The organism is Chitinophaga sp. RCC_12 (assembly GCF_041360695.1).
In the GTDB taxonomy this organism is placed as follows: domain Bacteria; phylum Bacteroidota; class Bacteroidia; order Chitinophagales; family Chitinophagaceae; genus Chitinophaga.
On the sequence record NZ_JBFUPS010000005.1, the window covers coordinates 1 to 57,671 of the forward strand.

General features: G+C 47.7%; 47 protein-coding genes (1 of these 47 running past the window's edge). 25 read left to right on the forward strand and 22 right to left on the reverse strand.

Features of this window, described 5'->3' with window-relative positions; all coding sequences use genetic code 11:
• From AB6805_RS15870 to AB6805_RS15890, 5 genes are all read right to left on the reverse strand, one after another.
• A partial coding sequence (locus tag AB6805_RS15870) for a beta strand repeat-containing protein (protein WP_370910410.1) occupies positions 1-5,045 on the reverse strand: 5,045 nt, incomplete at its 3' end.
• A 92-nt stretch (positions 5,046-5,137) separates the two neighbouring features.
• Positions 5,138-6,280: an ABC transporter substrate-binding protein gene (locus AB6805_RS15875; protein WP_370910411.1), complete on the reverse strand. Its 1,143-nt coding sequence runs from the start codon at positions 6,278-6,280 to the stop codon at positions 5,138-5,140.
• Positions 6,281-6,290: 10 nt separating this feature from the next.
• Positions 6,291-6,875, reverse strand: coding sequence for a phage tail protein (locus AB6805_RS15880; RefSeq protein WP_370910412.1), 585 nt, complete (start codon positions 6,873-6,875; stop codon positions 6,291-6,293).
• Positions 6,876-6,904: 29 nt separating this feature from the next.
• The gene (locus AB6805_RS15885; protein WP_370910413.1) at positions 6,905-7,459 is read right to left on the reverse strand and encodes a phage tail protein; all 555 of its coding nucleotides are present in this window, start codon (positions 7,457-7,459) and stop codon (positions 6,905-6,907) included.
• An 11-nt stretch (positions 7,460-7,470) separates the two neighbouring features.
• Positions 7,471-8,037, reverse strand: coding sequence for a phage tail protein (locus tag AB6805_RS15890; RefSeq protein ID WP_370910414.1), 567 nt, complete (start codon positions 8,035-8,037; stop codon positions 7,471-7,473).
• Between the two features lie 161 nt (positions 8,038-8,198).
• Between AB6805_RS15890 and AB6805_RS15895 the strand changes: the two genes are divergently transcribed.
• Complete coding sequence (locus AB6805_RS15895) at positions 8,199-9,047, forward strand: metallophosphoesterase (RefSeq protein ID WP_370910415.1); 849 nt, start codon at positions 8,199-8,201, stop codon at positions 9,045-9,047.
• Between the two features lie 5 nt (positions 9,048-9,052).
• Here AB6805_RS15895 and AB6805_RS15900 read toward each other — a convergent pair whose 3' ends face one another.
• Complete coding sequence (locus AB6805_RS15900; RefSeq protein ID WP_370910416.1) at positions 9,053-9,883, reverse strand: acetolactate decarboxylase; 831 nt, start codon at positions 9,881-9,883, stop codon at positions 9,053-9,055.
• A 114-nt stretch (positions 9,884-9,997) separates the two neighbouring features.
• On the opposite strand from AB6805_RS15900, the gene AB6805_RS15905 reads away from it, so the two are divergent.
• Entirely contained in the window at positions 9,998-10,693 is a 696-nt protein-coding gene (locus AB6805_RS15905) for an EcsC family protein (protein ID WP_370910417.1), read from the forward strand.
• 7 nt (positions 10,694-10,700) lie between these two features.
• On the opposite strand, the gene AB6805_RS15910 is transcribed toward AB6805_RS15905, so the two are convergent.
• Positions 10,701-11,081, reverse strand: a complete 381-nt coding sequence (locus tag AB6805_RS15910; RefSeq protein WP_370910418.1) for a SnoaL-like domain-containing protein — start codon at positions 11,079-11,081, stop codon at positions 10,701-10,703.
• 149 nt (positions 11,082-11,230) lie between these two features.
• Here AB6805_RS15910 and AB6805_RS15915 point away from each other — a divergent pair, with 149 nt between their 5' ends.
• The 16 genes from AB6805_RS15915 to AB6805_RS15990 all read left to right on the forward strand — a co-directional run bounded on the left by AB6805_RS15915 (position 11,231) and on the right by AB6805_RS15990 (position 34,529).
• Positions 11,231-12,229: a GlxA family transcriptional regulator gene (locus AB6805_RS15915; protein WP_370910419.1), complete on the forward strand. Its 999-nt coding sequence runs from the start codon at positions 11,231-11,233 to the stop codon at positions 12,227-12,229.
• Between the two features lie 166 nt (positions 12,230-12,395).
• Positions 12,396-13,574, forward strand: a complete 1,179-nt coding sequence (locus tag AB6805_RS15920) for a hypothetical protein (protein WP_370910420.1) — start codon at positions 12,396-12,398, stop codon at positions 13,572-13,574.
• A gap of 87 nt (positions 13,575-13,661) precedes the next feature.
• Positions 13,662-14,249 (forward strand): helix-turn-helix domain-containing protein, encoded by a 588-nt coding sequence (locus AB6805_RS15925; protein WP_370910421.1) that lies wholly within the window; start codon positions 13,662-13,664, stop codon positions 14,247-14,249.
• Between the two features lie 78 nt (positions 14,250-14,327).
• A complete protein-coding gene (locus AB6805_RS15930) occupies positions 14,328-16,598 on the forward strand; it encodes a heavy metal translocating P-type ATPase (protein ID WP_370910422.1) in 2,271 nt (756 codons plus the stop codon).
• Between the two features lie 18 nt (positions 16,599-16,616).
• Positions 16,617-17,666 (forward strand): 2Fe-2S iron-sulfur cluster-binding protein, encoded by a 1,050-nt coding sequence (locus AB6805_RS15935; RefSeq protein ID WP_370910423.1) that lies wholly within the window; start codon positions 16,617-16,619, stop codon positions 17,664-17,666.
• A gap of 51 nt (positions 17,667-17,717) precedes the next feature.
• Entirely contained in the window at positions 17,718-19,073 is a 1,356-nt protein-coding gene (locus AB6805_RS15940; protein ID WP_370910424.1) for a hypothetical protein, read from the forward strand.
• Between the two features lie 50 nt (positions 19,074-19,123).
• Positions 19,124-19,981: a helix-turn-helix domain-containing protein gene (locus AB6805_RS15945; RefSeq protein WP_370910425.1), complete on the forward strand. Its 858-nt coding sequence runs from the start codon at positions 19,124-19,126 to the stop codon at positions 19,979-19,981.
• Positions 19,982-20,076: 95 nt separating this feature from the next.
• A complete protein-coding gene (locus tag AB6805_RS15950; protein WP_370910426.1) occupies positions 20,077-20,718 on the forward strand; it encodes a class I SAM-dependent methyltransferase in 642 nt (213 codons plus the stop codon).
• A gap of 165 nt (positions 20,719-20,883) precedes the next feature.
• Complete coding sequence (locus AB6805_RS15955) at positions 20,884-22,047, forward strand: acyltransferase family protein (RefSeq protein WP_370910427.1); 1,164 nt, start codon at positions 20,884-20,886, stop codon at positions 22,045-22,047.
• Between the two features lie 534 nt (positions 22,048-22,581).
• Positions 22,582-22,836, forward strand: coding sequence for a hypothetical protein (locus tag AB6805_RS15960; protein ID WP_370910428.1), 255 nt, complete (start codon positions 22,582-22,584; stop codon positions 22,834-22,836).
• Between the two features lie 57 nt (positions 22,837-22,893).
• Positions 22,894-23,508 carry an RNA polymerase sigma factor gene (locus AB6805_RS15965; RefSeq protein ID WP_370910429.1) on the forward strand — a complete coding sequence of 205 codons (615 nt, stop codon included), beginning with the start codon at positions 22,894-22,896 and terminating at the stop codon, positions 23,506-23,508.
• 64 nt (positions 23,509-23,572) lie between these two features.
• Positions 23,573-24,697 carry a FecR family protein gene (locus AB6805_RS15970; RefSeq protein WP_370910430.1) on the forward strand — a complete coding sequence of 375 codons (1,125 nt, stop codon included), beginning with the start codon at positions 23,573-23,575 and terminating at the stop codon, positions 24,695-24,697.
• A 263-nt stretch (positions 24,698-24,960) separates the two neighbouring features.
• Entirely contained in the window at positions 24,961-28,515 is a 3,555-nt protein-coding gene (locus AB6805_RS15975) for a SusC/RagA family TonB-linked outer membrane protein (protein WP_370910431.1), read from the forward strand.
• A gap of 11 nt (positions 28,516-28,526) precedes the next feature.
• Entirely contained in the window at positions 28,527-29,888 is a 1,362-nt protein-coding gene (locus tag AB6805_RS15980; RefSeq protein WP_370910432.1) for a RagB/SusD family nutrient uptake outer membrane protein, read from the forward strand.
• 91 nt (positions 29,889-29,979) lie between these two features.
• A complete protein-coding gene (locus AB6805_RS15985; RefSeq protein WP_370910433.1) occupies positions 29,980-31,944 on the forward strand; it encodes a TlpA family protein disulfide reductase in 1,965 nt (654 codons plus the stop codon).
• A complete protein-coding gene (locus AB6805_RS15990; RefSeq protein WP_370910434.1) occupies positions 31,941-34,529 on the forward strand; it encodes a prolyl oligopeptidase family serine peptidase in 2,589 nt (862 codons plus the stop codon). The genes AB6805_RS15985 and AB6805_RS15990 overlap by 4 nt, the downstream gene beginning before the upstream one ends.
• A 43-nt stretch (positions 34,530-34,572) precedes the next feature.
• On the opposite strand, the gene AB6805_RS15995 is transcribed toward AB6805_RS15990, so the two are convergent.
• Positions 34,573-35,259: a DUF3592 domain-containing protein gene (locus AB6805_RS15995; RefSeq protein WP_370910435.1), complete on the reverse strand. Its 687-nt coding sequence runs from the start codon at positions 35,257-35,259 to the stop codon at positions 34,573-34,575.
• A 122-nt stretch (positions 35,260-35,381) separates the two neighbouring features.
• On the opposite strand from AB6805_RS15995, the gene AB6805_RS16000 reads away from it, so the two are divergent.
• On the forward strand, positions 35,382-36,227 hold the full coding sequence (locus AB6805_RS16000) for an FkbM family methyltransferase (protein ID WP_370910436.1): 846 nt from the start codon (positions 35,382-35,384) through the stop codon (positions 36,225-36,227).
• Here AB6805_RS16000 and AB6805_RS16005 read toward each other — a convergent pair.
• The 13 genes from AB6805_RS16005 to AB6805_RS16065 all read right to left on the reverse strand — a co-directional run bounded on the left by AB6805_RS16005 (position 36,224) and on the right by AB6805_RS16065 (position 51,094).
• Entirely contained in the window at positions 36,224-37,633 is a 1,410-nt protein-coding gene (locus AB6805_RS16005) for an undecaprenyl-phosphate glucose phosphotransferase (RefSeq protein ID WP_370910437.1), read from the reverse strand. The two genes, AB6805_RS16000 and AB6805_RS16005, sit on opposite strands and share 4 nt — an antisense overlap.
• 54 nt (positions 37,634-37,687) lie before the next feature.
• Positions 37,688-38,884 carry a glycosyltransferase family 4 protein gene (locus tag AB6805_RS16010; RefSeq protein ID WP_370910438.1) on the reverse strand — a complete coding sequence of 399 codons (1,197 nt, stop codon included), beginning with the start codon at positions 38,882-38,884 and terminating at the stop codon, positions 37,688-37,690.
• Positions 38,881-39,621 (reverse strand): FkbM family methyltransferase, encoded by a 741-nt coding sequence (locus AB6805_RS16015; protein ID WP_370910439.1) that lies wholly within the window; start codon positions 39,619-39,621, stop codon positions 38,881-38,883. The genes AB6805_RS16010 and AB6805_RS16015 overlap by 4 nt, the downstream gene beginning before the upstream one ends.
• Positions 39,618-40,721, reverse strand: coding sequence for a glycosyltransferase family 4 protein (locus AB6805_RS16020; protein ID WP_370910440.1), 1,104 nt, complete (start codon positions 40,719-40,721; stop codon positions 39,618-39,620). Before AB6805_RS16020 ends, AB6805_RS16015 begins: the two co-directional genes overlap by 4 nt.
• 10 nt (positions 40,722-40,731) lie before the next feature.
• Entirely contained in the window at positions 40,732-41,601 is an 870-nt protein-coding gene (locus tag AB6805_RS16025; protein ID WP_370910441.1) for an FkbM family methyltransferase, read from the reverse strand.
• The gene (locus tag AB6805_RS16030) at positions 41,585-43,012 is read right to left on the reverse strand and encodes a hypothetical protein (RefSeq protein WP_370910442.1); all 1,428 of its coding nucleotides are present in this window, start codon (positions 43,010-43,012) and stop codon (positions 41,585-41,587) included. Before AB6805_RS16030 ends, AB6805_RS16025 begins: the two co-directional genes overlap by 17 nt.
• A gap of 15 nt (positions 43,013-43,027) precedes the next feature.
• Complete coding sequence (locus tag AB6805_RS16035; protein ID WP_370910443.1) at positions 43,028-43,933, reverse strand: glycosyltransferase family 2 protein; 906 nt, start codon at positions 43,931-43,933, stop codon at positions 43,028-43,030.
• A complete protein-coding gene (locus AB6805_RS16040) occupies positions 43,933-44,580 on the reverse strand; it encodes a methyltransferase domain-containing protein (RefSeq protein WP_370910444.1) in 648 nt (215 codons plus the stop codon). The genes AB6805_RS16035 and AB6805_RS16040 overlap by 1 nt, the downstream gene beginning before the upstream one ends.
• A gap of 1 nt (position 44,581) precedes the next feature.
• Positions 44,582-45,274, reverse strand: coding sequence for an FkbM family methyltransferase (locus AB6805_RS16045; protein ID WP_370910445.1), 693 nt, complete (start codon positions 45,272-45,274; stop codon positions 44,582-44,584).
• On the reverse strand, positions 45,271-46,617 hold the full coding sequence (locus tag AB6805_RS16050) for a flippase (protein ID WP_370910446.1): 1,347 nt from the start codon (positions 46,615-46,617) through the stop codon (positions 45,271-45,273). Before AB6805_RS16050 ends, AB6805_RS16045 begins: the two co-directional genes overlap by 4 nt.
• Entirely contained in the window at positions 46,610-48,973 is a 2,364-nt protein-coding gene (locus AB6805_RS16055; RefSeq protein WP_370910447.1) for a GumC family protein, read from the reverse strand. Before AB6805_RS16055 ends, AB6805_RS16050 begins: the two co-directional genes overlap by 8 nt.
• A gap of 8 nt (positions 48,974-48,981) precedes the next feature.
• Positions 48,982-49,743, reverse strand: a complete 762-nt coding sequence (locus AB6805_RS16060) for a polysaccharide biosynthesis/export family protein (RefSeq protein WP_370910448.1) — start codon at positions 49,741-49,743, stop codon at positions 48,982-48,984.
• A gap of 130 nt (positions 49,744-49,873) precedes the next feature.
• Positions 49,874-51,094 (reverse strand): acyltransferase family protein, encoded by a 1,221-nt coding sequence (locus AB6805_RS16065; RefSeq protein WP_370910449.1) that lies wholly within the window; start codon positions 51,092-51,094, stop codon positions 49,874-49,876.
• Between the two features lie 278 nt (positions 51,095-51,372).
• Here AB6805_RS16065 and AB6805_RS16070 point away from each other — a divergent pair, with 278 nt between their 5' ends.
• Positions 51,373-52,065: a hypothetical protein gene (locus AB6805_RS16070; protein ID WP_370910450.1), complete on the forward strand. Its 693-nt coding sequence runs from the start codon at positions 51,373-51,375 to the stop codon at positions 52,063-52,065.
• Between the two features lie 17 nt (positions 52,066-52,082).
• On the opposite strand, the gene AB6805_RS16075 is transcribed toward AB6805_RS16070, so the two are convergent.
• Entirely contained in the window at positions 52,083-53,048 is a 966-nt protein-coding gene (locus AB6805_RS16075; protein ID WP_370910451.1) for a hypothetical protein, read from the reverse strand.
• A 151-nt stretch (positions 53,049-53,199) separates the two neighbouring features.
• Here AB6805_RS16075 and AB6805_RS16080 point away from each other — a divergent pair, with 151 nt between their 5' ends.
• The 5 genes from AB6805_RS16080 to AB6805_RS16100 all read left to right on the forward strand — a co-directional run.
• Positions 53,200-54,876 (forward strand): hypothetical protein, encoded by a 1,677-nt coding sequence (locus AB6805_RS16080; protein WP_370910452.1) that lies wholly within the window; start codon positions 53,200-53,202, stop codon positions 54,874-54,876.
• A 154-nt stretch (positions 54,877-55,030) separates the two neighbouring features.
• Complete coding sequence (locus AB6805_RS16085; RefSeq protein WP_370910453.1) at positions 55,031-55,477, forward strand: hypothetical protein; 447 nt, start codon at positions 55,031-55,033, stop codon at positions 55,475-55,477.
• Between the two features lie 3 nt (positions 55,478-55,480).
• Complete coding sequence (locus AB6805_RS16090) at positions 55,481-56,368, forward strand: DMT family transporter (RefSeq protein WP_370910454.1); 888 nt, start codon at positions 55,481-55,483, stop codon at positions 56,366-56,368.
• 94 nt (positions 56,369-56,462) lie between these two features.
• A complete protein-coding gene (locus AB6805_RS16095) occupies positions 56,463-57,041 on the forward strand; it encodes an RNA polymerase sigma factor (RefSeq protein ID WP_370910455.1) in 579 nt (192 codons plus the stop codon).
• A 49-nt stretch (positions 57,042-57,090) separates the two neighbouring features.
• A protein-coding gene (locus tag AB6805_RS16100) for a FecR domain-containing protein (protein WP_370910456.1) crosses the window boundary here: on the forward strand, positions 57,091-57,671 show its start. It continues 598 nt past the right edge of the window; the window shows 581 of its 1,179 coding nt (coding positions 1-581); its start codon is at positions 57,091-57,093; its stop codon lies off the right edge, out of view.

The following is a 57,671-nucleotide window of genomic DNA, read 5'->3' on the forward strand; positions in this document are numbered from 1 at the left end:
GCCGGCGCTACCTGGAACGACTGGCTCACCGCTGCTGCCGCCGTGTAATTGGCGTCACCTGCCTGTGTAGCGCTTATGGTTACATTGCCCGCGCCAGTGATGGTAACGGTATTACCGCTCACCGTAGCCGGACCGGCAGTTACGACGTAAGTTACCGTCAACCCTGCATCGCCGGTAGCGCTGAGCGCAAAGGCTGCATCGCCATATGTTTTACCAGAGATAGCCGGAAAGCTGATAGTTTGAGATGCCTTTGTAATAGTAAGCGATCCATCGGTAAAGCTGAAGTCGTAGTTAGCGGCTGTTAATGTACCAGCAGTCACCGTAATCGGATAAACACCGGGCACGCTGTTGATGTCAGCGGTATGGGTAATGGCGGCATCGCCACTTACTACACTGCTGTTTTCTCCGCTAACAAAACCGGTAACAGTATAATCCGGTGTTGGATTAGTTTGTTTGTATACCCTGTTTTTATCATTAGCCGTTACCGTTAGTGTGGCCTTGGCAACGTTGAATGTTTGTGTTGCCTGCGTGGCCGGCGAGTAATTGCCGTTGCCTGCCTGGTCAGCCGCAATGGTTACACTGCCTGCGCCGGTAATGGTAACAATATTGCCGCTGATGGTGGCCGGACCACTTACCACGCTGTAGCTCACCGCTAAGCTACTGCTGCTGGTGGCGCTGAGTGTAAACGCATCACCATATGTTTTATCAACGATAGCCGGGAAGGTGATGGTTTGCGGCGCCAGTCCAACCGTTAAGCTGCCATTTACAGCAGAGAAGGTATAATTGGTCGCTGTCAACGGAGTTATATCCACAGTAATAGGATATACCCCCGGCACGCTGCTGTTATCAGCACTGGTGCTGAGTCCTGGCGTACCATTCACCACGCTGCTGTTTTCATTATTTACAAATCCAGCGATGGTATAAGTGAGCGGCGGATTATTAGCGCCGTATGCTTTTTGTTTATCATCCGCAGTTACGGTCAGCGTGGCCGGCGCTACCTGGAACGACTGGCTCACCGCTGCTGCTGCCGTGTAGTTGGCGTCACCTGCCTGTGTAGCGCTTATGGTTACATTGCCCGCGCCGATGATGGTAACAGTGTTGCCGCTCACCGTAGCCGGACCTGCAGTTACGGCGTAAGTTACTGTCAACCCTGCATCGCTGGTGGCGCTGAGCGTAAAGGCTGCATCGCCATATATTTTGTTAGAAATAACCGGGAAGCTGATAGTTTGAGATGCCTTTGTAATAGTAAGCGATCCATCGGCAAAGCTGAAGTCGTAGTTAGGGGCTGTTAATGTACCAGCAGTCACCGTAATCGGATAAACACCCGGCGCGCTGTTGATATCAGCAGTATGGGTGATGGTGGCATCACCACTTACTACACTGCTGTTTTCGCCGTTTACAAAACCGGTGATCGTATAATCCGGTGTTGGATTAGTTTGTTTGTATACCCTGTTTTTATCACTAGCCGTTACCGTTAGTATGGCTTTGGCAATGCTGAATGTTTGTGATGCCTGCGTCGCCGGCGAGTAATTGCCATTACCTGCCTGATCAGCAGTGATAGTTACATTGCCCGCGCCGGTGAATGTGAGGACATTACCGCTGAGTGTTGCGGGCCCGCTTACCACGTTATAAGTGATAGGCAAACCTGCGTCGCTGTTGGTGTTAAGCGTAACCTGCGCACTGCCGTAGGTTTTATTGCCTATTGCCGGGAAGGTAATGGTTTGAGGCGCTGTTGTTACCGTCAGCAGTCCGTTTACAGGAATGATGCTGTAGTTTACAGCACTCAGCGAGGCGGCGTTGGTCACCTGGATCGGGTAACCACCCGGCGCACTGCTGGCATCTGCCGTAGTACTGAGCAGCGGGGTGCCTGTTACTACGCTGTTATCATCTCCATTCACCAGCCCATTGTAGGTATAGGTTAATGCAGGATTATTTTCTCCATATAACCGTTGTTTGTTATCTGCATTTACAAATAATGATTTTTTCAAAACGGTAAACCCGCCTGTGACAACGGTTGCCGGATCGTAATCCGTGTCGCCGCTTTGTGTAGCCGTTACCGTTACATTTCCTGTGCCTGTAATGGTAAGGATGTTCCCGCTGACGGTAGCCGGACCAGCAACACTGAAGGCCACTGTGAGACCGGAGGTACTGGTAGCGTTCAGGGTAAAAGGAGCGTCGCCATATGTTTTATCCGTTAAGGTGCTGAGGGTGATTACCTGTGGTGCTTTGGTAACTGTGAGCGTACCTGGTTTGAAGCTGAACTGGTAATTGGTGGCAGTAGAGGTACCGGCGCTTATGGTGATAGGGTAGTCGCCGGTATGACTATCAATATCCGCTGTAGTGCTGATGCTCGCATCACCGTTTATCACGCTGCTGTTGTCGCCGTTCACGAAGCCGGTAATGGTATAATCCAATACAGGATTAGCCTGCTTATACGGCCTGTTCTTATCGTTTGCTGTTATCGTGAGAATGGCCCTGGCTACGTTAAATGTTTGTGTTACCTGTGGTGCTGCGGTGTAATTGGTATTTCCCGGTTGATCGGCGGTAACGGTTACATTGCCTCCGCCGGTAATGGTGAGCGTGTTACCGCTCACCGTAGCCGGACCTGACACCACGTTGTAAATGATAGGTAAACCTGCATCCGTATTAAGTGGCAAGGTAATCGGTGCCGCACCATAAACCACACCGGATGGTGCAGGGAAGGTGATGGTTTGCTGCTGTTGCGTAATGGTTAATATACCACCCGCTCCCGACAAAGTGTAATTATCAGCAGTAGCATTGCTCAGATCCGTAGTAATAGCATAGGTGCCAACGTTGCTGTTGATATCAGCTGCCCAGATGGCATCTACTGTGCCGTTGATAGCATTCGCATCATCTGTGTAGGCAAACCCGGTATAGGTAAACGTAGGGGTGGGGTTCGCCGTTTTATACGGCCGGCTGGCATCATCTGATTTTATGGTCAGCGCTTTTTTCGCGACGGTAACAGGTCTTGTTACAGGTGTTGCAGGCAGATAAATATTGGTAGCAGCTGCGTGAGCGGTGATCACCGCCGTACCTGCACCGGTCGTTTTTATTTTCCCGTTCAGGGTGTCTGCTACGGCCGTATTGCCGGAAGTATAAGTAATGATACCATCTCCGGTAGTAGTTGCCTTCGGATCAATATCTATATCACCGTAGGTAATAACTGGAGTAGCAGGGAAGGCCGGGAAAGTGATCGTTTGTGGTATTGCCTGTATTTCATATGCGCCCAGGTCAATAACAGTATTGCTGATACGTGTTTTCCTGTCAAGATCCAATGTATCTGCCTGTGCGGCATAGCCTGCATCGTTGGTTTGCGGATCGCCTTTGTTGATGCCATAGTTGACGGGCGTTAACCGCAGATCCCCGGTGCTAAGGTTGTTGAATACCACATCAGGAGTAGCCTGCGAAGTACCTGCGCTGGCATAATACAGGTTGCCAAAAATGCTGTAACGGATGTTTGGAGTGGGACCGGAATAATCGCCCCCGCTACCGGAAGAAGTATTTTTAGCTACCATGCTGTTATACGAAGTGAAGGTGCCGCTGCTGGATATAGCGGACCCTCCGGAGGTATTGCCTCCCACGGTAACATTGGTAAGAGTGGTATTGCCGGAGCTTCTTATAGCGGCTCCGTCAAGCACGGCATTGTTGCCAAAGAACACGCAGTTGACCAGTTGCAGTAAGCCGCCGGATTGGTTAACAGCGCCGCCATATTGGGCGCTGTAGTTTCCGTAAAATTGACAATTCTTTATTGTCAGTGTGGCATTCGTGGCGTCTATACCACCACCGGCATTACTGGCCTGGCCTCCGGTAATGATGAGGCCATCCAGTATGCTTTCTGCGCTGAGAAAGCCCACCGTTATCACGCGACGGCTGTTGGCGCCCCGGATATTCGCTGTATTCAGAACAACGTTATTGGTAAGCCGGTCATTTCCATCCACATCCCCGCTCAGGATTACCGGGTTGACCGGAATATTCCGGTCGGCCAATTTAGTTTCATTACCTATAAAACCACCATAAACGGCTACGCCGGAAGGTATAGTAAATGTAGCCAGGGTGTTCCCCGAGTAATCAGGTTTATAAGTACCTGCGGCTACCCATATTTTTGTAATACCATTCAGCGGCTCTGCGGCGGCTTTGAGTGCAGTCGACAATTCAACCACCGGCCTGGCCCAGCTGCTGCCGTCGCCGTTTATGGGAAATATTTTGTTTACATATACAATGCCGTTGACATCGGGGTTCACTACCGTCAGGGAACACGTTGGTGTGACGGCAAGATTTAATGCGGCAGGGGCTGGCGCTGATAAGGTATAGTCCTTCGTCCAGTTGGTGGTGTCCTGTATAAAGGCTCGCAGGCGGGCCGAAGTACCGATAGTTAACGAACAATTATACCGTGCATTCACTGCGTTTACGCTGGGAAAATTGAGAACGCTGGTAGTGGCTGGTTTTGTTGATTTGGAAGATGTGAATTCATCCGCAGCAAGAGATGCTTCCCAGGTGTTGCGGTTCACATTGATACCGGCAATGATATTCGGATTACCTGAACTACCGGTGAAAGCAAACAACTGATCACCTGCAATACCAAGACTGATATATTCTTTATTGGTTAGTGCGGCGCTGTTGGCGGTAGGGGTGGAATTGGTCAGGTTAACTACGCCGGAAGAGGCAGTAGGGCTATATTTACAGTAAATAGTTACTCGTGTTCCTACCGCCATTTTGCTGGTGCCTGGCGACCATTGAAGAATACCATCTGTTTTGGAGCCGGTGGAGACGTCGGTGGAAATAGACTGAAAGCCGGTACCTGTCCACCCAAGATCTGTAAAATAAATGATTGTATTAGCCGGGCACTCACGGAGCAGTACAAACGAAAACGCATCATTCTGTATGCTGCCGGTATTGTCGTCGTCATAAATATTCACGCCGGTAAAAACAAGATCGCCTGGGCCAAAGGCCTGCGCCTTTGCGCAGGTAGCAATGCCTGTGAGTAATAATAGGGATATCAGGGTTCTGCGTAAAAATAACTTCATAAAAAGGCGAGCCTTAGGTATAAGAAATATATAGACATGCACCCTGTTGTTCAGGATGTTAAATTGCTTGAAAGTACCTCACCTGATCTTTATCAGGCGCAGAGGTAAGTGTTGATCCAGCCGGAAGACACACCTTGTATCTCCGTGTTCACAATTTCCTGCCAGATCTGCGCGGTGTTATCTGTTCCGCCAATTATTTCCGGCTCAAACGCCTCATTTGTTTTCACCAGCCATGCAGGTGCCATCATGTGGTGAGTGGCTGCATCCATATGCAGGGGACCGCGGGGACTATCCAGTGTTACGTCGTGGAGCGTCAACAGGATCTCCCGTGCCCGGAATCGATGTGTATCTGCCGTATTATAAATATGTTCAAGGATAATACCGGTGCTCCAGCCGTGCATACCAGGTAAGTTTGCATCGCGGCCGGTATAAGCGGTAAACTGCGTTTTCAGTAGTTCGTTAGCGCTATTTTTGAGAGATGAAATCCACGGAACATACCCGCTCACCTGGAACGGTATTTCCAGGTGACCATGCACTGTTGACAGGGTTTCATCCAGCAACATGGGGCTGGCGAATACCTGCAGGCCCTCCGTTACATCCGATGCCTGCAACTGCTGAAGAAAACAATGCGCCAGGTCCCCGTTATAAACCGCCAGCAACGTTTGTACATGTGCGTTAGTACGCAGGAAGTGATGCAGTGGTGTGGAATCAAATTCCTTCACTTTATACTGGCTTACGAAATTGTAGGCAACACTGCCGCCGCTATCGGCGAACGACTGCACCAGCGCGTGATTATGAGAATAGCCGCCGTCATAAAACGAAGTACATACCGCGGCATCCTTTGAGAGGGTGGCAGCGTAGATTCCGGTCAGCCGGCATTGAATGGTATTATTAAGTGTGTGCGACAGTACTGTTGGATGGGGTTCCCATTCATGCATATATTTTGCGCCATTGTGTACCAGCAATACGAGGCGGTTCAACGACTTTGCCAGTGCGGCTATATTGCTTACTGCCGGTTGATCTGCATATACCACCAGTACATCGGCATGGTGTTCCAGCAGCATTTTTTCTGCCTGTTCCATTACCATTTCAGCGTTGGTGCCAAACCCGATATTGGCGGTAAACCATGTAACAGGTACGCCCCGGTGTTGCAGATAAACCTCCATGCCCTGGAGGAAGTCGTGCTGCAACAGCGGATGAAATGTAGATCTGGGTAGTAGTGCTCCTATTTTCATATGCTGGTTCTTAAGGTGTAGGAAATACGCCAAACAGGGAAATGATAAAATTTACCACCAGGTATGATTGCATATTATCGGTGGGGGCTGTACCACCGGTTGGCTGTACCGTCATTATTAACGAATCACCGGCTGGCGACATGCCCGTGTGTTCAACCTGTAAGGGCGCCAACCTTTTGGTAGTGCTTTTAACAGTACTGTAAATTTTTTCTGATGGGGTGATGGCAAAAGAACGATTCTGTGGGTTGATGGCATTTGCGTGATTTTCTCCCAGGGCAGGTAAAAATACCGGTCCGGAAATAAAATGCATATGCGGCGGAAGGTTATCGGAAGCCAAGGTGACGGTTTCTTCTCCTCCCTTTTCGCCAATTTGATAAGTTAAACCACTGGAGGAATCGCTACCCATATGCAGCGGCACCCTGCCACGCAGATCCGGCAAACCAAAAACAGACTGGCCATCCCCGCCATAGGTAGTGCCAATAAGTTGAAACAGTACATCGTTTTCTGAAATGGGAAGTAATTGCCCATCGCAAAAGGCCCATCCAAGCGGTGCAAAATTTCCGGCAAATATTCTTATTTCTCCTACAAAAGGCATTCGTATCAGTGTTTGAGTGTGATCGTTTATTATTGACGGGGAGGGAATACTCCTGCCATCGATATAGCAAACATAATAGTGAGGGTTGGTTGACAATTATTCACCGGTGCATTGCCGCCAGCTCCTGCTGCCCGCATTCTTGACCTCAGATCTGCCATTGTCCCGGTGCCGGCTGTTTTACCATAGGGAAGTCCCGAAGGCGCTATGCCAGGATAATTGTTGATAGGATTATTGGTATTATTATTTTCGCCTGCCGGCAAAGACAACGGTCGCCGCTTGATCAGATGCGTATGCACCGGCATTTGGTTGATGGTGAGCTGGTTTTCATTGGCGCCCGCCATTTCGCCAAGCTCCCGCTGTGTCAGATCAGGGCCCTGGCCGGCCCCGATGGGAACTCTTCCCTGCATGTCCGGCAGGGCAAAAGTGCTCTTGCCATCCCCTCCGTAGTAGGTACCCAGGATGGAGAAAAGTCCGATGTTCTGAGAAATAGGAAGCAGTTGTCCGTCACAAAACGCAAAATTTTTAGGCGCAAAATTGAAAGGGACCATAATGATTTCACCAACGAATGGATCGGTTGCTGACATATATTTAAAAATCAGGTGGTTGAAGGAAATATGCCTGTCAGGGCAATGATATAATTCAGGGTGAGGTAAGGCATCATGTTGTTAACAGGTGTATTCGGAGAGGGATTGGTCTCTGTAGCTAATGCACCATTCGCCGTGTCTGCTGCAAGGTCGCCGCCCTGTACCGTGGCCATTTGTTCATCCGCGTTGTCGCTGTACCTGGAGCTGGAGGCAACGGGTGCAGGATAGGCATTGGCAGAAGAATCGGTATTTGCCGCAGCTCCCACGGGCAGTTTAAGTACAGCGGTAACGCCGTGTTCATGTACTGGAAGATTGGCAACGGTGACGGTCGTAGTAACCTTGCCGGTTACTGTTCCCCGGATATGGCCCGCGTCCTGGTGCATAGGGATACGTCCTCTCAGGTTGGGCAATGCAAAATTAACCCGGCCATCGCCGCCGAACGCAGTACCCAACAAGGAAAATAAAGCCTGATTCTGGTTAATGGGAAGTAATTGCCCATTACATAACGCGTAGTCTCTCGGCGCAAAATTAAAAGCCACTAAAAAGATCTCTGACAGGTAGGGAGTAGAGTCATTCATAATCGTTGTATCTGGTATTGCAAGGGATATTAGTCGTGTTATCTATGAAAAACTGCCATAAAAGTATATTTTATTTTTTTTTCAAAGTAATATTTATTTGCTTTAACAAGAAATCAACGGAAGTGTTTATCTTCACATCACTTTTTCCAGTTCCCTATATTATGAATAAAGAACGCCGTTCCTTTCTACGGAATACATCTCTCGTAACAGGTTTATTGCTGTTGCAGAATCCCCTCAGAGCGCTGACTTCCACTTCAGAAAACGCGACTTATCTTCCCGGCGATAACCGGGAACTCCTGATCTGGCATACCAACGACCTGCATGGCCAGCTGGCCGGTCACCGCCCGGCAGGAGATCAGGGCGTGTTCCTGGACGCAGGCGATTTTACCAGTGGAACGGATAACGTGAACGCCTGTATGGAAATAATAAAGGCCATGAATAAAGCCGGTTATCATGCAGCCACTATCGGTAACCGCGAACTGGCCAACGGCCAGGCTGCATTGGCGGCGCTGATTCCACATATGCAATTCGCCCTGGTAAATTGCAACTACCGTTTTACCGATCCATCACTCGCACGCCAGGTGGTACGTCACAAAATCGTATATGCGGGCTCGTTAAAAGTAGGTATCACGGGTGTGGGGCCGCAGCTGCCGGATGTCCCCGGTGTCACCTTCCTCCCGCCGGTAGCAGCTGCCGACGAAGTGGCCGCTAAGCTTAAAAAAGAACATGGCTGCCACGTAGTGATCTGCCTTTCCCACCTCGGCTTTAAACAACCCGGTGAAACAGCAGATAACGCTGATATGGCTACCAGGTCTACGCATATCGATTTTGTAATAGGGGGTCATCAGCAGAAGATGATTACGACTACTTCCGTGTTAAGGAACATGGCAGGCAATGAGGTATACCTCAGCCAGGCCGGATGGAACGGGATGATGACCGGAAAAATGAAAATGTTTTTCAATGAGGACCGCCAGGGTTGCGGTATTCAACCCGGCAGCCTGATGTCCTGATAAAGTTATTTTGCAGCACCTCTTTCCACACTTTTTATATCTTCCTGCCGGTCCTTTTTAAAATCGAACTGGTTAAACGCCGGGGTCGCCGGCACCTGAACGGTGTAGCTGTCGAGCTCAGATATTTCGATGGCGATATCACCGGTGATAAGGTCAACGATATGGCCGCCAGCATCTTTCTGATCTGAAAGATAATGAAAGTGATAACCGGAGATATTGGTGTTGTCCATGTATACTGGCAAACGGTAACCTACCAGGTCGCCGCTGCTTTCTTTATATTGAAAAAAATGCTGCCGGTCCAGCATACCCGCCAGTTGCGGATAAGGTTGCCCGTTCACCGGCGGGAAAGCCCTTGTTTTCAGATACCTGAACTTGCCTTTAATATGAATGGCGTACATGCCGTTCACGTTAGGCATGATACTGTCGAGATAATGATAAAAGGTAGTCTTGTTCATGCTGTCCCGCACATGTATCACGGTATTGGCCCGGAAGAAATTAACCATGCAAAATGGAACGCGGTGATGCTGATCTGCTATCTCAAAAGTCTTCCCGGTAAACTGCGTTTGATAAACCTTACCGTTTAATACCAATAGTTCTCCATCAAGTTTATCCGGTGCGCCTAACCCGAAATCGCCTTTTGTTTTTAGCGAGTCAACAGGGTAGAAGCCATCGTACAGGCCACCCATTAATCCACTGGCCACTCCGGCGGTGAAAAGGTGATGGTATTCAGCCGGTGGGTGTTGCGCCATTGTATAAGAAGGGCACACCAGTAAAAGGGCGATCAGTTTCTTTTTATGAAGGAACAGGCGGCTGATAAATGCTGGGAAAGTAACCATAAGATATGTGATGAGCCTGCAAGTTATAATAAAAATACCGCTTACAGCCGTCACTTTTTTCGGATACCGCCTGTCTTCTTTTTTGTAATTTCGGGTATGTTATATGAACAGCGGATGAAAGTAGAACTAGAGATCTGGCAGCATAAAATGCAGGACCGGCCTTCTCTGGCAGACCGGTTATCCCGGTCGGTGCAGTCACGCATTAACCGCATGATCCCGCAAAAAGTGCATGACGCCATTACCGTTACCATTAAACAAATGGTGCGGGGCGTGCTGTTCGGTTCTATGTACACCGTACCCAACCAGCCTGTTTTTGCTTCGTTGTATGATTTGGAAGAAGCGGTGCTTCGCCGGGTGGATTTTTACCGGAAAACGGCTGCCGCTGAAGGCGGACTTACCGGCGCCGGCGGGTTTTTATGGGGCCTTGCTGATTTCCCGATACTGCTTGGCATGAAACTGAAACTGCTTTTTGACATCGCCACCTTTTATGGCTTTGATGTAAAAGATTATAAGGAACGGTTGTATATCCTCTATATTTTCCAGCTGGCCTTCAGCAGCCAGGAACACCGGCAAAACGTGTATGAGTGTATTGTGGACTGGAAAGACAAAAGCAGCCGGTTACCGGAAGACATTCACAGTTTCGATTGGCAACAATTCCAGATCGAATACCGTGATCATATTGATTTGGCTAAGATGGGACAGTTGCTTCCCGTAGTGGGCGCGGCTGTGGGCGTAGTGGTAAATTACCGCCTCGTCACAAAACTCGGCACTACGGCTATGAATGCCTACCGGATGCGGATACTGGACTAGCAGCAGCTTAATAGAAGAATCGCTCTGATATAATCTGTCCGTCTTTTACTTCATATAACATGATCTCATCGATCTGTATTCTTCCAAATCCTTCTACGGTAACATCCATATTCCGGCCTACGGAAAAATAATTACCACCCACAACAGGCTCGGTGGTATGAGCGCCGTGAACATCCCGGATTTTTGATACAAAGTCCTTACCTTTTTGGCGGACGGCCGCTATGCCCTCCGCATAGCCAAAGTAGAGAGAATGGGGCGGGTCTATGCTTTTTACATTATCTGCAAAAAACTCCTCCTGGATTTCAAACCACAATTCCTGTTGAGCCAGTTCATTGAATCGTGCGGCCACTTCCTGGGTTGTCATGATGGTATTGGTTACTGTTGACATAAAATTCAGATTTATTGAGTGATGTATACCCGGCCATTACCGGTTACTTTTAACACCATAAAAGTAGACCTCCTCCCGGGATGAAATAAGTGGCAGAAATGACAAAAAAGAAGGCGATATTGCCATATCTTTGACATAAAAGAACTGCCTTGCGTATTGCTATTCTGGATTATAAAGATGCGGTTCCAACGTGCGTGACAGGCCCTGCTGACATATGGGGTGGCCTCAGCAGGATGTATCCGTTGGCAACCAGTATACCCTTAAAGGAGAACATTGAGATCGATTTTATTGCCGAAGCGGATGGCCAGCTTACCAGGCGTCCACAGGGAGGCAATAAGGCCGAAAAGCTTGGTCCGCGCGACCGGTACCGGCTAATTATCATTCCTGCCATGCGCTATGATAAGATCGACGAGGTGATTGCCCGGGAAGGCCGGCTGGTAGCATGGCTGAAGCAGCAACGCCAGAAAGGCGCCGACCTGGCCAGCATTTGCGTGGGCGCTTTCCTGCTCGCAGAAACAGGCTTGCTGAACGACAAAAAAGCCACCACTAACTGGCTGTTTGCCGACCGGTTCCAACAGCGCTATCCGGCTATCAGTGTACAGGACGATAAGATCATCGTGGACGAAGGACCGGTATGCTCCTGCGGAGGCGCATTTAGCTTCACCACCTTTATGATCTACCTGATAGAAAAATTAATAGGGCACGAAGAAGCCGTGATGGCCTCAAAAATACTGATGATCAACACACACGGGGATTCACAGCTGGCATTCTCCGTGTTCCGCTTCCAGCATGATCATGTGGATGATCCGGTAAAAAAAATACAACAGTTCATCGAAGCGAACTACGGGGAAACCATCATCCTGGAAAAGCTGGCCAGCGACCATCATATGAGCGTGAGGAACTTCATCCGCCGCTTCAGACAGGCAACCGGCAATACCCCCATGGAATACCTGCAGCGCGTGCGTATTGAGGCTGCGAAAAAGCTGCTGGAAAATACCCGGGAAAGCGTTGAGAGCGTAGCACTGCAATGCGGTTATGAAGATATCAGCTTCTTCCGGAAAGTTTTCCGCCGCCAGGTAGACATGAGTCCGAAAGAATATCACCTTAAATACGGCAAGCTTTCAGAACGGCAGGGATTAAAAGCGTAAACTACTTTACTTTAGGGAACAAGACAAGATATCCATATTTAAATCAGTCCGCATATACAAAACTCAACCGGTTGAACGTATATTGTTGAATACCCGCAACAGTTATGCAGGAGATAACAAGAAACTGAACCAAATGAAAAAATACTGCGCTTTAATATCCTGTCTTTTGATATTAATTTCCAATCATTCCTTTTCGCAGCACCTGGAAAAAAAGCAACTGCTGGAAGACTTAATGTACTACCGGGATACCCTTCCGGTAAAGCACAAAAATCTGTTTAATAAAATCAGCAAAACTGAATTTGAAAATAAAGTTGCCGGTGTAGCAGGGAAAATTGACACCCTGAATGATGAAACCTTTATGGTGGAACTTTTCAGGTTAAATGTGTTAATCGGCGATGAACATACCAGGATCGAACCGCCCTTCAAAACTGCTTTGCCTGTAAAGTTTACGGTGTTCGACGACGGTATTTTTGTTACCGGTATTGATCCGCAGCAATCAACTGCGCTTTTATCTAAACTAATAGCCATTAACGGGCATTCCATCGATGAAATCAACAGGAAATTTAAAGAAGTAATTAAGGCGGATAATCAATCTTATTTTGAAGTCTATGAACAACAATTGCTGAATAACCCCTCTTTTCTCAAAGGCCTGGGCATTCTAAGCTCGGATGAAAGCGCCGCATTCACGCTGCAAAGCCATGATGGCGAAGTACACCAGGTAATACTTACAGCCGTAAACAAAGACAGCCTGAACATAGCCCTGCCCGCCCAATACGGCGCCATGTTGCCCTACAGGGAGCAAAATAAAGACTATTGGTATGAGTACGACTCCGCAACAAAAACGATCTATTTCAACTTCGTTCATTGCAACGACGATGAACAGCATCCATTCGCGCAGTTTAATGAGGAACTGTTTTCAAAAATAAACAGCTTACATCCCGCTAAAATTATTGTTGACCTCCGGTTTAACAGCGGAGGAAATTCCGGCGTACTGAGACCTTTTATCGACAGTATTAAACATAGTTATTTAAATAAGAAGGCGCATTTTTATGTGCTCATCGGGAAACAAACTTTTTCTTCTGCCCTGATGAATGCCGTTGAATTTAAAAGATATACCAATGCCATTTTAGTGGGACAAATGACCAGCGGCAACATCAACCACTATGGAGAAGTACGTGGATTCCGGCTTCCGAACACGAAGATCGTAATCGGTTATTCAACCAGGTATTGGGAAAACTGGAAAGGTAAAAAGGGAGCGTTAATGCCCGATAAAGCGATTACCTACCATTCCCTGAATTTTATTAATAACAAAGATGAAGCGCTGGAGTATATCTATAAACAGTAAATTATAATTATATAAACATTCTCCTGAATTTTATAATACCCCTGCAGGTATAATAGCTGAACTTTGCATAGCTCAAATACTGTTTATATGCTAAGTAACTATAAGATATTTATTAAGGGAATGGTTTGCGACAGGTGTATCCTTGCGGTGAAAGAGGCGCTGCACGAGCTGCGGATACCGGTAACCAGCATTGCGCTGGGGCAGGTAACCACCATAACGGCATTATCTGAACCGGATATGGATGCGCTCCGGGAGAAATTAGCGCTGCTGGGATTCACCCTGCTGGAAGATAAAAAGACGAAGCTGGTAAGAGACGTTAAGGCCCTGATCGACCAGGTGTATTCGGGATCTTATGACTTCCCGGATAACTTCAGGTTTTCAGATGTAGTATCCGGCGCGCTGAATAAGGAGTATAGTGTAATCAGCAATATTTTTTCAGAAGCGGAAGGCGTTACCCTGGAGAAGTATATCAAAGAATACCGTGTAGAGAAAGTAAAGGAATTACTGGTTTATACCGATGAAACCCTTTCAGACATTGCCTTTAAACTGGGTTATAGCAGCGGGGCCCATCTGTCCCGGCAGTTTAAAGATCAAACCGGCCTCAATACCTCTCACTTTAAAGAAATCAGGAAAGCAAAGCAGGCCCTGACCCATCATCCTGACAGCCGGTCTTAAAATTATATACAATTCCCCTTGAATAGTGTAACGTACGTGCCCTGGCAGCAGCGTAGTTTTGTAGAAAATCAGCAATATATGTCATCAGCTATATCATTACAGGAACCAACCACCACCAGGAAACACACTGCCGGTACTACAAAAGAAACCTTTCCCGTGTTGGAAATGACCTGTGCGGCATGTGCCGTTAGTGTGGAGTCCATGTTGAAATCGGTGCCCGGCGTACAGGATGCCGGCGTTAACTTCGCCAACCAAACCGCCTGGGTACAATACGATCATGCCGCTGTTACCCCTGAAATGCTGCAAAACAGCGTCCGTTCGGTAGGGTACGACCTGGTGATAGACAAAGAAAACCAGGATGAAGTAAAGGAAGAAGCACAGCAGCGTCACTATCGGGAGGTAAAACAACGTACTATCTGGGCATCTGTATTATCGCTTCCCATTGTTATCATCGGGATGTTCTTTATGAATATGCCATACGGCAACTGGATCATGATGGCGCTTGCCACCCCGGTGGTGTTCTTCCTGGGCCGCAACTTTTTCATCAATGCCTGGAAACAGGCCAGGCACCGGAAAGCCAATATGGATACACTGGTAGCGCTGAGTACCGGTATCGCCTGGTTGTTCAGTGCCTTTAATACAATATACCCGGAATTCTGGCACCAGCGCGGATTACATGCACATGTGTATTTTGAAGCGGCCGCTGTGGTCATTGCATTTATATCACTTGGTAAACTCCTGGAAGAAAAAGCCAAATCCAACACCTCGTCTGCTATAAAAAAACTCATCGGTTTGCAACCCAAAACGGTACTGCTGGTAGATGAATCCGGCGAAACGCGCGAAATTCCTGTCTCCGCTGTAAAAGTCCAGGACCTGCTGCTGGTAAAACCGGGAGAAAAGATCCCGGTAGACGGAAAGCTGGCAGACGGGACTTCTTACGTGGATGAAAGTATGATCACCGGTGAACCGCTGCCAGTGGCTAAACATGCCGGTGATACAGTATTTGCCGGTACCATCAATCAGAAAGGCAGTTTCCGTTTCCGTGCAGAAAAAGTAGGCGCGGACACACTCCTGGCCCAGATTATCAAAATGGTGCAGGAGGCACAGGGTAGCAAAGCGCCCGTTCAGAAGCTGGTCGACAGGATCGCAGGTATCTTTGTACCCGTGGTAATAGGTATTGCGATCCTTACATTCGTTTCGTGGATGGTGTTTGGCGGCGATAATGCTTTCACCCATGCACTGCTTACCTCGGTAACGGTATTGGTAATCGCTTGTCCATGTGCATTAGGACTGGCAACACCCACCGCCATCATGGTAGGAGTAGGGAAAGGCGCCGAAAATAATATCCTTATTAAAGATGCGGAAAGCCTGGAGCTGGCGCATAAAGTGAATGCCATTATCCTCGATAAAACCGGCACCATCACGGAAGGTAAACCGGTGGTAACCGACCTGGTGTGGCATGCACCCGCTAATACCCATTCCGCAGCCCAATCAGTATTGTATGCACTTGAACAACAGTCGGAACACCCGCTGGCGGAAGCTGTGGTATTGTACCTGAAAAACAACGGCGCAATACCCGCTAAGTTATCGGGCTTTGAAAGCCTTACCGGTAAAGGGATACAAGGCGCTTTTGAACAAACCGTTTACCTGGTGGGTAACCGCAAACTGATGGAGGAGAACAATGTCACTATCGATCCGCAACAGGCAGCACAAGCCGCTGCCTTGCAGGAAGATGCCAAAACAGTGATCTATTTTGCTGCAGGCAAACAACTGCTGGCGGTCATCGCTATCGCCGATAAAATAAAAGAAACCTCCAGGGAAGCGATTGCATCTTTACAAAAACAGGGCATTGAGGTATATATGCTCACGGGTGATAACACCCATACTGCCGCTGCGGTAGCCAGGAAGGTAGGATTGAAGCACTATCAAGCAGAAGTACTCCCTTCCCATAAAGCTGCATTTGTAAAAGAATTGCAGCAATCCGGAAAAGTGGTGGCGATGGTGGGCGATGGTATCAACGACTCACAGGCACTGGCCCAGGCGGACGTAAGTATTGCCATGGGCAAGGGATCGGATATCGCCATGGATGTGGCTAAAATGACGTTGATTACCTCAGATCTCAATAGCATTCCAAAAGCGCTGAAGCTGTCGCGGAAAACGGTTAGCACCATTAAACAGAATCTTTTCTGGGCATTCATCTACAACATTATTGGTATTCCCATTGCCGCCGGTGTTTTATTCCCTGTCAACGGATTTTTATTAGATCCTATGATTGCCGGCGCTGCGATGGCCCTCAGCTCAGTAAGTGTGGTCAGCAATAGTTTGCGTTTAAAAGCCGCACGTCTTTAAAATAAATCATCAGAAAGCATGAACAATGTACAGATCTGGCGCACCGCGGGTATCATCCGGGAAACTGCCTCCACCATCACCATAAAGTTTGATACCGGCGGCCAGCCTTTTATATATCAACCTGGTCAGTTTATCAATCTAACATTAACGATCAACGGCGCCACTGTTACCAGGTCTTATTCTTTAAGCACAGTCTATGGCAGGGATAAACAACCAGCCATTACCGTAAAAAGAGTAGCCGGTGGCATCATGAGCAACTATATTGCCGATAAGGCGCCGGCCATTGAACACTGGACCGTATCCGGTCCCTATGGTTCATTTACACCCGTAGCCGGTAGCTATCTGGCAAAACATATTGTGTTGCTGGCCGGCGGAAGCGGTATCACACCCTTGTATGCCATTGCCAGGTCGGTGATCGATACCGCTCCGGACACGCATGTTACACTCATCTACGCCAGCCGCACACCGGATGAAATTATATTCAGAGATGACATTGCACAGTGGAAGGAGGACTACCGGGAACGGATCAACGTTTATCATGCGATATCAGTTTATGAAGAAGCAGCTGCCCCGGAATTTATTAAAGGCAGGCTGGGCAAACTGGTTACCCGTAAGCTTATTCAACAGGCAGTAACCGATCCCGGTGAGGGGGGGCACTATTTTATCTGCGGCCCTGCGGGCCTGATGAAAATGCAGCAGGAAGTGCTGCAAGCGCTGCAAGTACCGGCAGATCGTATTTTCATGGAATGGTTTTCCCCGGATAGTAGCAAAGAAGAGGAAGTATTGCCCGGTACTGCACAGGAAGTATTGCTGCATTTTTACGAACAGAGCAACCTGCTGGACGTGGCCGCCGGCAAAACGATTCTCGAAGCGGCGCTGGAAGACAGGATACCCTTGCCATATTCCTGCAAAGGAGGTACCTGCGGCATTTGTGCGGCGAAACTCACTGCCGGGAAAGTAAAAATGCGCGGCAATTATGCGCTCAGGCAACAGGAGCTGGATGAAGGAATGGTGCTGCTTTGCCAGAGCTTTCCACTTACGGATGATGTGACGGTAGAGATAGGCTAAAGTGGCATAATACTCGCGGGATCACTCGCGATAATTTCTCAAACAATTGTTATGAGCAAAGTATTCCCCTTATTGATGTTGTTGCTTTCCTGCATTGTGCTGGCACAGGCACAGCATGAACATCATAAGCCTGCTAACAACACCGGTAAGCAACAGGATACCAGCATACACTTTTATACCGGTATGGAAGATATACAGATGGATGTTCCCATGAGCCACGCCTTCTCTTTAAATCTTCCTATGAGCCGGAACGGCTCCGGTACCGGCTGGTTGCCGGATGCATCTCCGATGTATGGTTATATGCTGCATTCTAAAAATTGGATGTACATGATTCATGGTAACCTGTTTCTGCGATATACCAACCAGGATATAGGAAGCAAAGGCTCCAGGGGTGATCAGAAATTTGATGCGCCCAATTGGTTTATGCTGATGGCCCAACGTAAAGTGGGCGCAAGGGGACTATTTCATTATAATGTGATGGTTTCCCTGGACCCGCTTACCGAAGGAGGCGCCGGATATCCTTTGCTGTTCCAGTCCGGCGAAAGCTGGAAGGGACAACCACTGGTCGACCGCCAGCATCCGCATGACCTGTTTTCTGAATTATCCGTCAGTTACAGTTATGCGTTCTCAAAAAAAGTAGACGCCTTCGCTTATTTCGGCTATCCGGGTGAACCGGCATTGGGATCCGTTGCCTTCATGCATCGTCCGTCTGCGCTGGCAAACCCGGATGCGCCTGTCAGTCACCACTGGAACGACGGAACGCATATCACTTTCGGAGTGGCTACCCTCGGTGTGCGCGTGGATAAGTTTAAACTGGAAGGGTCGCTCTTTACAGGAAGGGAACCTGACGAGAACAGGTATAATTTCGATAAAATGAGATTTGATTCCTGGAGTGGCAGGCTATCCTTTAACCCTTCCCGCAACTGGGCATTCCAGGTGTCACACGGCTACGTTAAAAGCCCCGAAGCGCTTCATCCCGGTGAAGATGTTAACCGGACTACCGCTTCCGCCATATTCAGCCTGCCTATGCGCAATGATAACCGGATGAATGTAACAACGCTGTGGGGCCTGAATAAAACGCCCGGTCATGAAGGAGAGAACGCGTTCCTGCTGGAAGGAGCATGGCAGATGAAGAAAGCAGCGGTTTATACCCGCTACGAATGGGTACAGAAATCAGTGGAAGAATTAGATCTCGATCCTGCGAAGTATGGTGATGCCCTGTTTCCGGTTAACGCACTTACCGCAGGGGTGAGTTACGACCTGCTGAATATTGCAAAAACGCGGCTTGCATTGGGTGGGCAGCTGAGCGTTTTCTTTGATGATAAATCCCTGCATGATTTGTATGGCAAAAATCCGCTGGCGCTCCAGGTATATTTAAGGATCTATCCGGGGCTTATGAAAATGTAATTACATTTGACTCACATTGCAGCAATAATAATTTACTGGAGTGCAGTTAAATGGAAAAGATACCTGTCAGACATATTACTACGACGCAACAAGGTACGGATGCTGCTGAAGGCTTCGGCATCCGGGATCTTCAGACATTACTGGACGGGGAGGACATGGTGCAGGAGTATCACCGGCACGACTTCTTTTATATGCTTGTTTTGGAGAAGGGAAGCGGTAGTCATGATATTGACTTCACCCGCTATGTGATCGGCGACTATGCTGTTTTTTTTCTTCGCCCGGGCCAGGTACACCGGTTAGTATTGAAAGCAGGCAGCACCGGGTACATGATGCATTTCAATGACGGATTCTGTTTCTCTCATCACAAAGTATCCAGCCAGTTATTACGCAGGGCAGGAAATATCAACCACTATCAGCTCAATCCGGCCGCGTTTCAGAAATTGCAGGCGATATTAACTGATATCTTCCGGGAATATACCGGCAAACAGGAAAACTACCGGCATGTTATTAAGGCCCACCTGGATGTGTTGTTTATCGAGCTGATAAGACAGTACAGCGATCATTCTCACAATAATGTAAACCTCTACAGGCAGGAACAACTGGATGCATTCTTAGGTCTTTTGGAGACGCATGTTTTAAACTGTAAGCAGGTATCCCAATATGCCGCGATGCTGAACCTTTCCAGCTATCAGCTGAATGCCATCACCAGGGCAACGGTAGGTAAAACCTGTTCAGCACTTATTAATGAATATATTATACTGGAAGCCAAAAGACAGCTACTGGCTACGTCGGGGCAGGTAAACCAGATAGCGGATCATCTTGGATACGAAGATGTTTCCTATTTCATCAGGTTCTTCAAAAAGCATACAGGCTATTCACCCGAAACGTTCAGGCGCGATTACAAATAAGTCCTATACTACTACATTTTTGTCCTACTCCTCCGTGTGCCGCTCCCATTACCTTTGCGGAAACCCTCTCATTTTTTAATTATAAATCAACGTATATGAATCAATCCTGGGATGAGCAATACAAGAATATGTGGGACGACCGGTATAAAAACAACGAGTACGCCTATGGGAAAGCCCCGAATGAATTTTTCAGCGAATGGCTGCAACAATTTGAGCCGGGCGCTATACTGATGCCGGCAGACGGAGAAGGCCGCAACGGTGTATTCGCAGCGCAGCTTGGATGGAAGGTCACTTCATTTGACCTGAGTGCAGCAGGGAAATCGAAGGCATTGCAACTGGCCGCAGCAAACCATGTTAGCCTGGAATATATTGTCGGCGACCTGGAGCAGCTGACGTTTGAAAAGGAGTCATTCGATGCTATCGGGCTGGTGTATGCGCACTTCGCCGCCACAAAGAAATCCATATTTCACCAACAATTGAGCAGCTACCTCAAACCTGGCGGCATCATTATTTTAGAGGCTTTCAGTAAAAAGCATGTGGATCTGAAGAAGCTGAATCCTGCTGTGGGTGGGCCAACAGATATGGATATGCTGCTTTCCAAAGCAGAGATAGCAGCAGACTTTGAGAACTATGATATACTGACACTGGAGGAAGAAGAAATCCTTTTAAGTGAAGGGCAATGTCATATAGGAAAAGGCGCTGTAGTAAGATTTACGGGAAGAAAGCGGGGCCGGTAATTAAATGTTAGGAATAACAATGTTGATAATCAATCTTTTAGTTGCTGATATAATGGGCTAATTTTCCTGCAGATTAATTTTAGAAAAAGTTAGCGCCATTTTTATTAGCTTGTATGCTGCCAAAATCGTTTGAAATTATACACTAATCGTTTGATCTCTTCAACAATGAGCACATTAACAGCATTGCCAGTGGAAACCGGAGAGGCCCCGGCAGCAATAAACCGTGACAATGAAAAAAAAGGCCGGCTTTACTCATTAGATGCCCTCCGGGGATTTGATATGTTCTGGATTATGGGTGGCGGCTCCATCTTTCATGAAATGGCGAAGGCAACAGGATCCCCTTTCTGGGGCGCCATCGCCATACAGCTTGAACATCCTGCGTGGAACGGATTTCATTTCTATGATCTGATATTCCCGCTTTTCCTGTTCATGGCCGGTGTTTCCACGCCGTATTCGGTAGGCAGGGAACTGGAAAAAGGTAAAAGCCGCACCCAGCTGCTGTTGCGTGTAATAAAAAGAGGACTGGTACTGGTGGTGCTGGGTGTTATTTATAATAACGGCCTGCAATTGCAGCCGGTATCGCAAATAAGATTTTGCAGCGTTTTAGGCCGTATCGGCCTGGCTTATATGTTTGCCAACATCATTTACCTGTACACAAAGGAACGGGCGCAAATGATCTGGTTCGTAGGTATCCTGGTCGCATATTGGCTGCTGCTGAAGTTTACAGCGGCGCCGGGATTTTCGCCCGGTGATCTTACCATGGAAGGTAATTTTGCATCGTACGTCGACCGTCTCGTTGTTCCCGGTAAATTGTATCTCGGTATCCATGATCCGGAAGGATTTACCTCCACCTTCCCGGCTATCAGCACCGCAATGTTGGGGATTCTCACCGGTAATTTATTACGGAACAGCATCATGGCCCCGGTAAAGAAAGTAGGCGTAATGGCCCTTACAGGCGTCGTTTTTTTAGTGCTGGCCCAGTTGTGGAACCTTGATTTTCCCATCAATAAAAATCTGTGGACCAGTTCATTTGTGTTGCAGGTAGGCGGTATCAGCCTGTTGTTGCTCGCGCTTTTCTATTATGTTATTGATATTGCAGGGTACAAAAAATGGGCTTTCTTTTTCCGCGTGATTGGAATGAACTCTATTCTCATCTATATTTCCGGACACTTTATCGACTGGAACTATAGCAATGATGTATTTTTTAAATGGCTTGGGCAGTTGGTAGGAGACCCGTTCGGAGCGGTGGCCCTAAGCATCTCCCTGGTATTTTTAAAATGGTTGTTCCTGTATTTTATGTATAAACAGAAGTTGTTCCTGAAAGTTTAGTTTAACAACGATATGATAAAAGCATGGTATCATCCGAAAGGAAGATGCCATGCTTTTTTATGTAATATTTCTTATTTTAGAGCAGATTAGTACTTCGTAGCCCCGACAATTATTCCTTATCCCTAATAGTTACACATGAAAAAGTTCCTTTCATTATTATTCCTGTAACCTATAGCAGATCTGTATGCCCAATCGCCCGATACTATCCTGATCGACTACCAGCATTTACCCAAATCAGGGATAAAGCATCGCGTAAAGCATGGAAACCTGGTGGTACTGGAAATCATTAATATCAATAAAAGCCGCTACAACATCCAGGTAAATTAAATAATACCAGTACCAATTTTTTCGTGCAGCAACCGGCCATCCTCTCAAAACTCGATGGATCAACCGTTGATCCTGGTACCGCAGATGATCCTAAACCCGCAGGTGGCGCCGCATTTTCATTTAACGATGGTGTTTTGAAATCCGGACGAACCAGCTGTATCAGCAGCAGAAATTCCAGGAGGCGCTGGATCAGATCAGATCGACAAGTTGTTTGATAGGGTCAGCAACAACCAGCTACCGGTGATGTTTAATAACAGGGGACTGATAAAACTGAAGTTAAACCAACAGATGTCTGCTTTGGAAGATTTCAATGAGGCAATAAAGATTAATAATAACCGCGCTGAATTTTTTGAGAACAGGGGACACCTCAAAACGCAGCTGGGCAATGAGAGCAATGTCGAAGAGGCACAGAAAGACATCAACAGGGCTAAGCTGCTGAAACAACAGCAGCGGGTGCAATGATAAAGCGAACCATCCCGTTCAGGGATGGTTTTTTATTTTCCGTATCTTGCAAACGGATTGGCTAGTTCACATTTTTCGCAATATCACCGGGTACCGCTCTCCAACGAACATTTACTGGTACAGGCAGCCGCCGATGGCGACCAGGATGCCTATGCGCAATTGTACACCTGGTATTACCCCAATCTGCAGGTAGCCGTTAACTTTATTACACAGGACCGCCATGAAACCGACGAGGTTTTACAGGAAACATTTCTCCGGATCTGGAAGATCCGGGAAAAACTGTTGCTGGTGAAGTCCTTCGAAAATTATGCTTTCCGGATTGCCCGCAACCTGGTATTTGATCTGTTAAGACGGAAAAAAGTACATCTCCGGGCGATGGAAACACTGGAACAGCGCGCCTCAGCAGCGGATATGCCGGATGCGCTGGAGTATAAGGAATTACATGAAACGGCCCTGCGGGCCATTAATGGCCTCGACAAACAAAAGCGCGACATTTTCCTGCTGCGCACCGAAGAAGGACTAAGCTTTGAAGAAATTGCCGCCCGGTACGGCATCGCCGTGGTTACGGTGAAAAAACATTACTATGCCGCCTTCCATACCTTAAAGTCCGTGCTGGAACAGCACGGCGGACCTGTTGCTATCCTTTTCCTGCTTTGGCTTAACGGGAAATAAAAAAAATCCCTTTTTGGCGTATACGAATACAATAGGTGTTCGTCTGTAGTATATAGTGCCATCTATGAACAACGGGAATAAAATAGCGCTTTTAAATAAATACCGGAGCGGTACGCTGACGGAACAGGAAGAAATGGAATTTTTTTCCTGGTACGAAACCGTGTCTGCGGAAGAATTTCATCAGCAATTACAAGCGGCATCAGGACCAGTGTTGTACGAAGAAGCCTCCCCGGCTTTCCTGGAACAGCTCCGGCGCCGGTTGCAGGAACAGGACCGGGCAAAGGTCCGCAGGATGCGGATATGGTGGCCCGCCGCCGCGGCCGCAGTACTGGCCGCCATCCTGGTATTTACATTACGCCCCGGAACAACTGTAAAAGAACTGGCCGTGAAAGCAGATGTAGCGCCGGGTCACAGCGGGGCCATGCTCACCCTGGCAGATGGTAAGCAAATTACGCTCGACAGCATAGGCAACGGCATCCTCGCCAACCAGAACGGCACCACCGTGATCATGCAAAACGGAGGGCTCAGTTACGATGCCGGCAAAGCTTCGGGCATAGCGTATAATACCGTAAGCACACCCCGGGCAAGGCAGTTCCGGCTTACATTGCCGGACGGCTCCCAGGTATGGCTCAATGCCGCCAGCACTATCCGTTACCCCACGGCCTTCACAGGAAATGAACGGAAAGTGGAAGTAAAAGGAGAGGCGTATTTTGAAGTAGCGAAAGATGCTGCAAAACCCTTCCGCGTACAAATCAATAACCAGGCGACGCTGGAAGTGTTGGGCACGCACTTTAATATCAATGCCTATGACGATGAAACCAGCATCCGGGCTACGCTCCTGGAGGGCAGCGTTAAAATAAGTCTCCGGACCGAGGCGGCTATATTGCAGCCGGGGCAACAAGCGGAAGTAAACAGCAACATAAAAATAAACAATCAGGTTAATACCGCCCAGGTAGTTGCCTGGAAAGAAGGCACCTTTAATTTCGACCAGCTGGGAATCGCCGAAGTCATGCGGCAGTTATCCCGGTGGTATAATATAGAAGTAGTATACGAGGGGGCCATTCCCACCAGGAAGTTCTATGGTGAAATAGGCCGGAACCTTAGCCTGTCGCAGGTTCTGGAAGGATTAAAAGCATCCGGGGTGAATTTCCGGATAGAAGCCGGCAACCGGCTGGTAGTATTACCGTAAGTATTTTTCCCTATACTAAAAAACCGCTCTGAGGTAGGATTCAGAGCGGCCTATAGCCAGGGTGAACGATAGACAATTAATTCGTGTCAACTGTTTTCAATCAACCTAACCAATTGCAAGTTATGCAAAAAAATGCGTCTTGTAACCGGAGTGGCCATGCTATGCACAGATGCAGGCAGGAAGGGCCCCGGTTCTCAACCAAATCTCGGGGAATCAATGAGACAACCAAAGGGTATAGTCTCTGCAAAAAAATTCTGTTAGTGATGAAACTAACCACGCTATTATTAACGGCTGCACTGATAGGGGCAAGTGCTAAAGGAGTCTCCCAATCGGTTACCTTATCCGGCAAAAACATCACGCTGGAAAAGGCTTTTCAAACCATCCGGTCGCAAACAGGCTATCACATATTTTGTGACTTAGACCTGCTGAAAGGCACGCAGAAAGTGAACCTGGCTGCCGTGGATATGCCGTTAGGGCAGTTCCTCGACATTATTTTCAAAGGCCAGGAATTGCAGTATATGCTGCAGGAGCAAACCATCTTCGTCAGCAAAAAAACAACGCCTCTTCCGCTGCCTTATGCCAATACCACCACGCCTTTGGTAACGATCCCCGTGCAGGGCATCGTGAAAGATGCCCGGGGTAACGTTCTCTTTGGCGCTACCATCAAGGTAAAAGGATCCGGACGGTCAGTGATCAACGATGAAAACGGCCGCTTCGATCTGAGCGTGAATGTAGGCGATGTGCTGGTGATCAGCTATGTGGGCTTCAAATCCCAGGAAGTGAAGATCAGCAACAACACCGAGCTGGTGATCGTACTCGAACGCGCCACCATCGATATCAGCGCCATCAATGTATCCGTATCCACCGGTTACCAGACGATTTCAAAAGAAAGAGCTACCGGTTCTTACAATATTATTACCGCGAAAGACCTGGCAGAAGTGCCTTCCAATAACATTATGGAAAGACTGGAAGGTAAAGTGCCGGGCGTGAAATTCGATATCAGGGGCAACACCATACAGATCCGTACTACCAACACTTATGGTAACACTACCGCGCCGCTCATCGTAGTGGATGGCTTCCCCATGATTCCCACCGGGGATAATCAAAAACTGACGACCCTCGGCAACTCGGTCATGGCCAATGGTTCGGTGCTGTCGTCTTTTAACCCGAACGATATAGAACAGATCACCTTTCTGAAAGATGCGGTAGCGACTTCCATCTGGGGCGCAAGAGGCGCCAATGGCGTTATTGTGATAGAAACAAAGAAAGGAAAGAGGGGAGCCCCCTCTGTAAACCTTTCCGCCACATTCGGGGTATCCAAAGCGCCTTCCATCTCGGATCTCAACTGGATGTCTACCGCGGAATATGTAGATCTTGAGTTGGAAATGCTGAATAAGGGATTTTTTACAGATGCACTTTCACTCGGCTATTATAACCCTCTGCAGGCAGCTAATCCCAGCGAAGTACAGGAATGGTTTTATAAAGTGAAAAGAGGAACGGCCACGCAGGCACAGGCAGATGCCGCCATCGCGGAAATTTCCTCCCGCAATAACTATGGGCAAATAGAAAAGTACCTGCTGCGCACCGCCGTGAACCAGCAATACAACCTGTCCGTATCCGGTGGCGGTGATAACAACAGCTACTATCTCTCCGGTAATTTTAATAAAGACCAACCCATTTTCAGAAGCAACAGCGCACAAAATGTGTTCCTCACCGGTAACTTCACCAACGATCTGTTTGACCGCCGCGTTAAGCTGTCTACCGGTTTCAGCTACCAGGGCGGCACCACTTACTTTAATAATGCCGCCGCCGACGCATTGGGACAAAACGCTACTGCATTGCGTCCCTATGATATGCTGGTGGATGCAAATGGCAACCACATACAGCGAAATGTTGGCTTCCGCCCGGAAGTAAACGACAGCCTGGTGGCCAAAGGCTTTTTGCCCACTACTTACAATGCGATCGATGAGCTGGGATATTCGAATACCAAAAATAGTTTGCAACAGGTACGGCTCAACGCAGGACTCAATTTCAAACTTACAAACTGGGCTAACCTGGACCTGAGCGGTATGTACCAGCGTAATGAGAGTAATCTTCAAAGCGTGGATGATGTGCAAAGTTACGCCGGACGCACACTGATGAACACTTACACGGTAACCAATCCTTCCAGTGGCAAACCAACTTACAGCCTGCCCTATGGTGGCCGTTATTATTTGTCAGATGCCAATGCCTACGATTACAACCTGCGAGGTATCCTCAATATCAACCGCAGTTTTAATGCGGATCACCAGCTGATTGCACTTGCAGGAGGGGAAATCAGGGAAACCTATAACAGGTCATACGCGTCTACCCGTTATGGATACAATGCGGATGGTAACACCTTTGCCACCGTGGATCCCAATGCGCAGCTCATGACCATGTATGGCTGGACCCAGAATATCGGCCCGGTAACGACCCCGGTAACAGAACAAAAGAACCGCTACCTCAGCTATTTCGGTAATGGCAATTATACCTATAAAGGAAAATACAATTTATCTGCCAGTGCGCGTTTCGACGACTATACGCTGCTGGGTGTTGAACGCAGCAAGCGCGCAAAACCTTTCTGGTCCGCCGGTACCAAATGGAGCATGGGCCGGGAATCATTTATGCAGGATATTCGTTGGCTGAATGGGTTAGACCTCCGCGTTACCTATGGTACCGGCGGTTCGGTGCCATTAGCGGGAAGCAACGTACCCCTTATTAATCTGGCTGCAACAGATCCCAGCACACAACTACCCATCGGTGTGATTGAATCGCCGGGCAACCAGCAACTGGGATGGGAGCTGACCAAAACACTCAATTTCGGAGTTGACCTCAGGGCCTTTAATAACCGCTTAATGCTAACCGCAGATGCCTACACCAAAAGGAGCGAAGGTATCATCACCACGCTGCCATATAATTCCACCTATGGCTGGTCTACCCTGCAGTTCAATACCGGTACACTGAAAAGCCACGGTATGGAGTTCGGTATTACAGGTGAATTGCTGGAAGCAAGAGACTGGAGCATTACTTCTGTTTTCAATTTTGCATATGGTACCAACGAAGTAACTGATAACCGCTATAACATTACACAAGCCTCCAATCTTATCGCTGGCGGTTCCCCGGTAAACGGTTATCCTATCGGCGCTACGTTTGTATATCGCTCCGCAGGACTCGATAATAAAGGTCAAACCCAGATCTATGACCGCAACAATAAAATCATCAGTAATACTACCAATCTTACTTCGGCATTTGATATAAACGACCTGAAATATGCAGGCGTGAGAGTGGCGCCTTATCACGGCGGGTTCTTTAATACCTTCCGCTATAAAAGATTTGAAATGAGGGTGCAGATGACCTATTACATGGGGCATATTTTTATGAAACCTGCGATCACCAATTATCCTACATCTGCAGGGTATTATTTCGGTTTGCCCGGACGACAAAAGGACCTTGCCAACAGGTGGAAGGAACCGGGTGATGAAGCCTTTACCGACGTGCCAGGCCTTGATAACGTGAATAACAACAGTATTGTCCGCTACCGCAATTCGGATAAGCTGGTAAGAAAGGCCGACAACATCCGCCTGCAACAAATATCGCTCACCTATAACTTCCCGAAAGAATTGCTGCCGCAACGGGTGATTAAAAGTCTCTCAGTCAGTGGCAATGCGCGTAACCTTGGTATTTTATGGAGAGCTAATAAAGATGGGATTGATCCGGAGTACCTGAATGCAAACGCAAACTATTACAGCATGCCGCCGGTAACCAGCTATATGTTTAACATCAATGCATCATTCTAACAGCGAAGAAAATGAAAAGACTAATATATTTCGTAGCGGTAATGGCGCTGGCCACAGGATGCCGTAAATACGTGGAAATAGATCAGATAGGAAAACGTACACCTACCTACACCAAAGACTACCGCGCTTTGCTGGATAACAACTCCCAGCTGGAAGCAGGGTTCAGTCTCACTATTTATTCCGGTGATGATACCCGTTTCCTGGACTCCTCGAAACAGGCTATCATGACCGATATTAACGGGAATGCCTATACGTGGCAGCCGCAATACTGGAGCGATACACAGTCGGATGGAGACTGGGACAAACTGTACAAGGCAATTTATACCTGCAACGAAGTACTGGCAGGTGTAATGGCCAGCGAAAATGGTACCGATGCAGACAAGAAACAGCTATTCGCAGAAGCGCTCACACACCGGGCATATGCTTACTGGTGCCTGGTAAATATTTACAGTGCGCAGTACGATGCTGCCACCGCCGCCACCGACCTGGGTGTTCCGTTATTATTAACGCCCGACCTGTTTGCATCACTGCAAAGAGCATCGGTAGCTGCGGTTTACAACCAGATTACCGGCGACCTGAAACAGGCGGTGGATGCACTGCCTGCTTTGCCTGATTATAATACGCGCCCTTCTAAAGCAGCCGCCTACGCCCTGCTGGCGCGTACTTACCTGATGACCCGGGATTTCACCACCGCGCGGAGTTATGCAGAACAGGCCCTGGCACTGCAAAATGGCGTGCTGGATCTCCGTGACTATGCCACCAGTGTAGCCGCTTTTCCCTACAGGCTGAAAGATCCGGAAGTGATTTTTTCAAAGATTAATGCTGGTTTCTATCAGGGCGGCATCCAGCTGGACACGGCGTTGTTATCGCTGCTCGGCACAAAAGATATGCGCTATGCTTTGTTCGTAAAACCAGGCGGAAACTTTTTCCCGGCGTTTACAGGTTACGGTTACTGGCGCTATCGCTACAGCCGCGAGGGTAATACCATCACCCAAGGTCCTGGCGTTCCGGAAATGATGCTGATTAAAGCAGAATGCGCCGCCCGTGCCGGTGATGCGGTAACCGCCACCAACGTATTGAACAGCCTGCGCGAAAAACGATTCCTCACAACAGACTATACGGCTTATACACCCGGCACCCCGGCGGAAGCGCTCAGCAGGGTAGTGGATGAAAGAAAGCGCGAATTTTTTGGAACAGGATTAAGATGGTTCGACCAGAAACGCCTGAACAAAGACGCCGCTTTTGCCAAAACGGTTACCCGCACTTTCAAAGGCGTAAACTATACACTGGAGCCAAACAGCAACCGGTACATCTTCCCGGTTGGCACAAAATACATCCTGCTGAATCCGGAAATAGCGCAAAGCCCAAGATAATATTTAACCAACCATCATAACCCGGGATGTCCGGTAGAGCGGCTGCCACTAAGCAGCCGCTCAGGGCATGCCATTAAAAAACGGAAACAACATGAAAAGATGGATAAGTATGCTGGCGTTGTTGCTGGCGTTTTCTACAACCGCTTACTCGCAAGACAGCATCCGCTTAACGGGGCTGGAAAAACCCGTGGCAGGAGATACGCTCCGCCTTCTGTATAATCCCACCGGCGGACCATTGGCCGGTAAGGCAGATATAGGCGCCATGATTTATCTCTACAGGAATTACCGCTGGTATGTGGATGATATTGTACTGCAACAACATGGCGCCACCTGGAACGGCCAGTACGCGGTTCCTGCCAACTGCGCCTTTGTGGCCATTAAATTCGTGACCACTGAAAATGGTATGGTGGCAGCCTCCGACAATAATAATGATCACGGATTTATGTCGGTTACCACCGATAAAAACGGCAACCGCTTACCCGGCGGCCAGCTGGCATGGGGTATTTTCCGGAAGCCTTCTATCGCTAAAGCGCCTTTTTATTTTAATAACTACGATATCAGCAACGAAGCGCTGGAAATGTGGGTGCGTAAGGAAATGGAAGCTTATCCCGATAGCATGCCAAAATTCTTCGACAGCTATCTGGCTATGCTTAAATTAAAACTGGGCGATGAATTTCCACAGAGAGCGCCCCGCAACCTGGAAAAGTTTTTAAGGATACCCGGACTCGATGAACAAGGCTATAACATCGTGTACGAAACCTACAGGTTCCAGCTGAAAAACCAACAGAAAGCTGATTCGGTGCGAAAGCTCCAGCTGCAACGGTTCCCCAAAGGCCGTGCCGCCCGGTTCGATGCATACAGCAAGGCTTATATGGGGCAAATGAACGAAGAGCAGTTTGCTGCCATGGAAACTTTTCTTCGTGATTTCCCAGCGGCGGAATACCGCAGGGATACTATCGCCTCCCAGCAGTTTATTTACTACAACATCTACCGTTTGCTGGGCCAGGTGTACATTGCCACGGGCCGTACCGACAGCCTGAAGAAACATCTCCGTGATATGGATTTTGTTACGCTGAATGAAATATACCGGGCTAATCTCGATAAAGCATTTATCATCGGAAAAATACCACTGGCAAAAATTTATCCGTTCTCAAAAATGCTGATCGACGACATCATCAAAAAAAGGGATGATGGATCCTACATGGAGGATACCCGCTACACCCCGCTGCAGGCCCGCGAAAACGCCCGAACACAAATGGATGCCCGCCTGGCTATCCATATCCGTATGCTGAATAAAATGGGTAAGTATAGAGAAGCACTTCCTTACGGGGCGCAGCTCACGGAAAAAGGTCGCTACAACAATGCCAATCTGAATGAAGCCTGGGCAAACATACTGGAACATACCGGTGGTGACAAAAAGGTGAAAGCCGTGTTGGAAGCAGGTGTTAAAGCCGGCGCCGCTACGCCTGTCATGATGGAAAAACTGAAAAAGATATACGGCCAGGCAGCGGGATTTGATGCATATGTGGCAGGGCTTAAACCTGCTGTGGACAGCAATGAAATCAAGGCTAAACTCATCCGCGAAAAGATCACGCCTTTCCGGTTGAAGGATATGAATGGCAGCACTGTTAGCTCCGATAGCTGGAACAACAAGATCATTGTGCTGGACTACTGGGCTACCTGGTGTTTCCCCTGTAAAATGGCCTTCCCCGGCATGCAGATGGCAGTGAGCAAGTATGCCGCTGATCCGTCGGTGGATTTTTATTTCATCGCCACCATGGAACGCGCTAAAACTTACAAAGAAGATATCACTAAATATATCAGGTCATCGGGCTATAGTTTTAAAGTGCTGTACGATGATGAAAACCCGGATACAAAAGGAAACGACCGCGTATTTAAAAGTATGTTGCCCGTTTTCCATTCTTCCGCTATTCCAAGAAAAGTAATATTGAAAAACGGAATAATAAGGTATACGGCAGAAGGATACGGCGGTAGTCCAAGCGCACTTGCCGATGAGTTAAGCCAGGTTATTGAGATTTTAAAAGCAGAACAATGAGAAAAAGATCTTTGCTCTTATATGCCGCATTGACAGGCATCGGCATGCTGCCCGCTGCAGCGCAGCAGAAAGCGCTGGATACCGCCGCCTATAAAGAATGGAAACGTATAGGTATTCCCGTTATCAGTTACTATGGCGATTGGGTGATGTATGATTTGCCGGACGATGACAATCCGCAGAAACACCTGGTCAATATACAAATCAGCAAGGAGATCCTATTGGACAACACTTCGGGGGCCGATTTTTTTAATAAAGGCAAATGGCTGAAGTATAATGCGAATGATTCACTGGTGCTGATGCGTTTGAAAGATGGGAAAAAGATCCGGTGGACGGCTACCTCGTTTATCAGCAACAGTCAAACATCTCCCTATATTTCCTATAACTATAAAACGGCAGCCGGTAGCCGGTTGGTGATCTGGAATACGGATACCAACGACAGTACTATTCTCGAACAGGCAGACAGGTATTCTCTTTCCGGCAAGGGCCAGGTGGTTTATCTCCGTGGCGACCGGCTCATGGCCGGTCCGCTGAAAGGTAGGCACACTGCGCTGTTTAGTGGTCCGGTAACCGACTACAGTTTTAATCCTGATAAAGAAGAAGGCACGCTGTTGTCGGGCACAAAGCTGTATGCTTTTTCGCTGAAGAAAAGTATGCCTCAGCTGCTCATGGATTTCAACGATATCACCGCTCCGCCGGGTTACCGTATTACGCAAAAGGCATACGAAATTACACCTGGTACCACACAATTGCTGCTGGAAGTAAGCTTCAATACAGCGCGCAAAACCCCACCAAAGCCCAATCCCAACGCAGCGGACCTGGAACTATGGACCTGGAATGAACCCGTATCCCAACGGCGGCAACGGAGAGGGGTATATGACAGAACGATGATGGACGATGCAAAATTCATCTATCACCTGGATAAGAAGCAGCTGGTGCAGGTGGCGCCTGAATATGCAGGGATGCTTTTTACGCCTCAAAGCGGGAGTTACAATTATGCATTGCTCACGGATCAGTCGCGCTACGAATATATGCTCGACTGGAAGTACTCGCTGAATGCTGACATTTACCTGGTAAATGTGCACACGGGCGAGCGCAAACTGGTGGCGGAAGATTGTACGGACAACCCACAGTGGAGTCCCAATGGCCGGTTTGCAGTGATATATAACGGCAATGAAAAACAATGGCAGGTATTGAAACCGGAGGAGGCAAAGTTTGTAACGATTTCTGCTGCCATTGGCTATCCGGTGTATGAAGAAGATTTCGACCTGCCCAAAGCGCCACCATCCTACGGTATGGCCGGATGGACGGAAGACGGCAACACCGTAATTATATACGACCGGTACGATATGTGGGCAATAGACCTGACCGGCCAACAGCCCGCCCGTTGCATTACCGGCGGTTATGGCCGGCAACACCGCGTAAGTTTCCGCTTGCAGGGAGCGGATTATGGCGGTATGCTGGATCTGAAAAAAACACTCCTGTTACGCAGCTTCAATGAGCAAACAAAGTCGGGCGGACTGTATCGCTTAAACCCCGGCGGGAAAGCAGTGGCACTGGCCGATGATCCGGCTTACACTGTAAAAGTAATTGGTGTGGCAGGCAATGGTAATGCCTTCGTTTTCGCCCGGCAAAGTTACCGGCAATATCCCGACATCTGGTGGGGCAACGCCGGTCTAACGGCGGTTAAACGCCTCACCAACAGAAACCCTCAACAGGCACAATACAGCTGGGGTGCAGCAAAAGTGGTGGAATGGAAAAATTACGAAGGGAAACAAAACCAGGGGCTTTTATATCTCCCTGAAAACTTTGATACCACCCGGACTTACCCCATGATCGTTGATTTTTATGAAACACATTCCCATGATCTGCACGAGTATTTAGTGCCGGGTTACAGCACGTCCACCATCGATATTCCTACTTATGTAAGTAACGGCTACGTGGTATTCCGCCCGGATATACATTACACCACCGGGAAACCCGGTGAAAGCGCATACAACGCCGTGGTAAGCGGTGTAATGGACCTGATTGGCCGGGGTATTGCAGACAAGGCGCATATAGGCTTGCAGGGGCACAGCTTTGCCGGTTTTGAAGCAGCGTATATAGCTACCCGTAGTAACCTCTTTAAATGCGTTAACATCGGCGCCGGCGCTGTTAATGTTACCTACAACTACACGGCAGTACGCTCTAATGGTGCGCCGGGTATGTTTAAGTGTGAAGTGGAGCAGTACCGTTTAGGGAAAACGCTGTGGGAAGATAAAGAAGCCTACATCGCCAATTCGCCCATCTTTAATGCCGACAAGATCACCAGCCCGCTGCTGATTTTTCATAACGACAAAGACGGTGCGGTGGCCTTTACCCAGGGGCTGGACTTGTTCCTGGCTATGCGCAGGCTGCGCAAGCCCGCCTGGCTGCTTAACTACAAAGGACTGAACCATACATTGGAGGAGGAGATCCCGCAACAGGACTGGACACTGCGGATGGGACAGTTCTTTGATCATTATCTCAAAGATAAACCCATGCCAAGATGGATGAAGGAAGGCATCAGTGTGGATGAGCGTAAGGTAGATCCGAAGTATTCCTATTGATAACGACGGCGGGCTGTTACTTTCACAGCCCGCCGTAAATGTATTATTGCTCAAAGGCAGAAATATCCACGTAATACTTACGTGGATTATTTTTGTCCATGTATACGTCTATTTTTTGATTAACCCTAATCAGTGAAGTAGGGTCGGACCACATGAACCCACTCTTGAAACGGTAGTTTACGCCGGTGAGCGGATCTTTCCAGTTGCAGCGTATAAAGAAGGGATTACGGCGGTTAACCCGAATATACCTGTTGGTGTCAACTGAATCAAAGTCGGCCCGGACCAGCAACCCCGATTGTTTCAGCTGGTCCCTGCGCGAGCGGCTCACCTTTCTCTTTAAATAATACCCCAGGCCAAAGAAGCTGAATAGCAACCCCATGCCACCGACCACGATGGCGCCAAAGTATTCCATCCAGCCGGCTATTCTTGCATCGTCCGGTTTTTTGGGATCGTAATAAATGTCGACGCGTTCCCCGATTTCGTACCCGGGAGGATTGGAGGAAACGCTGGAAACATAACGGTGCTTCACGCCTGCATCATCGAAATAGGTAACCACCGGGGCGTACGACCGTTTTCCCCTGGGGATCATGTCCACCACTGTTCCGCTGGTTTTTACCGCGGAGGCATTGAAGGATTTAACATTATAGCATATCATAGCGGCAACAACCACCATCAGCAGGCCAATCCCCAGGAAGATATTAAAAGTAAGCGATACAGATCTACGTTTCATTTAGGCGAATGAATTGGATAAGGGCGCAAGATACCAAATTGTGCAGATAAGGACAGGTGCGTAAATCCGGAAATGAATAAAGTGAACAAGCCTCGCTACTTAAATAGCCGTAATTTAGTAAAATGCAGTATTCACTGCCGGCAACCAATAACCAAACTATGAATGCGCTCGGAAAGTCTGTTAAAAGAGTGTATGTACTCTTATTCGCCCGGAAGGTTTTTTATCCCGTGAATCTTTTCTTGTATAAGCTCAGTATGTTCGGGTTGGGTATCAGGAATCATGAAAATGATACCGTATCCGGAGAAAAGGCGTTTATTAAATTCCTGAAGGCCCGCCGCAAGCTGGATACCGGCGTGATCATGGATATTGGCGCCAACATGGGCAACTATTCAGTGATGCTGAGAAAGAACGGCATCACCCTCCCGATCTTTGCTTTTGAGCCACACCCTGTGGCGTTCCGCAAGCTAAGCGCGGCGGCAGCAGCCTACCATTTCACCGCTGTTCCACAGGGAGCCGGCGAGGAGAGTAGCATGGCTACTATTTACGACTACCAGGGTGATGGCGGCTCAGAGCATGCCAGCATGTATAAAGGGGTGATAGAACATCTTCATAAGGGCACCGCGGAAGAAGTGTCCATTGATCTCACTACCATCGACGAATTTGTGGCACAGCAGGATATATCCAGGATAGCATTACTGAAGATAGATACAGAAGGACACGAACTGAGTGTGCTGAAAGGCGCCCGCCAAACCATTGCCCGCGGACTGGCAGAGGTGATACAGGTGGAGTTCAACGAAATGAATATCATCTCCAGGACCTTTTTTAAGGATATTGTAGACATATTACCGGGTTACGAATTTTATCGCCTGTTACCTGACGGACTCAAGGCCCTGGGGGCATACAACAGCACCAGCTATGAAATATTTTCCTTCCAGAATATTGTGGCCCTGAGGAAGCCCCTGCGTTAATACGCATTTTTATCTCCCTTGATCATATTCATCAACGTCTGGAAAATGATCTGGCAGTCGAGCCAGAAGCTATAGTTTTCAATATACCACAGGTCAAAGTCAACCCGTTTCTGCATCTGCCCTGATATCCTGGTTTCCCCCCTGCAGCCATTCACCTGCGCCCAACCTGTAATACCTGGCTTTACCACATGCCGCAGCATGTAATTTTGTATCGTGTTTTTTGATTCCTGGTGTAAAGGAATGGGATGAGGGCGGGGGCCCACCAGCGACATATCTCCCATCAACACATTAAAAAACTGCGGGAGCTCATCGAGATTTGTTTTGCGGAGAAACTTACCGATAATAGTAACGCGGGAGTCGTTCCGGGTAGCCTGGAGGTATCGCCCGTTTGCATCCACTACATCGCTGTTCATGGTCATGGACCGGAACTTATAACAGGTGATTTTTTTGTTCTTCAGTCCCCACCGTTCCTGTTTGAACAGCACCGGTCCCGGCGACGATAGCTTGACCAGTATACTGATGAGCGGAAACAACCAGCTGAATACCGTAATAAAGAGGATGGAGGTAAAGCAAAGCTCAAAAAGGCGCTTGAACCGCTGCTTCGCCAGGTCATCCAGGGGAGAAGTGCGGATCGTTAACAGCGGGAATTTGCCAAAGAAATTCATACTGGCGGTAGAGGTGCAGAAGCGGTGGCAGTCAGCAATGATCCTTACCCGTTTGGCTTCCTTCTCACTGGTGATAATAATTTTTTCCATCTCCGTATTTGGGTCGGGCAGGGCTACAATCACATCGTCTATCTCATGACTTTCCAGTATCCTGGTGAGGTCCGATATTTTGCCCAGGTATTGCCCGTTCAGGTAAGGATTGGTTTGTTCATCCACAAAACCAACGCACCGGTAACCGAAATGATCGTTGGATAAAATGGTTTTATAGAATTTCATGCCGGTATCGCCGGTACCCACTATGAGTATGTTTTTTATGTTGTAACCGTTTGACCGCAACCGGAGCAAAGATTGCTTGACCATGAACTTAACCACGGTAATGCTTACAAAATTGAGGAATGCATACAGTAAGGTGAACGTTCTCGGATACGGATAATATTTAAAGCAGTAGAAAAACAGGAACGTGAAAAAACAGGCATGCAGCAATGCTGTTTTAAGAATGGCGATAAACTCGTAGGAAAACGACCTCGTTCTGAATTCATCGTATAAATGAAGCGACATGCCGATGATGGTCCATGCTGTAATGCTGATGCAGAGCAATAAGAGGTTAAAGCCGGAGAAGAATACATCTCCCAAACCCGCAATATATTCACGGGTGCCCAGAAAAGCCAGTATCAGCACTACATAATCGATCAGGAGTCTCAGCAGGAAATTAATATGGTTACCGGGTATCATAAGGTTCATAATTAAAAAATGATGGATAGTATGGGTGGCGCCGGTTATGAATGAGTATCTTTATCAGTTCAGGATGGTATTAAATACCTGAAGGAATTTGTTTTCAATATGTTTTATGTCGAAATGCTTTTCTGCATATGCCCGTCCGTTGTGTCCCATTTCCTGTCTTAATGCCGCATCCGCGAGCAGCTTTTCTATGTGCTGGCAGAAGCCCTGCTGATTATCCGGGGAAATGCAATAGCCAGCTTTGTTGTCCAGTACAATGGCCGCGCTCAGGTTATCCGGTGGCATCGCCAGCACAATAGGCTTTTTAGCGCACAGGTAAGTGAGTACTTTCGACGGCACGGAATAGGCGCCCGCATCATTTTCCAGTATGGCCAGCAGGATGTCCGCTGCGCCCAGCACCTGGCTCATATCCCTGAAATCCTGGAAGGGAAGGAGCAGCAGGTTGTCCAGCTGCAGTTCCTCTTTTTCTTTTTGCAGGAAGGCCGCTCCCAATCCTTCGGAGATAACAATAAACACTACGTCTTTATGCGTACGGAAATAGGCTGCTGCTGCCGACAGCATCGCCGGATTGTGTTTTAATCCCAATGTGCCCGAATAAACAATACAGGTTTTATCTGCTACATTGTGCCGCTGCGCCCAATCGTTATTTTTACCGGTGAGCGTTATTTCCCGGAGCGGCGCCCAGTTAGGAATACAGGTTACCTGCTCCGGATGCAATTTCCACTTGTCAAAAAGATCATTGAAGTCCTGTGTAATACTGATCACATGCGCACTCCTCTTCAGCAGTTTTGTTTCCAGGCTTTTAAAATAGTACCAGATGGGAAAGCTGATCATGCCTAACTTTTGGCGGGCAATCTGCCGGATGGCGATGGTGTAAATGTCCTGGCACCAGTACACAAATTTGATCCCTTTCCGGATGCAGTATCGCTGTACATGTTGCTGTACAAATAACGGCGTTGTGCCGCTCAGTACTACGTTAGGCCGGAATGTATCCAGTTTGTCAGTCAGCTGACGCGCGTATTCAATTTCCTGTTTCCTTCTTTTTAAAAGAGAGTATTTGTCGAATTTCCCTTTGATCATAATAGGCAGCACGGTAAGCCCGGACCCCGACAGGGGAAGGTCTTCAAAGTTTCCTTTGGGCGACTGGAAAGAAACAGAGTAGGCATGCAATACTTCATGCCCGCTTTCCGCAAATTGCCGGCTAAGCTGTAAGGTAAAGGCATGGCCGGAATGGTCGTTCACAACAATTTTCATCCTTTCTTTCTTTTATATAAAAGGTCCATTTGCAGGATCTGCAATTTTTCCGATTGCAGGAAGCCAACAGGCGCTATAAAATCGAATCCCAGCTCTTTAACAAAATGGTGCATTTCATCAAACAGTGGCTCGCCATCATACATTTGAACAAAAGAGGTTTCAAACAGGAGGTAGTCAATTTGCCGGAGACTATGCAGTGCCCCTTTCAGTACTTCTTTTTCAAATCCCTGCACGTCCATTTTCAATAATACCGGCGGGATAAAAGGAACTTTATGCCGCAGGTCGTCCAGGCGTTGTACCGGTACGCGTATGCGGCTGGAGTTAGCTGTTTTGGGAAGCATGTTTTTTTGCAGATCAGATACATGCAGGGCTGAGCTGGCGTGGGAATACGCATTGCTGTAAAATTCCAGTGTCCCGGTGGAGTTACCCAGCGCCATGTTATAGGTGTTGATGTTGGTGAGCCTGCGGGTATTGCGTTGCAACAGGGAAAATACGCCGGGCAGGGGTTCAAAGGAATGGATACGCGCCTGCGGGTAAAAGTGACTGGCAGCCATGGCAAACTGTCCCTGGTTGGCGCCTGCGTCTATAATTACGCCTAACGAGGGGATATAGTGCCGGCAGTTGTGTAGTATCTGCGTAGAGGCTACAGACGCACCTTTTTCCAGCAACGAAGTGAAACCCCTGCCGGATGTCAGGAATACTTTTACCGTGTCTGCAATTTTGAAAATGATACTCATGTCGAGAATTTGTAGTTCCAGCAATCTTTGTAAAAACCAATTGTTTCCTGTACGCTTTTATCCCATGTGAACTGTTGTACCTGTTGAAGTCCTTGTGTTATCAGCTGTTGTTTGAATGTGTCATTTTCCAGGAAGCTTATTTTTTCTGCAAACAGCAGTGGATCCGGCTTATCGGCCATCAGCCCGGCGGTTCCTACTACTTCGGGCATGGAGGTCATACTGGTGGCGACCACAGGGCACCCTGCTTTCATGGCTTCTCCCGGCGGAAATCCGAAGCCTTCATACGCGGAAGTATAGAGCAAACAAAATGCGCGGTTGTATAAAATATTGAGTTCGGCCTGGCTAACGGTCGGGAAAATATGATAACGGCCGGCCAGTTTTTCTTTCATCATATTGATCTCCGTTTTATTCCAGGGCTCACCACCTATTATTACCAGGTGAAAGGACGAAGGCAGCAGCTCCATTGTTTTTACCGCCATGAAAAAGTTTTTATAATTCCTGCGCGCACCTACATAGAGAATGAATTTTTTTTGAAGATCCATCTCCAGCGAACAGCTTACCGGCAGACGTTTGTCGATGGGGTAGAAGTCGCCGGCAATCCCGTGATAGATCACCCTCACCTTTGCGGGATCGATGCCGGGATAGAAGTGGAACAGCTCTTTCCGGGTACTGTCTGAAATACAGATAATGCCGTCGGCACGCCTGATACCGTATGCTTTTTGCAGGGTATTGGCAAGTCCCCGCGGAAACTTCGATGCCAGTTTCCGTTCGTGCGCAAAGTCGTGTACCGTAAGGATGTTGAGGATATTTTTCTGTGGAGAAACCCGCAGGTATCCTCCATGAAAAACCGCCGCCGCCGGAAGTGGGTAGCGTACCGGGAGATAGCGGAGGTACTTGCTGGGAATCCAGCTTTCCCGGATACAATTAAACCGGTGATAATCTATTTTCCGTTCAAAGATGTTGTCTGATCCCGGGCGTGCATTTAAAAAGCCAACCGACAACCCGCTGTTGCACATACCGGACAACAGCTCGTACCAGTAAGCAGATACGCCACCTGCTTTCTGAATAGAGAATACAATATTGTCCAAAAATACCTGCATCATTGTATGATTAAATCCACATGTGTAACATCACCGGGTTGCCGGAGATGTAATGAATCCCTTTTACGAGGTGATTGTACTCCGGTACCACCCCTTTTATCAGGGCTATCAGCGTTTCATAATTTTGTCCTTCATGATAAGTGGTGATGGCTATTTTGGGTTTGCTGGCCCTGATAGTTTCCAATGCGCCACGGATCATGTTTTCCTCGAATCCTTCAATGTCTGCCTTCAGGTAATCTATGCGGATACCCTTTTCTGCAAAGAGGCTGTCGAGCGTTACTACTTCCACTTCCACCGCATTCCCGTTGCTGTTGTGCTGGCCGATGGTGCCATTCAGTACCGTGTCGTTGGAGGCCATATTGATGTACGCCTTCTGGCAGGTATCCCCCGCTGCCACCGGCAGAATCACCACTTTGCTTTTTTGGTGGAACAGTTGTTGAAGGGAATCCACGAACAGGGGTAGAGGTTCCAGTACAAAAATGCGGCTGGCGGTGTGCTGGTGTTTGAATGCAAAGAAGCCTTCGGCGCTGCCACAGTCAACCACCACATCGCCCGGGGCGATGGCTGTTTGCGGGATCTCATAGTAATGCCAGTGTTCCGGCCTTGCCTCCGCCAGGATCATCGCAAAGCTGTAATGGGGGGCAGAGGCCGGGTAAATAAACAGGTCCTCGTAACCTTTTATCCGGTAGTAATTGTATTTGTCATCTTTATTTACCAGGGTGGCCTTTTCATTGGCGATGGCATACATGCGCGGCGAAAAGAGATGGTACTTCATTTCGCGCCACGTTGTCCGTCGTCTTACCTTGCTGTTGAAAAGGTAATGATACAGCAACGACAGCCGGAACCGGATACCCCATAGTATGCTACGTACTTTGTTCATATCCTGTATCATTTATGGATTCGTTATCATATGCACACAGTAATGCCACTATTATCAGGAACAGGTCTATCTGGCTGAAAAAGAAACAAACGGCTACATACGCCAGGTAGCTGCGCTGAAAGGGCGCAATATTCCTCCCGGTTTTAGTGAGTATCAGGAAGAAGAAAAACAGGGAAACAGCGCCAAATTCTGCCAGGATAAAAAACCATCGCATATTGAGGTTATGCCCGCCAATGCCTGCTACCCGGTTCTGGTAACTCAGCTGTCCAAAGAAATAGCTCGCCGGAATAAAGGTGCTGTTTCCCGCACCATACCCGGATATAACCAGGTAGGGTTCATCCCGCAGGAAGTCGACCACCGGCAGTTCCATATCCCTTTGCAGCGGAATCCCGAGTATAATATTATTCTTACCCCAGATCTCATTATCGTACCGGTAGGCAGATCTTTCGAAGAGAAGCTGGTATACCGGCTGGTTGCGGTTAGCCATGTAATGTTTCAGGAAGTATTCTTTTGAGGCAGCGATCGAAAGGAAAATGCCGACGATCATACCCAGGGTACTGATGATCTTCCATCTTACCGGCATTAGTTTAGGGAGACATACAAACAGGAGGCCGCCGGCCAGGATATTTATCCAGAAAGTTTGGGAAGAAGTGAGGATGCCTACAATGACCATTACAATGGCCGCTTTGTAATTCCTGTCCCTTACAAATAAAGGAATCGCTAAAGACAGGAAAGCGCTGAATATTTTGGGTTCCGCAAATAATGCCTGTACGCGTAACCCCAGCGGGCCGTTGATTTCCTGCAGCATGTACCGGCTCTGTAACCCGAGGAGTTCACTCAGTTCCACGCTCCTGAAAGTCAGCTGTACGGCGATTTGTATGGTGGCAATCACACAGGATATCACCGCAATTTTTTTCATGGTAGCTGTAAACTTCTCAAACGAAAGCTGCTCCCTTTCCTGTACTATTTTGGCGCCAATCGCAAATAGTGGTAAGTAGGTTTTTATATAAAAATAAATGGGCTTGGTATAAAAAGCCAGCATTTTACCACCGGGGTAATTAAAGGGATCTTTGTACAACTGTGTGATCAGGAACACGGCAATATTGGACAGGAGCGGAAGCAACAGCAGGAAAAGATATTCTTTCCGGATGTACTGTTTGCCGGTAAACAACTGATGCGCCTGTTCAATGAAAATGAAGATGCCAACAAAAAAGGTAGCAGTAAAAGTAGGCCCTATAACAAGCATAGTATATGCCTCCGACGCAAAGGCATACAGCAGCGTGTCTATAATAGAGATCCGCTTTTTATAATACAGGTACAGCAGTATCGCGGCAATGACCAGGGGCATGCTTTCCCTGAAACATTCCACGAAAAAATTACTGCTTTGAAGACTGGTATATCCTGTTTCCATATTATTTTTTACTGATCACGGGATGCGTTTGTATAAACTGTACAGCAACCTGTTGTTCTTTACTATTTTTTTAAGCCTGATAGAGAGCCTGCCGCTGTTATATAGTGTGTTGATGGTATACCTGTCTGCTGCCTCATCAATGTTGTTTTCATCAGGGTGAATGATATCCGTTATAGCGCCGTAATGTATTTTCCTGAACCACCGCGGAGCGGAGCGGGTGTGGGTGGCTTCTTTGCCATAGCCAATGTTTCTGACAAGACTAATATTCGGCGTAATTACCCATCCTTTGCAAAACCATACAGTCATGAACCATTGGATATCCCAGGTATCTGTTTGAGCGTCGTATATGGATTGCAGTTCGGCCCGTAAAAAAGTATTGAGCCCGCTCCGGGAATTATGCTGGTAGCGGTGAAGGGAGAAATCGTAATGCTGCCATGCGCGACGCCAGGTAGCCCATCCCCACACATGCGCGTAGCGGGAAAAGTAATAGGATGCCATTCCCCGTGTAACCCCCGACTGGTAATTACTTCCGTTGATATGCATGACGGTGTTGTTTAACCGGTACCTCTCCAGCATCGCCGTGCAGAAAGAAAAGAAGGTGGGATCCGGTACACAATCATCTTCCAGTATAATCCCTTCCTCTACCTGGTTAAAGAACCAGTCGATCGCGGAACTTACCGCCTTGCCGCAGCCAAGGTTGTGTTCCCGGAACAGCGTTGTTACTTTACATGGCCAGTCGATGCCCTGTAAAACGGCTGTCCGCGTGGCTTCACACAGCGCAGCTTCTCCCGGCCTGTCCGGCCGTGGGCCATCGGCGGCAATAAACAGCTGTTCCGGCTGCTGCAGCCGGATCTGGCTGAATACAAACAGCGTTTGTTCAGGGCGGTTAAATACCAGTAATAAGACCGGCGTTTGTAACATTATTTGGTTGCCTCCAATGCAACGGCGTTATTAAATCTTATTTCTTCTTCTACCAGTTTAAACATGGCATCGCTGCTGTCGTTAAACCCGCAGTGCCGTATGTTTCTAAATCCTGCTGCAGCCAGCTGGTGTGATAACGACAGGTGATCCCACATGTAGAGGTGTTCACGGTTACCCAGGGCCAGCTGTACCAGCTGCTTCATGCCGCGGATCCTGTCGTCCTTACCCAGCAGGGTTTCTTCCATGAAGCTGGTGTTGGCTTTTGGATCGTTATTCTTTAGCTGATCAATATATCTCCTGGCGGCGCCTTCCAGGTCGGGCAGCACGCAGCGGAAGTATCCGCCGGGCTTCAGGATGTGAAAGGTATTCCTGAGCGCCAGGAGGCAGTCGTTATAAGAAAGGTGTTCCAGTACATGTGAGCAATAAATACCGTCACAGGAACTTTCTTTTATACCGGGCAAGCCTCTGAGGATATCGCCCAGCAACACATCCTTATGAAAGGAAACATGCATCAGGGGTTTCAGCAGTTTCCCGATCACGGGCATCTGCTGGATCCTGAGGGTGGGCGAGGAATCGTAATTTTTCCAGCCGGCGGGCGCCGAAAAAGGCCCGCAACCATATTGTACATATAACCTGCTTCCGGACATCTTACGCGTTCATGTTTTTAAAGAAGTAAGTGTAATAGGTTTTGGCAAACATGCTATATCCTACCTGGTGCATAAACTGGCATAACTCACTGCGGTCTGTTTGAAGTACCTCAAAGGGTGACGATTCTGCCAGTACATATGCGGGTCTGTATTTATTCCAGTTATTAGATCTCAGTACTTCCATATCAAGCCCTTCGGCGTCGATGGTGATAAAATCTATGGCAACATTTTCCGGCAGGTATTTATCAAGAATATCCGCCAGTGGCCAGGTATCTACCTTTCTTTCACCGATCACCCGGTATTTGGTTAACTGTGTATATTCTTTTACTTTTTCAGGAGAAAAAGTACTTAAAGCCGGTTCATTAAAAATGAAATACGTGAGTTGTTGTTTTACTACCGAGACACCTATTTCCAGGTTAATATCTTTGGGCCGGTGCCTGTTAAATAATGCCTTTGAACCCGGCAACGGATCTATGTTGATGCCCGTCCAGTTCCTCTTGTAAAGCAGGTAGGTATTGGATACCCGGAAGGGATGATGCGCCCCCACATCTATATAAACGCCTTTCTTTTTCTGGTCGAAAATCCTTTTCAGGATCAGGTCTTCGCCCTCCGAACTGTAGGCCCGCACACCATAACTGAGGCGGGGGAATAAAGTGGTGACTAATTTTACAGCGATATCTCTGATGCTGCTCATTTGGTATAGTTTTTTTGTTGTACGGTAACCAGGTTGGTGGTGAAAATCCGCAGGCTGTTGTATACTTGTCTTATATCAGAAAATGCCAGTAAGGGATGAAACATTCTTATGGTAAGCAGGTATCCCTGGCCGCTTTTGTCGAGCAGGAGCAACATGCCATAAACAGTACTATAAGCCGCTACTGTGGCAATGGCAGCGCCTATGCCGCCGTATAGCGGGATCAGGAAAAAATTAATGCCTGCATTCACGATCAGGCCGGAAAGATTACCGTACAGGTATATTTTATATTCCCCTTCCACGAACAGGTATTGCACCATCACAATGCTCAGAAATACAGGGATACCTGCCCAGATATGGATCATCAGCATCCATGATGCCGCTACGTAACCTGGGCCATAGAGAAACGGAATGATGATATGCGCGGTTAATGTAACCATTACAGCAATGACAACGCTCAGCCAGAAGGACAGCCGCAGCCATTTTTCCAGCGTTGCCAGGTAAGCCTTGTGGCTGATCTTTTTTGTTTGCAGGAGGCTGGGCAGCATGGCCACGGATATCACCGTAGGAATGGCGTACCAGAGTTCAGAAATCCTGGCGGCGCCTACATATTTCCCCAGTTCAGCAGGGTTAGCCAATGCATCCAGCAACACCAGGTCGATTTTCATAAACAACACCACCACCAGGTTGGAGAGCATCAGTGGCCAGCTTTGTACCAGCAGCGTTTGTGCCAATGCCGTATCAATACGCCAGGTAAAAGCCGCAGCATGACGGGATACATATACCGCTATGATGATCAGGTACGTAACCACTAATTCTATCACGGAAGTCCACAGGAATGCAATCAGCGCGCCATCCAGGTATACGATGAGCACTTTTATCCCACAGAAAATGATAAATACCACCACTTTAGGGATGATCACCTTTTTGACATTATTTTTTGCCTGGTAGAAATAATCCAGCACATCAAAGGACTGCAAGAGGATGATGAGGGCAGAGAAAATGGTACAGTAAAGATAAAGCTGCTGATGCTTTCCGGTCAGCAGCACGATGCCAACGCTTACCGCCATGCACACCACGCCTGCAATGATCCGCATCAGGATCACAGTGGCTACAATAGTTCCCTGTTTGTGTTCATTGTTGATCAACTCTTTCACGGCGAGTTTATCCATGCCCAATATGGCCACACTGCCGATAATAGTGGTGAGCGCCAGCGCATAGTTCCAGATCCCGAATTCTTCAGGACCCAGGTGCCTGGCAATAAGCGCCATGATGATAATGCCCGGGAATAATTTACTGAGCTTATCAACCAGGAGCCAACCGCTATTTTCAAATAGTTTATGCAATGCGTTGTTTTATTTTTTTAACAAGTGACGACCACGTATGATGATGTTGTTTATTTTCTGTGTATGAATAATGATCGTAGTAATAATAAGGGTAGAAAGTATCCTGCTCTATACCGTTAAAGATGATCCCGGTTTTTTTGAAGAATCCTTTCCGGATATTTTCCGATACCGGTATCAGTTTGGATTTGAGCGTGAAATTGTACCGCACTACAAACAGGGCGCAGTCTACCTGGTGTGAAATGCTTTTCGCATCAGACACGATACCGATGGGCGACATATCAATCACCACATAGTCAAACAGGTCTTTCAGCTGCGCCAGCAGATCAGCCATGCGGTCTCCTTCAATCAGCTCAATGGGATTAGGCGGAATGGGGCCGGAGGAAACCAGGTAGAGGCCGTCGGTACCGGGTACTTTTTTGATGATCTCTTCAATGGTTTTATTACCGATGATATAATTGGTAACGCCCACGTTATGATCCAGCCCGAGGAACTGCGAGAGCTTTGGTTTACGGAGATCCAGTTCCAGCAGCACTACTTTTTTATTGCTTACTGTTAAGGAGTTGCCCAGGTGAGCCGACAGGAACGTTTTTCCTTCGCCCGATATGCTGGAGGTAAGCAGGATGGTGGGCGTACCGGTTACCCCGGTGAGCAGGAACTTCAGGTTGGTACGCATATTAAACACCTGTTCCACCAGTACGGATCTGTTCTGGAGCGACATATCGCGTGCACCTTCTTCCTGCTGGTAAATTTCTGCGATCACCGGCAGGTCGAACACCTGTTCTATTTCTTTTTTACTGAGTACACTTGGGTTTAAGAAATATTTAAGATAGATATAGGCACTGGTAAGTACCAGTCCTGCTGCAATAAAGCCAATGAATACCAGTGATTTTTTCGGGGTGATGGGTTTATCGGGAACAAATGCCGGTGCTATCACCTTATTGTCTACCACGTTACTCGCATAAGCAACCGATGCTTCTTCCTTCTTTTTCAGGAGATAGAGATACAGGTTCTCCTTCACGCCCTGTTGTCTTTTGATGTTAATGTATTCCTTTGCGTAGGTAGGTATATTCGCTATTTTGCCTTGTATCTGGTTTACCTTGTCCTGTGTTTTTCTTTGCACTACGCCGGCATTCCGCCTGTAGCCGGAGATATAGTCTTTAATGGTTTTCCGGGTGTCGGTAATTTGCGACTCCACATTTTTCAGGATGTCGCTGGTAGGTTTCAGCGAAAGGGAGAGCCGTTTCTTTTCCCGGAGCGCTTCTTCATACCGGTTGATCATGGAAGTAAGTGTTTGGTCGATGTTGCCAAGCACGGGGGCGAAGGGGTAATCGCTGGCGGGGTTGCTGATGTAGCCGTCCACCTGGTCAAATACCGACAGCTGCAGGTTGGCTTCACTGAGCCGGATATCCGCTTCCTTTACCTGTTCCAGTGCCAGTTTGGAACTGGCGTCAATATCGGTGATGCCTCGCTGGATCTTGAAATTTTCCTCCTGTTTTTCCAGTAGTCCCAGTTCTTCTTTTAAGGAATCCACTCTCACCGACAGGAAATGAATGGTTTTGAAGGCCACTTTATTTTTATCATCGAGGGTATATTCGTTGTAGGCTTCCAGCAGGGAGTTGAGGAAGTCGGCGGTTCTTTCCGGAACGGGGTCTTTGTAACTCACCAGTATCACGGTGGCGTCCCTGTTAACGAGGGCAGTACCTATTTCCTCTATCTTTTCGTAGGCGTATTCCGGTACGGAATCCACCCGGATGCGGAAGGTGCTTGCAGGAGTGCTGCCGGCGAGTGGGGAAAAGGTAATCACGAATTTATCTTTCGCCACGGTAAACGGTTCGCCGGGCTTTGCTGTTAACTGCAGGCTGGTGTCGGTGGTATAGTTCACCAGTTTTATTTTCAGCAGGTCCTTTTCCCGGGTTACATCAAAAATGTAGTTCCCTACCTTGGAGCTGTCGCCCAGCACGCGGAGGTGGAGCGGTGGTTGGTTATAGATCTCTTCATTTTTTACGGTTCCTTTTATGTAATACCGGATATTAAAGCTGTTGCCTGCGATTACTTTTTCCACCAGGATAGGGGATTTCAGCACCTCCATCTCATTCTCGATATTTTTACCGTTGTTAAAAAGCGACAGTGATTTGAGGGCATCCATTTCTTCCCCGCCGCCTTTTTTTTCATCTTTCAGGTACAGTTTGGCGCTCGACATGTATATCGGTTTTTTGTACTTGAGATATAACATGGCGCTGGTCACCATGGCCATGAGCACCAGGAGATATAATGGCCAGTGAAAAACTATTTTCTGGAAAAGATCATTGAGATCTATAACGGAGTTCCTGTTGTTTGTCGTTTTTGGTTGATTCATATTACGGATCATTTACTTAAAATGACAATCGTGGTAATGAGTGATATTACGCCGATGATAGCCGGCAGCAGCTGTATTGTTTTGGAGGTGGCGAACTTGCGGTCTGGTCCGGGCTTTACATATATAACATCGTTATTGCTGAGATAATAGTACGGCGACGAGAGAGTTTTGCTGTCGTTCAGGTTGATGGAAGCATATGTTTTTATGCCATTCACTTCCCGGATGATCATGATGTCATCGCGTTTAGCCGTTACGTTGAGGTCGCCTGCCATACTTAATGCATCCAGGAGGGAGGCCCTTTCTGCGCCGATCCTGAACGAGCCGGGACGGGCCACATCGCCCAGTACGGAGATCCTGAAGTTTACCAGGCGGGTAGCTACATAAGCATTGCGGACTGTTTTCTCCAGCTCCTGCGATACCAGGTCGTTGATAGCAGCGGTTGTTTTGTCTTTTACATTTATCTTCCCGATGACCGGAAGGGAAATATTACCGGTGCTGTCTACCAGGTAGCCCTGTTCTATGCCGGTTCCTGCCGCGGGGCCGGAAACCGCCACGTTGGGATTAAAGATCTGTGATACTTCTTTGTCGAGGGTGGTGATGGTGATTTGCAGGATATCACCGGGTTGTATTTTGAGCTGCTGCAGGCGGCTGAGGGAATCGGCTCCCGTCGCTGCGGCAATGTCATTAAAGTAAGTTAGTTTTTGGGTGCCCGCGCATCCGGTAATGATAACTAACGCCAGGATCAGTGGTAAGCTAAATTTCAATCCCATATATAGTGATTAATTTATCAATGCGGTATTGTATAAAATGACGTGTGAATACAGGATTTTCTCCGGTAATTATTCGCTAAAGGTTTTTCATCAAACAGGAGGTGATAGGCCTCCTTCATTACGGAACTTTTTAAGTCGTTACGTTCACATCAGCAATCGTTACACGGGTTTTATTCTTTTTGGAAAATCTGGCTCTGAGCCTGTCCTGGGCGGGCAGCTCGAAATAGTAATAAGTGACCATGCTTAACGGGATCAGTAAAAGGAAAAACAGCATTAATGTAACCGGCGATCTTAATACAAGGCGGCTCATATGAAACCAGTCAACTACGAGAACGAATATTATCTGTAACGGGTAATGGATCAGGTACATGGCGTAGCTACAGTTGCCCAGCAGCGCCCATTTCTTGTTCAGCATACCTTTGGTTGTTTCCCACATTGCCAGGGTAAGGATAGTACAGGGAGATACAGCAAGGCGGAAAAAGAAGTTCCGGAGCTGGCCAAACAGGCTCATCGCGGTGTCGGTACTTGTACCGGGCATCACCTGGTGAAGCAGTTTTATCCATATTCCCTGTAAAAATGAGAATTGGTATTCCGCGAACATGGCTATCCATAGCAGGAGCGTGATGGTGATGAGAGACGGCAGGTATTTTTTTGCCCTGTTTTCTTTCATCATCCAAACGTACAGGTAGTATACAAATGCCCCCAGGAAAAAGGTAAACATGCCTTTCCCGATGAGGGAATAATGATATTGTATAAATGCGCCAAGAGGAATCAGCAGGAAAAGCAGCAGTTTGTTCTTTTCCAGTTTGAGGTAACAGATAATAAAAAACAGGAAATACAGGAATACTTCTACAGAAACAGACCAGGAAGGACCGTTAAAGGAAGCACCTTTCTCAAATCCCCAGTTTTGCATGAAGAGGAGGTTCAGCAGGAAATGATAGCCATCATTATATTGAATGATAAAGTAGTGACCTATATTTTTCAGCATCAGCCATTGAAGCACTCCCACCAGCACCAGGGTAACAAAGTGAATAGGATAGAGCCTGCTGACCCTGTAAATGATGAACTTGCGGAAGTTTATCTGCCGGTTGGCAATCCTCTCCGCATACAGCCAGAAGAAGATGAACCCCGAGAGGAGGAAGAACAGGTCGACCGCCACCATCCCATCAGTATAGAAAATAGACAGGTATTTATACCACGGAAGCGCGGTTTTCTCAAATCCTCCCTGTACATAAACGTCGTTTGCGTAGTAAAAAAATTGCCAGTGGTATAGGACCACTATCATAGCGGCGATGCCTCTGATAGCGTCGAGGGCGTAAAAATGCTGAGGAGGACTTTGATTTGAAGTCATTAGGGAGTTTTCGATAGCAATATGATCAATAGACGATATCCAAATTCATTTCGACAGTAGTAATTTAATTATAATACTGATAGCTAGAAGATTAACACGGATAAAGGATGAAATGGATATGGCAATGTTAAAATGAATGAAATGAACAGGGGGGAGTCGAAAGGGGTTATGCTATATTATAGGACCATCTTTAAGAACTCCCCATTTACAGGTATATATAACCATCATGAGAGGGCTATCTTTGCAGCTGATAGAACAATACTGATTAAAATAAACGGATGGACTTTCATTTCGGGCCTTTTGGCGAGTATTTAATATACACGTTTTACTTTTGGTATGTTACCCTGCCAGCAGGCTGTCTGTTGCTATGGGCCTGTCTTCGCCGGAAAAACAGCCGCTGGGTAAGATGGTTTTCCGGCATTGGCGCCGCCGTGTTACTGTTTCCGCTGCTGGTAGCGATGTGGGTAATAGTGAGCGGATGGATCAGTGATGGGGAAAGCAGGAGGGAATTCAGGCAGCAGAAGGCGTTTCACACTTTCATATTAAAACAGCCTGAAACCGTAGCCGGTATTGCTCTTTCAACAAACGATACAGTTTATTATCAAACTGATTTTGATATGAACTACAGGAAACAGGCGCAATTGATGGATGTTGATTCGGTTCATTTGTCGAAGCCCACCCGCTTTTTCAATTTGCAGGTGAAAGATTACATAGGGGTTGTTATCAATCACCCCGATACGTGGAACGTTACACTTGCGTATGATCAGCTGGTGTTTGGCTGGCCCTGCACCGGCAAAGCGGTCATCGCTACCGATAGTACGTTCGTTTCAGGAACACTGTATAAAGATCATTTGGCGGGGGGGCGCCAGTTGCCCAAAGGTGCGAAGGTGACATACAAAAGGGATTATGAGCAGCTAAACATCATTTTGCCGGATTCGGAGTTCATCACCATTGACCTGAAAAAGGAATAACCGCTTTTTTGCCTTAACTATAGCAATGCTATGCTGAACAGCCCTTGCTGCGTTCCTTTTTTATTGGCCAGGTAAACGCAGCAAACTTTATCACCGGGCAGGAAGCGGTCATCATCATGATATCCCGATACAATTTGCTGCCCAATACGGTACCAATATATCTTAGTATCTCCACTGCCTTCGTTATCATAACGGGAAACAAAAACTTCCGTAATGACACCGGTAAGGGTTATTTTTTGTTCAGCGTTTTGTACACGGTGATTAAAAATCAGGGTGAACCCTGCCAGGAAAACAGCCATCGCTGCAACGAAAAGTAGCATGCCTAACATTATTGCAGGTTCGCGTGCCCTTTCAGAAACCATGAGACAAATGCCAAATGGAACTGCGAGCGTGAGGAATAGTATTTTGATGGTGGGGCTGTTCCAGCGCATCATCAGGGTCGCTTTTTCTGCTGTGTCTGCGGGTCCGGCGATGCTGGTCGCTTCCGGCACATCTTTATAATGTACGTTCAGTAGTATATTATCTTGTACGGTGACGGGAAGCCATTCCAATACGATTAATGCCCCCGGCAAAAAAAAGCTGCCGGAAACATGTTCTAAAGGTCCCGGTGCAGCTACCTTTATGGTGTTATGGTCTATCGTATAAGTGAGCAGATGTTTATCTGCTGTTACCTCCTGCAGCGTACCTGTGGTCACCTGTTTCAATCCCCTGCGCAGAGCGGTCCGGGTTGGCCTCATCTTTCCAAAAACATTCACCAGCTTATAAACAAAAAATGCAGCAAATGGCATAAAGGGAAGCATAAATATATAAGCCCACAGCCTTTCTTCCCGGCTGAATAAAATAAAAAACAAGGCTGACAGCAGGAGAGGGAGTGCGAGCAAGCCGGCCCATAGCCAGGCTTTCCTGCTATACTTTTTACGCCACCAACGTACCTGTTTTTCATCATCCCGACTAAGTGCCTGACCGCTGGAATTTATCATCATATTCTTTTCTTGTTTGATTCCTGCCTGCATATGGCCTTGAAATTAAACAGAATATACACAGGTTATTATACCTGTTTCCAGGGATATTATCAGGAAGCAATTGTGTTTATTATTGCGTATCATTACAGCCTCAGGGTTTAAAATAGCAATTATGCGTATGAAATTTATTTTAGTGGCATCGTTACTGGCTGCAGGCACAACGCTTGTTGCACAGGATAATGCAGTTATCAGATCATTGTCTGTGTTTAAAAACGGGCAATCCTTTGTGGTAAAAGAAATAACCGCCCAGGTACCTGACAGTGGCTTCCGGCTCAACAGCCTTCCGGTGGCGTTATTTGGCACTTATTGGTTTGCCGGCACTACTAATCCTGTAAGCCGCGTGAGCAGCCGGGTAGAGCAGATAAATGAAATACAGGAAAGAAAAGCCAACAGCTTTTTAGAACTGCTGCATGCCAACAAGGGCAAGAACATTACAATTGTTGCCACAGATAATAATACTTACAAAGGCAGTGTGGAAGATTTTGACCTGCCCGAAGAAATTAACAGCAGGCTGCAGTTGCAGCAAATGCAATTGACGAATGAATATCGCGGGCAATACCAGTTTGACCGGCTGTATGCCCCTGCCAACCCCGTTCTTTTACTGAAAATGAATGGCAAATGGATCGGTATAGAGCCTGCCACCATCAAGACAATTACATTTGAAGATAAACCCAGTCGCACTACAACCGCGCGTATTGCTGTTCAAAAACCTGTAGTTACCATACATTTTGCGCAAAGCGGGCGGCAATCCTTTACCATGATGTACCTGCAAAACGGATTGAGCTGGACACCGGTTTACCAATTGCAATTGGCGTCTGAAACAGAAGCAACGCTTAACCTGCAGGCAGAAGTAAATAACAATGTAGAAGATATTAAGAATACGGATGTTGATTTTGTGATGGGGGTACCCAATTTTTCGCAGGCTACCACACTGGCTACCCTGCTTAACTTTAGCGCTACCGGTGGTGTTGAGAACGCCAATATATACAGCAACGCCACACAAATGAGGTCGGATTACGCGAGGGACAGGGTGGCGGAATCTGTTGTAATGCCTGAAGAGGCGCCATCGGAAAATAATGTGGCAGTGGAAAACGAAGACCTCTATTTTTATACACTCAAAAACATCAGTCTCCGCAAAGGAGAAAGGGCGCAATATCCGGTGTTTAAAAAAACGGTGAAGATCCGCCATTTTTATAAAACGGTATTGCCCGCATCTGTGATGAGTACCTACCGGGCAAACGGCGATGATGATGCGGCATCAGAAGAGATGGAAGCCGCGAATCATGCAGGGCGCAACGCATCGCCCAACAAAGTGAACCACTTTGTTGAAATCTCTAATAATACCGACAATCCATTTACCTCAGGCGCTGTTTTAATCTTACAAAAAAATACACAGAAGCCCATTGCACAGGATGTGCTTAAGTTTACCGCCAAAGGCGCCTCTACGCCCATATTTATTACCACTTCGCCGGATATCCTGATACAGGAAAAAGAAGCGCTTGTTTCGGTGAAAAAAGAGGCCAAAACGTATAACGGGTATAAATACACGTTAGCTACCGTAAAAGGTACCATTACTGTTGTTAACAGCAAGGGCCGGTTGGCCGATATACAGGTACAGAAAACAATAAGCGGCGCGGTTACTTCGGCCAGTACCAAATATAGCCAGTCGCTGAACCTTGAATACAAAAACGATATCAACCAGGGACGGCAACTGGATTTTGAACTGGCTGTAAATGCCGGCGCAAAAAAATCATTCACGTATACATATGAAATGTATATCCGCGAATAAGGGGCTGCTGCCTCGTCCGGATGTGAATAAGTAAACATCACCCTGTCCCATCCTGAAAAAACGCTATCTTATTTTTAAGGGGCAAACCCAGGAAATGCCGCATAAGCAGCTTTTTCGTTAATTTGGTACAATATAATTTTACATTACAGATAGAATGACGTTAGACATAGCAAGACAAATTGGTAGAAAGCAGGCAATCGCCGCCCAACTGGTGGCAATGATTATACTGGAGTTGATATGGTTTTTTGGAGAAGCAGGATCCGACCTTGCGAACGGACTGATCTTTTTTATTGATGCGCAAATCAACATCGATATGCTGTTGTTTTTTGTGTTCCTTTTTGGTGCCACCTGGTTTTGGGGAGGCAAAGCCGGCATGATGATTTTTGCTGATCCCCGCCGCTACCTGGTAACCGGAATTAAGTATAGCCTGCGTGTTTCCGGCATAATGGTCCTCTATATATCGGTTATTTACGTGATGCATAATGGATTTGATCCGTTATTTTACCAGGCACTTGCAGGGGCGGCTTTAGTGATAACCCTGTGTGTAGTAATTGCCTGGCTCTGGGCCTCCAGGCAGATGATGTTAAAAATGAAAAACTGACTTGTGGAAAAAAATGCTGTAGCTGACCGGACGAAAGGAATAATCAGCATCGTGTTTGTTATGCTCATTTGGGGCAGTTCATTTGCGGTTACCAAAACAGTGGTGCAGGAAGTGTCCCCGTACCTGTTTGCTACGCTGCGCCACATCGTTGCCTGCGCATTGCTGTTACCATTTTATCTGTATCAGCGTAAAAAAGTAAAACAGCAGCTGCCTTATAAAAGGCTGGCGGTAATGGGCATCCTGGGAATTACGGTATACTATGGCCTGTTCAATTTTGCGATGCTTTATATCCCGGCATCTACCGGTGCGCTGGTGGAGGGCCTGATACCGGTGGCTATTGCCATCCCTGCAGCCTGGTTGCTGAAAGAGCATATCAGTGGCAGGAGTATTGCCGGTATTATATCATGTGTAACCGGAGTGGTGCTGGTAGGTTTTGTGGGAAGCCCGCAGGGAATGCATACATTGCGGGGAAGTATACTGATGCTGCTGGCAGTTTGCTGCTGGAGCGCATATACGTTGTTGTCGAGGAGCCTGAAAGATACAGATACGATCTTAGCTACTGCGGTCAGTACTTTTATTGGCTCGGCTTTCTTAATACCCATATCGGCGGTTGAATTATACCAGCACGGCATGCCTGAAATATCGGGGAGGGCCTGGGCCGGAATTATTTACCTGGGAGTGTTTGCTTCTGCGCTGGCCTATTTTCTTTATAATAAAGCACTGGAAAGTTTGCCCGCTGCCCAGGTGGGTAATTTCCTGAACTTAAACCCCGTGATCGGCGCTGTGATTGCCATGATCTTCCTGAAAGATACCTTTACTCCCTGGCAGATGGCCGGCGGCGTATTGGTGTTGGCGGGTATCTGGCTAAGTTCAAAACGGGTGAAACAATAGATCGCATGTCCGGCTATAAAATCTGGTAATTAATGTTTAATTTACCTGTCGTCATGTGAACGGTCTCCCGATTGAACGATATTATCACACCATAATGAATGAACAGGAATTACTAAACCAACTTGCTCTTGGCCACCAGGAGGCGTTTACAGCTATTTATTTAAAATACCACGGCGGTATATATAATTACCTGCTGAAATTTACCAAGAATCCCATACTTACTGAAGACCTGGTACATGATGTTTTCCTGAAGATATGGGAGGTAAGGGGCCAATTGGATATTAAATCATCATTCCAGGCTTACCTGTACCGGCTGGCCAGGAATACGGCATTAACGCAATTGAACCGGATCTCGCTGTATGATACGATCCGGGATGAAGTAATGCACCGGGTTTCCCTGGGCATCAACGACCAAACCTTAATGAATGCCATAGAGGCGAAGCAGTATGAAGAGCTGCTTCAGAAAGCGGTTGCCAGCCTGCCACCACAACGTCGCGAGGCATTTATGCTTTGCCGGCAGCAGGGCAAAACATATGAAGAAGCCGCTGCCCTGATGCACATCTCCCGTAATACATTTAAACAGCACCTGTCGCTGGCGGTAAAGTCAATTAAGGAGTATCTAATGGAACACGGCGATATTTCATTGCTGATACTGTTGGTATCGCTGAAATAATTTTTTCCTCCGCATCCACCCATTTGTTTTATTCATTAGTCTTATTAATATGGAGCCGAACAAATTTTCCGAAACTGACTTGCTTCAAAAGTACCTGGACGGCACCATTACGGAGTCCGAAAGCGCAGCGTTGTTTGAATTGTTGAAGGAGAATGCCATTGAAGACAATGAAGCACTGGAAACGTTATTGCAGCGGGTTTATGACCAGTCGTTTACCGAGCCTCCCGCGCTTTCCGGCGATGCCAGCCAGCGGATCCTGCAGCGGTTACAGGCAGCAGTAGCAGACAGGGAAGTGCCGGTTCGCCGCATCCCTTCCTGGTGGCGTTACGCGGCAGCGGCAGTATTGCTCATAGCAATGGCTACTACAGCGGTATGGTTTATCAACCACCATAAAAAAGGCGTGCCATCACTGGCGGGGAATGTATCTTCTTCCGGGGAAATTATGTCAGGGTCCAACCGCGCGGTGCTGAAGCTGGGCGATGGCGATGAAATATTGCTGGACAGCACGCAAGGCAGTATTGTAAGGAATGGAAATTTTAATGTGAACAATGATAGCGGCAAACTGGATTACGAAGGGAAGGCCGGCAAGGCAGAGTATCACACACTTTCCACGCCCCGTGGTGGCCAGTA

What these genes read in the sequence shown, in the direction of transcription:
- AB6805_RS15910 (WP_370910418.1), bottom strand. Translation starts at nt 11,081, where the DNA reads ATGTCAACAGTAACCAATACCATCATGACAACCCAGGAAGTGGCCGCA.
- AB6805_RS16095 (WP_370910455.1), top strand. Translation starts at nt 56,463, where the DNA reads ATGAATGAACAGGAATTACTAAACCAACTTGCTCTTGGCCACCAGGAG.
- AB6805_RS15925 (WP_370910421.1), top strand. Translation starts at nt 13,662, where the DNA reads ATGCTAAGTAACTATAAGATATTTATTAAGGGAATGGTTTGCGACAGG.
- AB6805_RS15875 (WP_370910411.1), bottom strand. Translation starts at nt 6,280, where the DNA reads ATGAAAATAGGAGCACTACTACCCAGATCTACATTTCATCCGCTGTTG.
- AB6805_RS16045 (WP_370910445.1), bottom strand. Translation starts at nt 45,274, where the DNA reads ATGAGCAGCATCAGAGATATCGCTGTAAAATTAGTCACCACTTTATTC.
- AB6805_RS16030 (WP_370910442.1), bottom strand. Translation starts at nt 43,012, where the DNA reads ATGGAAACAGGATATACCAGTCTTCAAAGCAGTAATTTTTTCGTGGAA.
- AB6805_RS15935 (WP_370910423.1), top strand. Translation starts at nt 16,617, where the DNA reads ATGAACAATGTACAGATCTGGCGCACCGCGGGTATCATCCGGGAAACT.
- AB6805_RS15885 (WP_370910413.1), bottom strand. Translation starts at nt 7,459, where the DNA reads ATGTCAGCAACCGATCCATTCGTTGGTGAAATCATTATGGTCCCTTTC.
- AB6805_RS15985 (WP_370910433.1), top strand. Translation starts at nt 29,980, where the DNA reads ATGAAAAGATGGATAAGTATGCTGGCGTTGTTGCTGGCGTTTTCTACA.
- AB6805_RS16070 (WP_370910450.1), top strand. Translation starts at nt 51,373, where the DNA reads ATGGACTTTCATTTCGGGCCTTTTGGCGAGTATTTAATATACACGTTT.
- AB6805_RS16035 (WP_370910443.1), bottom strand. Translation starts at nt 43,933, where the DNA reads ATGTTACAAACGCCGGTCTTATTACTGGTATTTAACCGCCCTGAACAA.
- AB6805_RS15940 (WP_370910424.1), top strand. Translation starts at nt 17,718, where the DNA reads ATGAGCAAAGTATTCCCCTTATTGATGTTGTTGCTTTCCTGCATTGTG.
- AB6805_RS16015 (WP_370910439.1), bottom strand. Translation starts at nt 39,621, where the DNA reads ATGAGTATCATTTTCAAAATTGCAGACACGGTAAAAGTATTCCTGACA.
- AB6805_RS15880 (WP_370910412.1), bottom strand. Translation starts at nt 6,875, where the DNA reads ATGCCTTTTGTAGGAGAAATAAGAATATTTGCCGGAAATTTTGCACCG.
- AB6805_RS15945 (WP_370910425.1), top strand. Translation starts at nt 19,124, where the DNA reads ATGGAAAAGATACCTGTCAGACATATTACTACGACGCAACAAGGTACG.
- AB6805_RS15890 (WP_370910414.1), bottom strand. Translation starts at nt 8,037, where the DNA reads ATGAATGACTCTACTCCCTACCTGTCAGAGATCTTTTTAGTGGCTTTT.
- AB6805_RS15975 (WP_370910431.1), top strand. Translation starts at nt 24,961, where the DNA reads ATGAAACTAACCACGCTATTATTAACGGCTGCACTGATAGGGGCAAGT.
- AB6805_RS15980 (WP_370910432.1), top strand. Translation starts at nt 28,527, where the DNA reads ATGAAAAGACTAATATATTTCGTAGCGGTAATGGCGCTGGCCACAGGA.
- AB6805_RS16025 (WP_370910441.1), bottom strand. Translation starts at nt 41,601, where the DNA reads ATGAACAAAGTACGTAGCATACTATGGGGTATCCGGTTCCGGCTGTCG.
- AB6805_RS15950 (WP_370910426.1), top strand. Translation starts at nt 20,077, where the DNA reads ATGAATCAATCCTGGGATGAGCAATACAAGAATATGTGGGACGACCGG.
- AB6805_RS15895 (WP_370910415.1), top strand. Translation starts at nt 8,199, where the DNA reads ATGAATAAAGAACGCCGTTCCTTTCTACGGAATACATCTCTCGTAACA.
- AB6805_RS15995 (WP_370910435.1), bottom strand. Translation starts at nt 35,259, where the DNA reads ATGAAACGTAGATCTGTATCGCTTACTTTTAATATCTTCCTGGGGATT.
- AB6805_RS16000 (WP_370910436.1), top strand. Translation starts at nt 35,382, where the DNA reads ATGCAGTATTCACTGCCGGCAACCAATAACCAAACTATGAATGCGCTC.
- AB6805_RS16005 (WP_370910437.1), bottom strand. Translation starts at nt 37,633, where the DNA reads ATGAACCTTATGATACCCGGTAACCATATTAATTTCCTGCTGAGACTC.
- AB6805_RS16020 (WP_370910440.1), bottom strand. Translation starts at nt 40,721, where the DNA reads ATGCAGGTATTTTTGGACAATATTGTATTCTCTATTCAGAAAGCAGGT.
- AB6805_RS16065 (WP_370910449.1), bottom strand. Translation starts at nt 51,094, where the DNA reads ATGACTTCAAATCAAAGTCCTCCTCAGCATTTTTACGCCCTCGACGCT.
- AB6805_RS16080 (WP_370910452.1), top strand. Translation starts at nt 53,200, where the DNA reads ATGCGTATGAAATTTATTTTAGTGGCATCGTTACTGGCTGCAGGCACA.
- AB6805_RS15900 (WP_370910416.1), bottom strand. Translation starts at nt 9,883, where the DNA reads ATGGTTACTTTCCCAGCATTTATCAGCCGCCTGTTCCTTCATAAAAAG.
- AB6805_RS16055 (WP_370910447.1), bottom strand. Translation starts at nt 48,973, where the DNA reads ATGAATCAACCAAAAACGACAAACAACAGGAACTCCGTTATAGATCTC.
- AB6805_RS15930 (WP_370910422.1), top strand. Translation starts at nt 14,328, where the DNA reads ATGTCATCAGCTATATCATTACAGGAACCAACCACCACCAGGAAACAC.
- AB6805_RS16010 (WP_370910438.1), bottom strand. Translation starts at nt 38,884, where the DNA reads ATGAAAATTGTTGTGAACGACCATTCCGGCCATGCCTTTACCTTACAG.
- AB6805_RS15955 (WP_370910427.1), top strand. Translation starts at nt 20,884, where the DNA reads ATGAGCACATTAACAGCATTGCCAGTGGAAACCGGAGAGGCCCCGGCA.
- AB6805_RS16060 (WP_370910448.1), bottom strand. Translation starts at nt 49,743, where the DNA reads ATGGGATTGAAATTTAGCTTACCACTGATCCTGGCGTTAGTTATCATT.
- AB6805_RS16040 (WP_370910444.1), bottom strand. Translation starts at nt 44,580, where the DNA reads ATGTCCGGAAGCAGGTTATATGTACAATATGGTTGCGGGCCTTTTTCG.
- AB6805_RS15990 (WP_370910434.1), top strand. Translation starts at nt 31,941, where the DNA reads ATGAGAAAAAGATCTTTGCTCTTATATGCCGCATTGACAGGCATCGGC.
- AB6805_RS16085 (WP_370910453.1), top strand. Translation starts at nt 55,031, where the DNA reads ATGACGTTAGACATAGCAAGACAAATTGGTAGAAAGCAGGCAATCGCC.
- AB6805_RS16075 (WP_370910451.1), bottom strand. Translation starts at nt 53,048, where the DNA reads ATGATGATAAATTCCAGCGGTCAGGCACTTAGTCGGGATGATGAAAAA.
- AB6805_RS15905 (WP_370910417.1), top strand. Translation starts at nt 9,998, where the DNA reads ATGAAAGTAGAACTAGAGATCTGGCAGCATAAAATGCAGGACCGGCCT.
- AB6805_RS15970 (WP_370910430.1), top strand. Translation starts at nt 23,573, where the DNA reads ATGAACAACGGGAATAAAATAGCGCTTTTAAATAAATACCGGAGCGGT.